The sequence below is a fragment of the Kitasatospora sp. NPDC088742 genome, assembly GCF_055584905.1.
Window position 1 is genome coordinate 1 of sequence record NZ_JBVJLD010000005.1, and the last position, 54,489, is coordinate 54,489.

The 54,489-nt window shown below is 73.8% G+C and carries 53 protein-coding genes and 1 pseudogene (1 of these 54 only partly in view); 30 read left to right on the forward strand and 24 right to left on the reverse strand.

Translation table 11 applies throughout. From position 1 onward, the window contains the following. Positions 1–113: 113 nt before the first annotated feature. Positions 114–1,082, reverse strand: a complete 969-nt coding sequence (ku, locus tag ACZ6ZR_RS06730) for a non-homologous end joining protein Ku (protein ID WP_465640080.1) — start codon at positions 1,080–1,082, stop codon at positions 114–116. A 10-nt stretch (positions 1,083–1,092) separates the two neighbouring features. Continuing rightward, the gene (locus tag ACZ6ZR_RS06735; protein WP_465640082.1) at positions 1,093–2,004 is read right to left on the reverse strand and encodes a LysR family transcriptional regulator; all 912 of its coding nucleotides are present in this window, start codon (positions 2,002–2,004) and stop codon (positions 1,093–1,095) included. A gap of 104 nt (positions 2,005–2,108) precedes the next feature. On the opposite strand from ACZ6ZR_RS06735, the gene ACZ6ZR_RS06740 reads away from it, so the two are divergent. The 10 genes from ACZ6ZR_RS06740 (at position 2,109) to ACZ6ZR_RS06785 (ending at position 11,452) form a co-directional block, all read left to right on the forward strand. Then, positions 2,109–2,831, forward strand: a complete 723-nt coding sequence (locus ACZ6ZR_RS06740; RefSeq protein ID WP_465640084.1) for an SDR family oxidoreductase — start codon at positions 2,109–2,111, stop codon at positions 2,829–2,831. 60 nt (positions 2,832–2,891) lie between these two features. After that, positions 2,892–3,845, forward strand: coding sequence for a non-homologous end-joining DNA ligase (gene ligD, locus ACZ6ZR_RS06745; protein WP_465640086.1), 954 nt, complete (start codon positions 2,892–2,894; stop codon positions 3,843–3,845). A 137-nt stretch (positions 3,846–3,982) separates the two neighbouring features. Continuing rightward, positions 3,983–4,510, forward strand: a complete 528-nt coding sequence (locus tag ACZ6ZR_RS06750; protein ID WP_465640088.1) for a DoxX family protein — start codon at positions 3,983–3,985, stop codon at positions 4,508–4,510. An 18-nt stretch (positions 4,511–4,528) separates the two neighbouring features. Beyond that, positions 4,529–4,756, forward strand: coding sequence for a hypothetical protein (locus tag ACZ6ZR_RS06755; RefSeq protein WP_465640090.1), 228 nt, complete (start codon positions 4,529–4,531; stop codon positions 4,754–4,756). Positions 4,757–4,861: 105 nt separating this feature from the next. Further along, positions 4,862–6,319 carry a catalase gene (locus ACZ6ZR_RS06760; protein ID WP_465640092.1) on the forward strand — a complete coding sequence of 486 codons (1,458 nt, stop codon included), beginning with the start codon at positions 4,862–4,864 and terminating at the stop codon, positions 6,317–6,319. A 158-nt stretch (positions 6,320–6,477) separates the two neighbouring features. Beyond that, entirely contained in the window at positions 6,478–6,864 is a 387-nt protein-coding gene (locus ACZ6ZR_RS06765) for a DoxX family protein (protein WP_465640094.1), read from the forward strand. An 88-nt stretch (positions 6,865–6,952) separates the two neighbouring features. Continuing rightward, on the forward strand, positions 6,953–7,981 hold the full coding sequence (locus tag ACZ6ZR_RS06770) for a phosphotransferase family protein (protein WP_465640096.1): 1,029 nt from the start codon (positions 6,953–6,955) through the stop codon (positions 7,979–7,981). A 2-nt stretch (positions 7,982–7,983) separates the two neighbouring features. Next, on the forward strand, positions 7,984–9,201 hold the full coding sequence (locus ACZ6ZR_RS06775; protein ID WP_465640098.1) for an acyl-CoA dehydrogenase family protein: 1,218 nt from the start codon (positions 7,984–7,986) through the stop codon (positions 9,199–9,201). A 2-nt stretch (positions 9,202–9,203) separates the two neighbouring features. Continuing rightward, entirely contained in the window at positions 9,204–10,385 is a 1,182-nt protein-coding gene (locus ACZ6ZR_RS06780) for an acyl-CoA dehydrogenase family protein (RefSeq protein WP_465640100.1), read from the forward strand. Continuing rightward, positions 10,382–11,452, forward strand: a complete 1,071-nt coding sequence (locus ACZ6ZR_RS06785; RefSeq protein WP_465640102.1) for an acyl-CoA dehydrogenase family protein — start codon at positions 10,382–10,384, stop codon at positions 11,450–11,452. The genes ACZ6ZR_RS06780 and ACZ6ZR_RS06785 overlap by 4 nt, the downstream gene beginning before the upstream one ends. Before the next feature lie 27 nt (positions 11,453–11,479). On the opposite strand, the pseudogene ACZ6ZR_RS06790 reads toward ACZ6ZR_RS06785, so the two are convergent. From ACZ6ZR_RS06790 to ACZ6ZR_RS06805, 4 genes and pseudogenes are all read right to left on the reverse strand, one after another. Continuing rightward, positions 11,480–12,768, reverse strand: a pseudogene (locus tag ACZ6ZR_RS06790) (phytase). Between the two features lie 77 nt (positions 12,769–12,845). Continuing rightward, positions 12,846–13,811 (reverse strand): NADPH:quinone oxidoreductase family protein, encoded by a 966-nt coding sequence (locus tag ACZ6ZR_RS06795; protein ID WP_465640104.1) that lies wholly within the window; start codon positions 13,809–13,811, stop codon positions 12,846–12,848. A 5-nt stretch (positions 13,812–13,816) separates the two neighbouring features. Further along, a complete protein-coding gene (locus ACZ6ZR_RS06800) occupies positions 13,817–14,581 on the reverse strand; it encodes an SDR family oxidoreductase (protein ID WP_465640106.1) in 765 nt (254 codons plus the stop codon). Beyond that, positions 14,578–15,333, reverse strand: a complete 756-nt coding sequence (locus ACZ6ZR_RS06805; RefSeq protein WP_465640108.1) for an SDR family oxidoreductase — start codon at positions 15,331–15,333, stop codon at positions 14,578–14,580. The genes ACZ6ZR_RS06800 and ACZ6ZR_RS06805 overlap by 4 nt, the downstream gene beginning before the upstream one ends. Before the next feature lie 132 nt (positions 15,334–15,465). On the opposite strand from ACZ6ZR_RS06805, the gene ACZ6ZR_RS06810 reads away from it, so the two are divergent. After that, a complete protein-coding gene (locus tag ACZ6ZR_RS06810) occupies positions 15,466–16,089 on the forward strand; it encodes a TetR/AcrR family transcriptional regulator (protein ID WP_465640110.1) in 624 nt (207 codons plus the stop codon). Between the two features lie 73 nt (positions 16,090–16,162). Then, on the forward strand, positions 16,163–16,978 hold the full coding sequence (locus ACZ6ZR_RS06815) for a DUF2470 domain-containing protein (protein WP_465640112.1): 816 nt from the start codon (positions 16,163–16,165) through the stop codon (positions 16,976–16,978). 13 nt (positions 16,979–16,991) lie between these two features. On the opposite strand, the gene ACZ6ZR_RS06820 is transcribed toward ACZ6ZR_RS06815, so the two are convergent. Then, complete coding sequence (locus tag ACZ6ZR_RS06820; protein ID WP_465640114.1) at positions 16,992–17,528, reverse strand: PadR family transcriptional regulator; 537 nt, start codon at positions 17,526–17,528, stop codon at positions 16,992–16,994. A gap of 108 nt (positions 17,529–17,636) precedes the next feature. Between ACZ6ZR_RS06820 and ACZ6ZR_RS06825 the strand changes: the two genes are divergently transcribed. Further along, positions 17,637–18,404 carry an alpha/beta fold hydrolase gene (locus ACZ6ZR_RS06825; RefSeq protein WP_465640116.1) on the forward strand — a complete coding sequence of 256 codons (768 nt, stop codon included), beginning with the start codon at positions 17,637–17,639 and terminating at the stop codon, positions 18,402–18,404. Between the two features lie 7 nt (positions 18,405–18,411). On the opposite strand, the gene ACZ6ZR_RS06830 is transcribed toward ACZ6ZR_RS06825, so the two are convergent. Then, positions 18,412–19,185: a VOC family protein gene (locus ACZ6ZR_RS06830; RefSeq protein ID WP_465640118.1), complete on the reverse strand. Its 774-nt coding sequence runs from the start codon at positions 19,183–19,185 to the stop codon at positions 18,412–18,414. A gap of 143 nt (positions 19,186–19,328) precedes the next feature. Between ACZ6ZR_RS06830 and ACZ6ZR_RS06835 the strand changes: the two genes are divergently transcribed. The 3 genes from ACZ6ZR_RS06835 (at position 19,329) to ACZ6ZR_RS06845 (ending at position 22,527) form a co-directional block, all read left to right on the forward strand. Further along, positions 19,329–20,540, forward strand: coding sequence for an NAD(P)/FAD-dependent oxidoreductase (locus ACZ6ZR_RS06835; RefSeq protein ID WP_465640120.1), 1,212 nt, complete (start codon positions 19,329–19,331; stop codon positions 20,538–20,540). A 125-nt stretch (positions 20,541–20,665) separates the two neighbouring features. Further along, positions 20,666–21,490: a YndJ family protein gene (locus ACZ6ZR_RS06840; protein WP_465640122.1), complete on the forward strand. Its 825-nt coding sequence runs from the start codon at positions 20,666–20,668 to the stop codon at positions 21,488–21,490. Next, a complete protein-coding gene (locus tag ACZ6ZR_RS06845) occupies positions 21,487–22,527 on the forward strand; it encodes a DUF1990 family protein (RefSeq protein ID WP_465640124.1) in 1,041 nt (346 codons plus the stop codon). The genes ACZ6ZR_RS06840 and ACZ6ZR_RS06845 overlap by 4 nt, the downstream gene beginning before the upstream one ends. Positions 22,528–22,550: 23 nt before the next feature. On the opposite strand, the gene ACZ6ZR_RS06850 is transcribed toward ACZ6ZR_RS06845, so the two are convergent. From ACZ6ZR_RS06850 to ACZ6ZR_RS06860, 3 genes are read right to left on the reverse strand one after another with little or no spacing between them, the layout of a single operon-like run. Further along, a complete protein-coding gene (locus tag ACZ6ZR_RS06850) occupies positions 22,551–24,284 on the reverse strand; it encodes a nickel transporter (RefSeq protein WP_465640126.1) in 1,734 nt (577 codons plus the stop codon). Continuing rightward, positions 24,281–25,564 carry a tetratricopeptide repeat protein gene (locus ACZ6ZR_RS06855; RefSeq protein WP_465640128.1) on the reverse strand — a complete coding sequence of 428 codons (1,284 nt, stop codon included), beginning with the start codon at positions 25,562–25,564 and terminating at the stop codon, positions 24,281–24,283. The genes ACZ6ZR_RS06850 and ACZ6ZR_RS06855 overlap by 4 nt, the downstream gene beginning before the upstream one ends. Beyond that, on the reverse strand, positions 25,561–27,018 hold the full coding sequence (locus tag ACZ6ZR_RS06860) for a DUF4331 domain-containing protein (RefSeq protein WP_465640130.1): 1,458 nt from the start codon (positions 27,016–27,018) through the stop codon (positions 25,561–25,563). Before ACZ6ZR_RS06860 ends, ACZ6ZR_RS06855 begins: the two co-directional genes overlap by 4 nt. A 420-nt stretch (positions 27,019–27,438) precedes the next feature. On the opposite strand from ACZ6ZR_RS06860, the gene ACZ6ZR_RS06865 reads away from it, so the two are divergent. Together ACZ6ZR_RS06865 and ACZ6ZR_RS06870 are read left to right on the forward strand one after the other, a co-directional pair. After that, positions 27,439–28,101, forward strand: coding sequence for a hypothetical protein (locus ACZ6ZR_RS06865; RefSeq protein ID WP_465640132.1), 663 nt, complete (start codon positions 27,439–27,441; stop codon positions 28,099–28,101). 34 nt (positions 28,102–28,135) lie between these two features. Beyond that, positions 28,136–28,555: a thioredoxin family protein gene (locus tag ACZ6ZR_RS06870; RefSeq protein ID WP_465640443.1), complete on the forward strand. Its 420-nt coding sequence runs from the start codon at positions 28,136–28,138 to the stop codon at positions 28,553–28,555. A 148-nt stretch (positions 28,556–28,703) separates the two neighbouring features. Here ACZ6ZR_RS06870 and ACZ6ZR_RS06875 read toward each other — a convergent pair whose 3' ends face one another. The 3 genes from ACZ6ZR_RS06875 to ACZ6ZR_RS06885 all read right to left on the reverse strand — a co-directional run bounded on the left by ACZ6ZR_RS06875 (position 28,704) and on the right by ACZ6ZR_RS06885 (position 31,448). Then, positions 28,704–29,321 (reverse strand): TetR/AcrR family transcriptional regulator C-terminal domain-containing protein, encoded by a 618-nt coding sequence (locus ACZ6ZR_RS06875; RefSeq protein ID WP_465640134.1) that lies wholly within the window; start codon positions 29,319–29,321, stop codon positions 28,704–28,706. A 351-nt stretch (positions 29,322–29,672) separates the two neighbouring features. Continuing rightward, complete coding sequence (locus ACZ6ZR_RS06880; RefSeq protein ID WP_465640135.1) at positions 29,673–30,374, reverse strand: helix-turn-helix domain-containing protein; 702 nt, start codon at positions 30,372–30,374, stop codon at positions 29,673–29,675. 30 nt (positions 30,375–30,404) lie between these two features. Beyond that, a complete protein-coding gene (locus ACZ6ZR_RS06885) occupies positions 30,405–31,448 on the reverse strand; it encodes a zinc-dependent alcohol dehydrogenase family protein (RefSeq protein WP_465640137.1) in 1,044 nt (347 codons plus the stop codon). A 213-nt stretch (positions 31,449–31,661) separates the two neighbouring features. Here ACZ6ZR_RS06885 and ACZ6ZR_RS06890 point away from each other — a divergent pair, with 213 nt between their 5' ends. Next, positions 31,662–33,386: a GAF domain-containing sensor histidine kinase gene (locus tag ACZ6ZR_RS06890; RefSeq protein ID WP_465640138.1), complete on the forward strand. Its 1,725-nt coding sequence runs from the start codon at positions 31,662–31,664 to the stop codon at positions 33,384–33,386. A gap of 7 nt (positions 33,387–33,393) precedes the next feature. Here the strand turns inward: ACZ6ZR_RS06890 and ACZ6ZR_RS06895 are convergent, their stop codons facing one another. From ACZ6ZR_RS06895 to ACZ6ZR_RS06905, 3 genes are all read right to left on the reverse strand, one after another. Then, a complete protein-coding gene (locus ACZ6ZR_RS06895) occupies positions 33,394–34,377 on the reverse strand; it encodes an Acg family FMN-binding oxidoreductase (protein WP_465640140.1) in 984 nt (327 codons plus the stop codon). Between the two features lie 23 nt (positions 34,378–34,400). Further along, a complete protein-coding gene (locus ACZ6ZR_RS06900; RefSeq protein WP_465640142.1) occupies positions 34,401–34,682 on the reverse strand; it encodes an SHOCT domain-containing protein in 282 nt (93 codons plus the stop codon). A gap of 112 nt (positions 34,683–34,794) precedes the next feature. After that, positions 34,795–35,487, reverse strand: a complete 693-nt coding sequence (locus ACZ6ZR_RS06905; RefSeq protein WP_465640144.1) for a response regulator — start codon at positions 35,485–35,487, stop codon at positions 34,795–34,797. 130 nt (positions 35,488–35,617) lie between these two features. Here ACZ6ZR_RS06905 and ACZ6ZR_RS06910 point away from each other — a divergent pair, with 130 nt between their 5' ends. Continuing rightward, on the forward strand, positions 35,618–36,391 hold the full coding sequence (locus ACZ6ZR_RS06910) for an MIP/aquaporin family protein (protein ID WP_465640146.1): 774 nt from the start codon (positions 35,618–35,620) through the stop codon (positions 36,389–36,391). Between the two features lie 42 nt (positions 36,392–36,433). Here ACZ6ZR_RS06910 and ACZ6ZR_RS06915 read toward each other — a convergent pair whose 3' ends face one another. Continuing rightward, the gene (locus ACZ6ZR_RS06915) at positions 36,434–37,036 is read right to left on the reverse strand and encodes a CBS domain-containing protein (RefSeq protein ID WP_465640148.1); all 603 of its coding nucleotides are present in this window, start codon (positions 37,034–37,036) and stop codon (positions 36,434–36,436) included. Positions 37,037–37,087: 51 nt separating this feature from the next. Then, a complete protein-coding gene (locus ACZ6ZR_RS06920; protein ID WP_465640150.1) occupies positions 37,088–37,729 on the reverse strand; it encodes an OsmC family protein in 642 nt (213 codons plus the stop codon). A 235-nt stretch (positions 37,730–37,964) separates the two neighbouring features. Between ACZ6ZR_RS06920 and ACZ6ZR_RS06925 the strand changes: the two genes are divergently transcribed. Together ACZ6ZR_RS06925 and ACZ6ZR_RS06930 are read left to right on the forward strand one after the other, a co-directional pair. Next, positions 37,965–38,498 carry a PEP/pyruvate-binding domain-containing protein gene (locus ACZ6ZR_RS06925; protein WP_465640152.1) on the forward strand — a complete coding sequence of 178 codons (534 nt, stop codon included), beginning with the start codon at positions 37,965–37,967 and terminating at the stop codon, positions 38,496–38,498. Beyond that, positions 38,447–39,535 carry a putative PEP-binding protein gene (locus tag ACZ6ZR_RS06930; RefSeq protein WP_465640154.1) on the forward strand — a complete coding sequence of 363 codons (1,089 nt, stop codon included), beginning with the start codon at positions 38,447–38,449 and terminating at the stop codon, positions 39,533–39,535. Before ACZ6ZR_RS06925 ends, ACZ6ZR_RS06930 begins: the two co-directional genes overlap by 52 nt. Before the next feature lie 445 nt (positions 39,536–39,980). Here ACZ6ZR_RS06930 and ACZ6ZR_RS06935 read toward each other — a convergent pair whose 3' ends face one another. Beyond that, the gene (locus ACZ6ZR_RS06935) at positions 39,981–40,637 is read right to left on the reverse strand and encodes a CBS domain-containing protein (RefSeq protein WP_465640156.1); all 657 of its coding nucleotides are present in this window, start codon (positions 40,635–40,637) and stop codon (positions 39,981–39,983) included. Beyond that, complete coding sequence (locus ACZ6ZR_RS06940) at positions 40,634–41,620, reverse strand: Acg family FMN-binding oxidoreductase (protein WP_465640157.1); 987 nt, start codon at positions 41,618–41,620, stop codon at positions 40,634–40,636. The genes ACZ6ZR_RS06935 and ACZ6ZR_RS06940 overlap by 4 nt, the downstream gene beginning before the upstream one ends. Positions 41,621–41,870: 250 nt before the next feature. Here ACZ6ZR_RS06940 and ACZ6ZR_RS06945 point away from each other — a divergent pair, with 250 nt between their 5' ends. From ACZ6ZR_RS06945 to ACZ6ZR_RS06965, 5 genes are all read left to right on the forward strand, one after another. Next, complete coding sequence (locus tag ACZ6ZR_RS06945; protein WP_465640159.1) at positions 41,871–42,476, forward strand: universal stress protein; 606 nt, start codon at positions 41,871–41,873, stop codon at positions 42,474–42,476. Then, entirely contained in the window at positions 42,473–43,837 is a 1,365-nt protein-coding gene (locus ACZ6ZR_RS06950; RefSeq protein WP_465640161.1) for an HAD-IC family P-type ATPase, read from the forward strand. Before ACZ6ZR_RS06945 ends, ACZ6ZR_RS06950 begins: the two co-directional genes overlap by 4 nt. Then, positions 43,789–44,286, forward strand: coding sequence for a cation transporting ATPase C-terminal domain-containing protein (locus ACZ6ZR_RS06955; RefSeq protein WP_465640162.1), 498 nt, complete (start codon positions 43,789–43,791; stop codon positions 44,284–44,286). Before ACZ6ZR_RS06950 ends, ACZ6ZR_RS06955 begins: the two co-directional genes overlap by 49 nt. Continuing rightward, the gene (locus ACZ6ZR_RS06960) at positions 44,283–45,149 is read left to right on the forward strand and encodes a universal stress protein (protein WP_465640164.1); all 867 of its coding nucleotides are present in this window, start codon (positions 44,283–44,285) and stop codon (positions 45,147–45,149) included. The genes ACZ6ZR_RS06955 and ACZ6ZR_RS06960 overlap by 4 nt, the downstream gene beginning before the upstream one ends. 698 nt (positions 45,150–45,847) lie before the next feature. Further along, entirely contained in the window at positions 45,848–47,344 is a 1,497-nt protein-coding gene (locus ACZ6ZR_RS06965; protein WP_465640166.1) for an APC family permease, read from the forward strand. Here the strand turns inward: ACZ6ZR_RS06965 and ACZ6ZR_RS06970 are convergent. Next, positions 47,322–48,764 (reverse strand): DUF2079 domain-containing protein, encoded by a 1,443-nt coding sequence (locus ACZ6ZR_RS06970; protein WP_465640168.1) that lies wholly within the window; start codon positions 48,762–48,764, stop codon positions 47,322–47,324. The two genes, ACZ6ZR_RS06965 and ACZ6ZR_RS06970, sit on opposite strands and share 23 nt — an antisense overlap. A 121-nt stretch (positions 48,765–48,885) precedes the next feature. Between ACZ6ZR_RS06970 and ACZ6ZR_RS06975 the strand changes: the two genes are divergently transcribed. Genes ACZ6ZR_RS06975 through ACZ6ZR_RS06985 form a run of 3 tightly spaced genes read left to right on the forward strand, consistent with a single transcriptional unit; the run spans position 48,886 to position 51,346 of the window. Beyond that, a complete protein-coding gene (locus ACZ6ZR_RS06975; protein ID WP_465640170.1) occupies positions 48,886–49,350 on the forward strand; it encodes a GntR family transcriptional regulator in 465 nt (154 codons plus the stop codon). Next, a complete protein-coding gene (locus ACZ6ZR_RS06980; RefSeq protein WP_465640172.1) occupies positions 49,347–50,273 on the forward strand; it encodes an ATP-binding cassette domain-containing protein in 927 nt (308 codons plus the stop codon). The genes ACZ6ZR_RS06975 and ACZ6ZR_RS06980 overlap by 4 nt, the downstream gene beginning before the upstream one ends. Beyond that, complete coding sequence (locus tag ACZ6ZR_RS06985) at positions 50,270–51,346, forward strand: ABC transporter permease subunit (RefSeq protein ID WP_465640174.1); 1,077 nt, start codon at positions 50,270–50,272, stop codon at positions 51,344–51,346. The genes ACZ6ZR_RS06980 and ACZ6ZR_RS06985 overlap by 4 nt, the downstream gene beginning before the upstream one ends. 75 nt (positions 51,347–51,421) lie before the next feature. Here ACZ6ZR_RS06985 and ACZ6ZR_RS06990 read toward each other — a convergent pair whose 3' ends face one another. Continuing rightward, on the reverse strand, positions 51,422–53,170 hold the full coding sequence (locus ACZ6ZR_RS06990) for an ABC transporter ATP-binding protein (protein WP_465640176.1): 1,749 nt from the start codon (positions 53,168–53,170) through the stop codon (positions 51,422–51,424). After that, positions 53,167–54,489, reverse strand: partial view of an ABC transporter transmembrane domain-containing protein gene (locus tag ACZ6ZR_RS06995; RefSeq protein ID WP_465640178.1) — the 3' portion only. Its footprint extends 489 nt past the window's final position; the window shows 1,323 of its 1,812 coding nt (coding positions 490–1,812); the start codon falls outside the window, past its right edge; its stop codon occupies positions 53,167–53,169. Before ACZ6ZR_RS06995 ends, ACZ6ZR_RS06990 begins: the two co-directional genes overlap by 4 nt.

The following is a 54,489-nucleotide window of genomic DNA, read 5'->3' on the forward strand; positions in this document are numbered from 1 at the left end:
CAGCGACGAGCATCGACGTCAGATATGTCCCCACCCATGAACAGTCCAACGAGCAAACCCAACAGCAGTCACGGTAAGCACCGTTGCAGTACTAGTGCCGGGGGAGGCACTGGTCAGGAGACCGCCTTCAGACGGCGCTTCGGCCTCACAGCCTTCCCGACCGCCTTCAGCAGCTCGTCCCGGGTCATCGAGGACCGCCCCTTGATGTCCAACTCCACGGCACGTTCGTAGAGTTGGGCCTTGGTCAGCCCGGAGAGGTCCTCCTCCGCGGGCTTCTCCGGCTCGGCCGGGGCGGGTGCCTTGCCGACCGCCGCCATCGAGCGGTTGAGGACCTCCATCAGGTCCACCACGTTGGTGGCCACCGCCGGCTCCTCGGACCGGACCACCTCGCGGCCCTCGACCTTGGCCTCCACCAGCTCGCGCACCCGGTCCTCGTAGTCGTCCCGGTACTCCTCGGGCTTCCAGTCCATCGCGAGCATCCCGATCAGCTGCTCGGCCGCCTTCAACTCCCGCTCCTGGAGCGTCACATCGGCCTCCGGGAGGTTGTCGACCTCGCTGTGCGGGTCCCGGACCTCGTCGGCGAAGTGCATGGTGTGCAGGGTGAGGGTGTCGCCCTCGACGTGCACCGCCGTCAGGTACTCCCGGCCGCGCATGGCGAACTTGGCGATCCCGGCCTTGCCGGTGCGGCTCAGCGCCTCCCGCAGCAGGGCGTAGACCTTGGTGTACTCCTTGCCCTTGGGGCCCAGGTAGTAGGTCTTGTCGAAGAGGATCGGCTCGACCTGCTCCAGCTCCACGAAGCCGAGGATCTCGATGGTCTTCGACCGTCCGGGGGAGATCTCCTCCAGCTCCTGCGGCTCGACCACCACGTACTCGCCCTCGGCCAGCTCGAAGCCCTTCACCACGTCGGCGTAGGGCACCTCCTCGCCAGTGCGCTCGTTGACCCGCTGGTTGCGCACCCGGTCGGAGGTGCCGCGCTGGAGCTGGCGGAACCGGACGCTGTGGTCCTCGGTGGCCGAGTACAGCGCCACCGGTACGGTGACCAGCCCGAAGCTCAACGTCCCCGACCACATCGCCCTGGCCATCCGGGCCTCCTCAGCCGACGCCTCCGTCCCCCTGCCCTCCAGGTTCGCCCACCCTGGCGTGACCGGCCAGCACGTCCAGGAAGGCGGTGGTGATCCGGTCCGGCCCCGGGCGGGTGTACCCGGCCAGGATCCGGCGGACCGGCGGGTCGGGGCGCAGGACCCGGGCGGCGAAGCCGGGCGGCAGCAGGTTCCCCGGCACCAGGGCCGGGCCGAGCCCGGCGGCGGCGAGCAGCGGGGCGGCGGCGGTCTGCTCGGTGCGCACGCCCGCCTCCGGCCGGAAGCCGGCCGCCGCGCAGGCCGCGTCGAGCACCTCGGCCAGCCCGTTGCCGGGCGCGTAGTGCACCCACTCCCGGCCGGCCAGCGTGGCCAGCGCGATCCGGCCGTCCACGGCCTCGGCCGGGTCGTCCTCAGCCAGCACCACCACGAACTCCTCCTCCCCCAACTCCTGTACCGGGCCCGCCCATTCGAGGGGACGAGGCCCGACCGCCAGGTCCGCCCGGCCGTCCGCCATCGCGGCGGTGAGCGCCTCGGTGTGCGGGTACTCGCGCAGCCGCACCCGGACCCGCGGGTGGCGGGCCCGCCAGGCCCGCAGCACCGGCGGCAGCACGCCGAGCGCCACCGAGTACACCACCGCGAGCTGGAGCTCCCCGCCGTCCACCCCGGCCGCCCGGCGGGCGGCGGCCCGGGCCCGCTCCGCCCCGGCCAGCGCCGCACGGGCGTGCGGCTCCACCTCGCGGCCCATCGGGGTGAGCCGCACCGAGCGCGGAAGCCGCTCCAGCAACGGCCCGCCGCACTCCCGCTCCAGCGCGCGCACCTGGTGCGAGAGGGCCGGCTGGGAGACGTGCAGCAGCTCGGCCGCCCGGGTGAAGGAGCCGGTCTCCACGACGGTGACCAGGTACTCGTACTGACGGAGCGTAGCCATGCACGGAGTTTATGGCTAAGCAAGGAAGCATGTCTTGGACAGGGGGTGCCCGGGCGGCGGAGGCTCATGGGGAGAGATCCACTTCCCCTCCGAGGAGCAGAGCGATGAGCAAGGAAACCCTGGACGGACGCCGCCTGGTCGTGGTCGGCGCGGGCTCGGGCATCGGCCGCGAGCTGGCCCGGACGGCCTCGGCGGCCGGGGCCGAGCTGGTGCTGGCCGGGCCGGACGAGGCCCGCCTCGCGGCCACCGCCGCCGAGCTGCCCGGCCCGGCCGTGGTGCAACCGGTCGACCTGGCCGACGAGGCCTCGATCGGCGCCCTGGCCGAGCGGACCGGCCGCTTCGACCACCTGGTCTCGACCGCCGCCATGCCGGCCAACGGGCCGGTGAAGGACCTTCAACTGGTTGATGTGCAGCGGGCGTTCGCCGCCAAGGTGTTCGGCCCGCTGCTGCTCGCCAAGCACCTCTCCGGGCAGGCCGAGCCCGGTGGCTCGTTCACCTTCTTCTCCGGCGTGGCCGCCTGGCGTCCGGCCCCGGAGCGGGTGGTGATGGCCACCAGCAACGGCGCGCTGGCCTTCCTGGTCGAGGCTCTCGCGGTCGAGCTGGCACCCGTCCGGGTCAACGCCGTCTCCCCGGGCATCGTCGACTCCGGCGCCTGGGACGGCCTGGCCGAGCGCAAGGACGCCTTCCTGGCCGGCGTCGCCGCCAGGAACCCGGCCCGCCGCGTCGGCTCCCCCGCCGACCTGGTCCAGGCGGTGCTGTACGCGATCGCGAACCCGTACGTCACCGGCACCGTCCTGCACGTCGACGGCGGCGGCCGCCTGGCCTGAGCCCCGGCCCGGGCCGCCCCGCACCCGGCCCGGGCCGTCCCCCGGTGCCACCCTGGAGGGGTGACGCTGCTCCGCTTCTCGCCGATGCTGGCCACCTCCGGCGGGCGCCGGGAGTTCGGCCCGGGCTGGCTGCTGGAGCGCAAGCTCGACGGCATCCGCGCACTGGCCTACCGGGACGGCCCTCAGATCCGCATCGAGTCCCGCACCGGCAAGCAACTGGCCCCGGGATTCCCCGAGTTGACCGAGGCGCTGGCCGCCCAGCCGGTGCAGCGCTTCGTGCTGGACGGCGAGATCGTCGCCCTCGACGAGCACGGCGCGACCAGCTTCGAACGGCTCCAGCGGCGGATGCAGCTGCGCGACCCGCGCCGGGCCCTGGCCACCGGCGTGGCGGTCACGTACTTCCTCTTCGACCTGCTCCAGCTGGAGCAGTACGACACCACCCGCCTCCCGCTCACCGAGCGCAAGCAGGTCCTCGCCCGGGCCCTCCGGTACGGCGGCCCGCTGCGCTACACCGAGCACCAGGAGGCGGACGGCCCCGCGCCCCTGGCCGAGGCCTGCGCCCGGGGCTGGGAGGGCCTGATCGCCAAGCGCGCCGACGGCGCCTACCAGCAGCGCCGCTCGCCGGACTGGCTGAAGCTCAAGTGCACCGCCGCCCAGGAGCTGGTGATCGGCGGTTTCACCGACCCGGCGGGCTCCCGGGCGGGCTTCGGCGCCCTGCTGCTCGGCACCTACCTGGCCGGCGGGGGCCTCCGGTACGCGGGCAAGGTCGGCACCGGCTTCTCCACCGCCGTCCTGCACGGGCTGCGGGCCCGGCTGGACGCGCTGGCCCGGCCGGACTCGCCGTTCGACGGCCCGGTGCCGGAGCGGGCGCCGCACTGGGTGGAGCCGGTACTGGTCGCGCAGTGCGCCTTCACGGGCTGGACCGAGGAGGGAAGGCTGCGCCATCCGCGCTTCCTCGGGCTGCGGGAGGACAAGGACGCACGCGAGGTCTTCCGCGACACCCAAGGGACTTGACAGTCCATCAGGCAAGTCCGGGCTCGTTGTTCAAATTGGAAATGTCAGGTACGGTCACCAAAGTGGTTCAAATTCGAACCGCGATTCCCCGTGCCCTGGCCTGTCCTGGCCGCCCGAGACCGGAGACCAGCCTGCTCATGACGACCACCTCCCCCACGCCCCCCACCGCCACCACCTCCCTGCCCGCCTACGACCTCGGCCTCCTGGTGCTCCGCCTGGGCCTCGGCCTCACCATGGCCGGCCACGGTCTGCAGAAGCTGTTCGGCTGGTTCGGCGGTGCCGGCCTCGACTCCACCGCCCAGTTCTTCGCCTCCGTCGGCTACCCCGCACCCGACGCGATGGCCGTGGTGGCCGCGCTCACCGAGACGCTCGGCGGCCTCGGCGTCGCCCTCGGCCTGGTCACCCCGCTGGCCGGCGCCGCCGTGGTCGGCACCATGCTGAACGCGCTGGCCGTCACCTGGACGGGCTCCTTCTTCTCCCCCGAGGGCCCGGAGTACGTGATCATTCTGATCGCCGCCTTCGCCGCCCTCACCCTGACCGGCCCCGGCCGCTACTCGGCGGACTCCTTCGTGCCCGTCCTCAACCGCCACCGGCTGGTCTACGGCCTCGCCGCGCTGGCCCTGGCCGTGATCATGGCCGGCGTCGTCCTGCTGGTCCGGGACTGACCGCGCGACACTGGAACCATGAGCCGTGACATCTTCCACCCGCCGGTGGTGGTGCGGGCCCCCACCAAGGGAGCCCGCCCCTACCGGCGGGTGGAGATCTACGGGCGCCTGGTCGGCAAGGCCTCCGACGAGGCCGACGTGGCGGAGTTCATCCGCCGGGCCGGGGTGGACGATCCCGACCTCGACGACCCCGAGCTGGTCGAGTGGCTCGGCGGCGGCCGCGAGGTCTGGGTCCCCGAGGGGTAGCGCTGCGGTTGTGGGACGGCGCGGTCGGTGTTCGAGTGGGTATCGGCCGTCGCGGGCCGACCGCCGGCCGAGAGGTACGCGCGTACCGCTAGGAGGCCCTACCCCATGTCCGAAGCACACGTCCCGTACACCACCAACAACGCCGGTGTCCCGGTCGAGAGCGACTCGGATTCGCTGACCGCCGGACCGGTGGGCCCGATCCTGCTGCACGACCACTACCTGATCGAGAAGATGGCCCAGTTCAACCGGGAACGGGTGCCCGAGCGGGTGGTGCACGCCAAGGGCGGCGGGGCCTACGGGTTCTTCCAAGTCACCAACGACGTCAGCCAGTTCACCAAGGCCGACCTCTTCCAGCCCGGCAAGAAGACCGAGCTGCTGATCCGCTTCTCCACGGTGGCCGGCGAGCTCGGCACCCCCGACAGCTGGCGCGACCCGCGCGGCTTCGCGGTGAAGTTCTACACCGAGCAGGGCAACTACGACCTGGTCGGCAACAACACCCCGGTCTTCTTCGTCCGGGACCCGATCAAGTTCCAGGACTTCATCCGCTCGCAGAAGCGCCGCCCCGACACCCACCTGCGCGACAACGACATGCAGTGGGACTTCTGGACCCTCAGCCCGGAGTCCGCCCACCAGGTCACCTGGCTGATGGGCGACCGCGGCATCCCGAAGACCTGGCGCCAGATGAACGGCTACGGCTCGCACACCTACCAGTGGGTCAACGCCGGCGGCGAGCGCTTCTGGGTCAAGTACCACTTCAAGACCGACCAGGGCATCGACTTCCTCTCCCAGGCGGACGCGGACCTGCTGGCCGGCCAGGACCCGGACGCGCACATCCGCGACCTCTACGACGCGGTCAAGAACGGCAACCACCCGAGCTGGACGCTGCACGTCCAGGTGATGCCCTTCGACGACGCCTGGGACTACCGGTTCAACCCCTTCGACCTCACCAAGGTCTGGCCGCACGCCGACTACCCGCTGATCGAGGTCGGGCGGATGACGCTCAACCGCAACCCCGACAACTACCACGTGCACATCGAGCAGGCCGCCTTCGAGCCCTCCAACCTGGTGCCCGGCATCGGCGTCTCGCCCGACAAGATGCTGCTCGGCCGGATCTTCTCCTACCCGGACACCCACCGGTACCGGATCGGCCCCAACTACGCCCAGCTGCCGCCCAACCGGCCGCACGTCCCGGTGCACTCCTACGCCAAGGACGGGCCGATGCGCTTCGAGGCCTCCCGCGCCGAGGTCCCCTACGCGCCCAACTCCTACGGCGGCCCGGCCGCGCAGCCCGAACTCTGGGGCTCCCCGCTCGGCTGGGACGTGGCCGGCCGGATGGTCCGCGAGGCCTACCCGCTGCACCGCGAGGACGACGACTGGGGCCAGGCCGGCACCATGGTCCGTCAGGTCCTGGACGACGCCGCCCGCGACCGCCTGGTCTCCAACGTCAGCGGCCACCTCCTCAACGGCGTCTCCGCCCCGGTCCTGGCCCGCGCCCTCGACTACTGGCGCAACGTCGACAAGGACCTCGGCGACCGCATCGCCACCAAGGTCAACGGCGGATAGCGACTCCGCACCACACCGCACCACGGCCGCCCCGGGACACCCTCCCGGGGCGGCCGTCGCCGTGACCGGGGTCACACCGCGCCGTGTCACAGGCGGCGGGCCCCTCTCGTCCCGTGAACGACCGACGACGTACGTCGGCCGGACCAGAGGAGCACCTGATGAACATCGCGCTGTGGATCGTCGCCGGACTGCTCGCCGCCGCCTACCTCGCGGGCGGCGGCCTCAAGCTGATCCTGCCGAAGCAGCGGATCGCGGCCTTCGGCGCCAGCTCGCAGTGGGTCGAGGACTTCGGCGCGGGCGGCGTGAAGGCGATCGGAGCGCTGGAGGCCGCCGCCGGCCTGGGGCTGGTGCTGCCGCCCGCCTCGGGCATCGCGCCGGTGCTCGCGCCACTGGCCGCCGCCGGCCTGGCGCTGCTCATGGCCGGGGCGGCCGTGGTCCGGATCCGGCGCGGCGAGACCAAGCTGGTGGCCGTGGACCTGGTCTACCTGCTGCTCGCCGCCTTCGTCGCCTGGGGCCGCTTCGGCCCCGAGGCGTTCCTGGGCTGACCCGCCACCCCGTGCGGGGCGTTGACAGGGGCAGGACTCGCGGCAATGCTAAGCAAGCGCTTAGTCACCCACCCGTGAGGACTGCCCCATGAGCGATGACTTCCCCGATCCGCCCGGCCTCGACCTCGGCCGGCTGCGGGACCACCTCGACGCCGAGCGCCCCGGGCTGGTGCGGGGGCCGCTGCGGGCGGAGCTGATCGAGGGCGGGCGGTCGAACCTCACCTACCGGGTGGGAGACGGCAGTTCGACGTGGGTGCTGCGGCGGCCGCCGCTCGGGCACGTGCTGGCGACGGCCCACGACATGGGCCGGGAGTACCGGGTGATGACGGCCCTGGCGCCGACCGCCGTGCCGGTGCCCGGGACGCTGCTGCTGGTGGAGGACCCGGAGGTGCTCGGGGCGCCCTGGTACCTGATGGAGCACGTGGCCGGGACTCCGCACCGGGACGCCGCCGCGCTGGCCGCCTTCGGGGAGCCGCGGGTGCACGCGCTCGGGCTGCACCTGGCCGACACCCTGGTCGCGCTGCACGCCGTGGACCCGGCCTCCGTCGGGCTGGCGGACTTCGGGCGGCCGGAGGGCTTCCTGGAGCGTCAGCTGCGGCGCTGGGAGCGGCAGTTGGAGGCGTCCAGGAGCCGCGAGGTGCCGGGCATCACCGAGCTGCGGGCCGAGTTGACGGAGGCCCTGCCCGACTCCCCCGCCCCGGCCCTGGTGCACGGCGACTACCGCCTGGACAACGTGCTGGTCGGCCCGGACGACCGGATCACCGCCGTGCTGGACTGGGAGATGTCCACCCTCGGCGACCCCCTCACCGACCTCGGCCTGCTGGTGATGTACACCGAACTGGCCCGCCGGTACGACGGAATCCTGCCGGGCGCCGCGCTGGCCCCCGGCTTCCCCTCCGCGGCCGAGCTGGTCGGCCGCTACACCGAGGGCTCGGGCCGGGACGTCTCGACGCTCGGCTGGTACGTGGGCTTCGCCTCGTTCAAGCTCGCCGTGGTCCTGGAGGGCATCCACTTCCGCCACGGCCAGGGCCGCACCGTGGGCCCCGGCTTCGACCGGGTGGGCGAACTCGTCCCGCTGTTCGTGCAGTTCGGCCTGACCGCACTCAAGGAGCGCTGACCGTGGACTTCGCCTACGACGCCCGGACCGAGCAGCTGCGCGAGCAGCTGACCGCCTTCCTGGAGGAGGTGGTGTACCCGGCCGAGCCGGTGCTCGCCGCCCAGCTCGCCGACCCCGCGCGGCCGGAGTGGACCGTACCGGCAGTGATCCGCGAGCTGCAGACCGAAGCCCGGGCCCGCGGGCTGTGGAACCTCTTCTTGCCGGGCGAGCACGGAGCCGGGCTGACCAACCTCCAGTACGCCCCGCTGGCCGAGCTGACGGGCCGTTCGATCCTGCTGGCCCCCGCCGCGCTCAACTGCGCCGCGCCGGACACCGGGAACATGGAGCTGCTCGCCCAGTTCGGCGACGAGGCGCAGCGCAAGCAGTGGCTGGAGCCGCTGCTGAACGCGGAGATCCGCTCCGCCTTCGCGATGACCGAGCCGGAGGTGGCCTCCTCCGACGCCACCAACATCACCACCCGGATCGAGCGCGACGGCGACGAGTACGTGGTCAACGGCCGCAAGTGGTACATCAGCGGGGCGATGAACCCGGACTGCAAGATCTTCATCGTGATGGGCAAGACCGACCCGACGGCCGACCCGCACCGCCAGCAGAGCATGATCCTGGTGCCGAGGGACGCCCCCGGGGTGACGGTCCGCCGGGGCATGACGGTCTTCGGCTACAAGGACGAGGACCACGGCGGGCACGCCGAGATCACCTTCGAGGACGTCCGCGTCCCGGCCGCCAACCTGATCGGCGAGGAGGGCGCAGGCTTCGCCATCGCCCAGGCCCGGCTCGGCCCGGGCCGCATCCACCACTGCATGCGGGCGGTCGGGATCGCCGAGCGGGCGCTGGAGTTGATGTGCCGTCGGGTGACCGAGCGGGTCGCCTTCGGCAAGCCGCTGGCCGCCCAGGGGGTGGTCCAGGAGTGGATCGCCGAGTCACGGGTACGGATCGAGCAGGCCCGGCTGCTGGTGCTCAAGACGGCCTGGCTGATGGACACCGTCGGGAACCGGGGGGCGCACACCGAGATCCAGGCGATCAAGATCGCCGTCCCGGCCATGACGGAGTGGGTGCTCGACAAGGCCGTCCAGGCGCACGGCGCGGCCGGGGTGAGCCAGGACACCCCGCTCGCCCAACTCTGGGCGGGGAACCGGACCTTGCGGCTGGCCGACGGTCCGGACGAGGTGCACCGGCGGTCGCTGGCCCGCCGGGAGCTGCGGCGCCACCAGGAAGGCTGACCATGGACCCGACGACCGAACTGCGCACCCGGACCAGGGAGTTCCTGGCCGACAACGACCCGGCCACCACCGACCGGCTGGACTTCCTGCGGGCCCGCTTCGACGCCGGGCTGGCCTGGGTGCACTTCCCGCCCGGCCTCGGCGGCCTCGGCGCGGCCCGCTCCGAACAGGCCGTGGTGAACGAGGAGTTGGCCGCCGCCGAGGCCCCGGACAACGATCCGCGCCGGATCGGCATCGGCCTCGGGATGGCCGCCCCGACCATCCTGCGGCACGGCACCGAGGAGCAGAAGCAGCGCTTCCTGCGTCCGCTGTGGACCGGCGAGGAGGTCTGGTGCCAGCTGTTCAGCGAGCCCGGCGCCGGCTCGGACCTGGCCGCGCTGGCGACCCGCGCGGTGCGTGACGGCGACCACTGGGTGGTGGACGGCCAGAAGGTGTGGACCTCCATCGCGCACGCCGCGCGCTGGGCCATCCTGCTCGCCCGCACCGACCCGGACCTGCCCAAGCACCAGGGCATCAGCTACTTCGTCTGCGACATGACCGACCCCGGGGTGGAGGTCCGGCCACTGCGCCAGCTCACCGGCGAGGCCGAGTTCAACGAGGTCTTCCTGACCGGCGTGCGGATCCCCGACGCGCACCGGATCGGCGCGGTCGGGGAGGGGTGGCGGATCGCCCAGACCACCCTCAACAACGAGCGGGTGGCGATCGGCGGCCAGGCCACCCCGCGCGAGGGCGGCATGATCGGCGTGCTGGCCGGGGCCTGGCGCGAGCAGCCGGAACTGCGCACCCACGAGCTGCACCAGCGGCTGCTCAAGGGCTGGGTGGACGCGGAGGTGCTGCGGCTGACCGGCGAACGGCTGCGCCAGCAGCTGGCGGTCGGGCAGCCCGGACCGGAGGGCGCGGCGATGAAGCTGGCCTTCGCCCGGCTGGCCCAGGAACTCAGCGGCCTGGAGGTGGAGTTGAGGGGCGAGGAGGGCCTCGGGTACGAGGACTGGACGATGACCCGCCCCGAGGTGGTGGACTTCACCGGCCGCGACGCCGGGTACCGCTACCTGCGCGCCAAGGGGAACTCGATCGAGGGCGGCTCCTCCGAGATCCTGCGCAACGTGATCGCCGAGCGGGTGCTCGGCCTCCCCTCGGAGCCGCGCACCGACAAGGACCTGCCGTGGAAGGAGCTGCGCCGATGAGCGATCTGCTGTATTCGGAGCTGGAGGAGGACCTCCGTTCCACGACCCGGGACTTCCTGACCGACCACTGCCCGCCAGCGGCCGTCCTGGAGCGCTGCGAGAGCGCCGAACCGTACGACCCCCGGCTCTGGCGCGGGCTGGCCGAAGGGCTCGGGGTGGCCGGGCTCCAGGTGCCGGAGGAGTGGGGCGGGGCGGGCGCCTCGGTGCGCGAAGTCGCAGTGGTGCTGGAGGAGTTGGGCCGGTCGGTGGCGCCGGTGCCGTACTTCGGCAGCTCGGTGCTGGCGGTGACGGCGCTGCTGGCCGCCAGCGAGCGGGAGCTGCTCCCCGAACTCGCCTCGGGTACCCGGACGGCCACCCTCGCGGTGCCGTTCTCCACCGCCCCCGGTACGGCGCTGCCGCAACTGGCCGCCGGGGGACGGCTCTCCGGGCGGATCACCTCGGTCGCCGACGCCCTGGGCGCCGACGTCCTGCTGGTCCCGGCCGGGGGCGCGCTCTGGGCGGTGGACAGCGCCGAGGCCACCGTCGCCCCCCGGACCTCGCTCGACCTCACCCGGCCGCTGGCCGACGTGGAGCTGAGCGGCGCGGCGGCCCGGAAGGTGGCGGACGGTCAGGAGCCGGTGGCCGAGGCCCTGTTGACCGGAGCCGGCCTGCTGGCCTCCGAGCAGCTCGGGATCGCCGAGTGGTGCCTGGCCACCACCGTCGCCTACCTGAGGGAGCGTCACCAGTTCGGCCGCCCGGTCGGCTCCTTCCAGGCCCTCAAGCACCGCCTGGCCGACCTCTGGCTGGAGATCGTCGGGGGCCGGGCCGCCGCCCGGTACGCGGCGGACGCCCTGGCCACCGGCAGCCCGGACAGGGCGGTGGCCGTCGCCGTCGCCCAGTCCCACTGCGGGACGCTGGCCGTCCGGGCCGCCGAGGAGTGCGTGCAGCTGCACGGCGGCATCGGCATGACCTGGGAGCACCCGGCCCACCTCTACCTCAAGCGCGCCAAGGCCGACCAACTCGCCCTCGGCACCCCGGGGTTCCACCGGAACGCCCTCGCCGGGCCGGTCGGCCTCACCATGCCGTAGAAAACCGGCCAGGCTGGAGGGGTGTCGTCAGCCGATGGCGTGCAGCACGTCCCGCAGGTCCACGAACTTGAAGCCGGTGGCCTCGCGGTCGCCGTCGCCCGGGGTCTCCCGGCCGTCCTGGACGACCATCAGGCCGTGCGGGTAGCGGCGGCCGAGCGGGGCGTTCAGGACGGCCGCGCCGTCGCAGACCTCGGAGCCGTCGAGGGTGGCGGAGGCGGCGGTGATCCGGAAGGCGCCCTCGAACTCGTTGTCCTCGGAGCGGCGGCGGTCGTAGGCGACGAAGGTGTTGTCGCCCTGGCTGGAAGCGAGCAGGTAGCCCTTGCCGTGGCCCCGGTCGAGGATGGTCAGGCCCTCCACGTCGGCGGTCAGGTGCTTGCCGCCGAAGCCGGGGTCGGCACCTGGGGCGCACTCCCCGGTCTCGGCGTCGTAGGTGGCGGGCACGCCGTACTCGCGGACCTTGTCCATCAGCTTCGGGGTGCCGGAGAGGTCGGCCGGGATGCGCCAGATGCCGACGTCCTCCTGGCCGGCGTAGAGGGTGCCGCTGTCCGGGTCGACCACCATGCCCTCCACCTGCGGGAGTTCACCGGGCCCGGCGCAGGGGGTCCAGGTGGCGCCGTTCGGCAGCCGGAACGAGGCCGGGAGGTCGACGGTGCGGACCTGACGGTAGGTCACCGTGCCGGCCGGGTGGCGGTGAGCTCCAGCAGGGCGATCCGGGTGCGGTGGCGCCGGCTGGCCAGCGCGTAGCTGCGGCCGGTGCGGCGGTCGGTCCAGGTGGCCAGGCCGTAGGCGGTGGTCTGCTCGTTGATCTCCGCCTGGTCGGCCGAGAACACCGGGCTCACCCCGGGGTCGGTGACGTCGGTGAGCGGACCGCCGGGCCGGGTCGGGTCGATCCGGTAGACCCGCAGCCGGTCGTTCCCCCGGTCCGTCACGACGGCCAGGTCGGCCCGGCCGCCGCCGAACCGGACGTCGCGCAGCAGGTCGACGTTGTTGAACCGGCCCGGAGCGTCGTCCTTCCCCGGCCCGGCCGGTGCCGGCAGCGCCTGCACCTCCCGTGCCTCCAGGTCGTACACCCGCAGCCCGCCCTGCTTGGCGGTGGCGATCACCAGGCTCCGCCCCGGATCGGCGTCGTTGCGCCAGATCGCCGGGTCGTCGGCGTTGGCCTTGCCACCCGCCTTGTCGTCGAACAGCGGAGCCGTCTCCGCCCTCGGGTGCACCTCCGGCAGCCGCGAGGCGGCCCCGGCGGGGAACGGAACGGACACGGCGAGGAGGGAACCCAGCACGAGGGAGGCGGCCCGCACGGCCTGACGAGTGGTCATGGGCCGCCACCCTGGCGTCACCGGGCGTCTGCCGCGGGAGCGGCGGCCGACGTCCCGGTGAAGCTCTGGTGCACGGCCTACGGCAGGATCGCGATCCGGCCGGTGGTGGTGCCGTCGGCCACGCGCTGGACGGCGTCGGCGGCTCCGGTCAGGGGGAGGCGTTCGCTGACCAGCGGGCGGATGACGGACTTGGCCGCCAGGGTGGTGAGTTCGGTGTGGGCGGCCTGGACGGCGGCGGGGTCGTGGGTGTTGTAGAGGCCCCAGTGCAGGCCGAGCACCGAGTAGTTCTTGACCAGGGCGTGGTTGAGGGCGGCGGTGGGGATGGTGCCGCTGGCGAAGCCGATGACGACGATGCGGCCCTCGAAGGCGATGCAGCGGGTGGATCCGGTGTAGGCCTCGCCGCCGACGGGGTCGAAGACCACGTCCGCGCCCCGGGCGCCGGTGGCCTGCTTGACCGCGGCGGTGAAGTCCTCCGCCCGGCGGTCGATCACCAGGTCGGCGCCCAACTCACGGGCGGCAGCGGCCTTTTCCGGACCTCCGACGACCGCGATGACCGTCGCCCCCGCCGCCTTGCCGAGCTGGACGGCGGCGCTGCCGACTCCCCCGGCCGCGGCGTGGACGAGCAGCGTCTCCCCGGCCCGCAGCGCGGCCCGCCGGTGCAGTGCGAACCAGGCCGTCTGGTAGGCGATGTGGAGCGCGGCGGCCTCCGCGTCGTCCAGCGCGGGCGGGGCCGCGAACGCGCCCCGGGCGTCCATCAGGGCGTACTCGGCGAAGGCGCCGGCCGGCAGCAGCGGGGTGCCGATGACCCGTTCACCGGACCGCGAGCCACCCACCACCTCGCCGCACAGCTCCACGCCCGGGGTGAACGGCAGCGGCGGCCGCACCTGGTAGTGGCCCCGGACCATCAGCGCGTCCGGGAAGTTGACCGCCGCGGCCCGTACCCGGACCAGCAACTGCCCCTCCCCCGCAACCGGTTGGTCCACCTCGGCGAGCCGCATCACCGTACCCGGCTCGCCCAGCTCCCCGACCTGCCATGCCCTCATCCCGCTCACCCTTCCGCGTCCAGCCGCTGCTGCATCCGGTTCATCGTGCCGAGCCAGCGGTCCGTGTCCCCGGCCCGCGCCAGGTAGTACCGGGCCACCTCGGGGTGCGGCAGGATCAGGAACCGCTCCTCGGCGATCCCCCGCATCACCTCCGCCGCCACCTCGTCCGGCTCCAACGCCTCGTCCGCCAGCAGCAGTTGACCGGCCCAGCCGGTGTCGGCGAGCATCCTGGTCCGCACCCCCTGCGGGCAGACCGCGTGCACCCGCACGCCCCGGTGCCGGTAGGTGGCCGAGAGCCACTCGGCGAAGGCCAGCGCCCCGTGCTTGCTGACGGAGTACGGGGCGGAGCCGAGGCTGGTGAGCAGCCCGGCCGCCGACACGGTGGCGACGAAGCGGCCCGCGCCGCGCTCCAGCCAGTCGGGGAGCAGGAGTTCGGCCGCCCGAACGTGCGCCAGCACGTTGACCTGCCAGGCACTCTCCCAGGCGGCGGGCCCGGCGTCAGCGCCGCCCTCCGGGGCGACGCCCGCGTTGGCGCAGTACACGTCGATCCCGCCAAGTTCCTTGCGGGCGGCGGCGATCAGCTCCTCCGGACGGGACGCGTCGCCCGGCACGGCGATGCCCCCGATCCGCTCGGCGACCGCCGATGCGGCCTCCGCGTCCAGGTCGTTGACCACCACGCGGGCTCCGCCCGCCGCCGCGAAGGCCTCGGCCAGGGCGGCCCCGATGCCGTGTCCGGCGCCGGTGACCACCACGCCGAGCCGCCTGGTCACAGGCCGCCGCCGAGGGTGATGCCGCCGTCGACCACCAGGGTCTGCCCGGTGATCCAGGCGGAGTCCTCGGAGAGCAGGAAGGCGACCGCGCCCGCCACGTCCTGCGGCACGCCGAGCCGCTTCATCGGGTAGGCGGCGGCCACCTGCTCCTCGCGGCCCTCGTAGAGGGCTTCGGCGAAGCGGGTCTTGACCACGGCGGGGGCGACGGCGTTGACCCGGATGGCCGGGCCGAGTTCGGCGCCCAGTTCGGTGGTGACGCGCATCAGCGCGGCCTTCGAGACCCCGTACATGCCGATGCCGAGCGAGGCGCGGATGCCGGCGATGGAGGCGACGTTGACCACCGAGCCGCCGTGCTCGCCCATCCAGGCGTCCCGGGCGAGGCGGATCCAGGCCAGCGGGGCGAGCACGTTGACGCCGAGGATCTTGGCGGCGGCGGCCTGGTCGACGTCCAGCAGGGAGCCGAACACCGGGTTGATGCCGGTGTTGTTCACCAGGTGGTCCAGGCGGCCGAACTGCTCCACCGTGCGGGCCACCGCCTCGGCCTGGTGGGCGGGGTCGTCGGACTTGCCGGCGACGGCGATGGCGTGGTCGGGGCCGCCGAGTTCGCGGACCGCCTCGGCCAGCGGTTCGGGGTTGCGGGCGGTGATGCAGACCTTCGCCCCCCGCTCCACCAGCTCGCGGGCGATGGCGAGGCCGATGCCCCGGCTGGCTCCGGTGACCACGGCCACCCGGTCCTTGAACGACGGCGCCATGGCCGATTCCTCTCGACTCGTGCAGCAGGTGCGGCGCGTGACTAAGCGCTTGCTTAGCATGTTGGCGACGGGTCACACTGTCAACCACTCCGACCCCGGGGCGGACCGCACCCGTCTGCGAGGATGACCACCATGAACGACCACGCGACCGCCGAACTCTGGCCCACCGGCAGCCCGGGCGAGCGGACCGAGGCCGCCCGCCGGCTGCTGCTCGCGGCGGTCGAGTCCTTCGCCCGGCGCGGCTACCACGCCACCACCACCCGGGACATCGCCACCGCCGCCGGGATGAGCCCGGCCGCCCTCTACATCCACTACGCGTCCAAGTCGGCCCTGCTCTCCGAGATCAGCCGTACCGGCCACCAGGCCACCCTGGACCTGGTGGAGCGCGCGGCCGCCGAGGGCTCCGGCCCGGTGGAGCAGATGCGGCGGCTGGTCGAGGACTTCACCCGCTGGCACGCCCGGGGCCACACGGTCGGACGGATCGTCAACCACGAGCTGCACGCACTGCCGGAGGCGGAGTTCGAGGTGGTCGCCGAGCTGCGACGACGGATCGAGGAGACCGTGCGGCGGATCATCGAGGCCGGGGTGGCGGAAGGTTCCTTCCAGGTGCCGGACGTGCGGACGGCCGCCCGCGCGGTGACCTCGCTGGGCATCGACGTCTCGCGCTGGTACACCGAGCGGAGCAGCGAGACCCCGGAGGAGCTGGGCCGCCGCTACGGCGTGCTGGTGCTGCGGATGCTCGGAGCCGCGATCTGACGTCCCGTCGGAGCCGCTCCTTCCACCCTCCTTCGACTTAGGTTAGGCTCGCCTTACCTACCCAGGAGGACGGATGCCCGCCAGCCCTGCCCTGCCCAGCTCCGGAAGCCCCGCGAGCGCCGCGCCGACCCCGGCCGAACGCGCCCGCACCCTCCTGGAGTTCGCCTCCTCGGTGATCGTCGACGTGCCCGGCATGGATCTGGCCCACCGCCCCGGCGTCCCGCCGACGGCCCGCTGCGCGGTGCTGGCGGACGGCTCGCTCGCCGTCCTGGCCGAACAGGACTCCCCGCTCTGCCGGATCGCCTCGGTCTCCCGGGGCGACCGGCTCCCGGCCGTGGCCGAGGCGGTGGACGTGGCGCCGGTCGCGATGCCGCACCGCATCCGGGGCCGGGCCACCGTGCACGGGCACCTGGACGTGCTGACCGCCGCCGCGCCCGAGGTGCTCGACGGCCTCTTCCCGCAGCGCCCCACCGGCGTCCGCCACGCCCTCCTCCGGCTCACCCCCGACCACCTCTCGGTCGAGGACCTCTGGGGCTCGGAGTGCTGCGTCCCACTGGACGGGCTCGGCACCGCCGCGCCGGACCCGCTCGCCGCAGACGAGGCCGCCATGCTCCAGCACCTGGCCGCCGCCCACCCCGACCACCTCTCCCGCCTGGGCGCCCTGGCCCTCGACCACCCCGCGGGCCCGGCCGGCTGGGCCGACCACCCCGGCCTCGACGTCCGCCCGGTCGCGCTGGACCGCTTCGGCCTGCGGGTGCGGATGATCGACGGCGACCGCATCCTCGACGCCCGCTTCGAGTTCCACCGCCCGGTCACCAGCGCCGACCAGCTCCCCGAGGCCATGCACCGCCTCTTCCGCCCGGCCGGCTCCCACCGCGCGGACGCCTGACCGGCACGGAACGTCAGGCCCCGTCCGCTGCCTCCAGCTCCTTCAACGTTGCTTCCAGCCAAGCGAGTTCAGCCTCGGTGGTGGCGCGGGCGATCCGCAGCAGGCCGACCCGGAACGGGTCGGTGAGCTCCTCCGCGCGGACGGGGCGGGTGCCGTCGTAGAAGAAGCTGGCCGGTTCGGAGAGGAAGGCGAGCCGGCGGCGGAGCACCGCCGCCTGTTCGGCCGGACTCTCCAGGTGGCGCAGGAAGGCCAGCACGGTGAACCAGCGGTTCTCGTCGCTGATGTCCAACTCCTCCGGCGTGCGCAGCAGTTCGCGCAGCGTGCGCTGCCCGGCCGGGGTGAGGTGGAGGGTGTGCCGGGGGGCCGCCGCCGCACCAGGCTCGGTCTCCCGGCGCAGCAGGCCGTCGGCCTCCAGGCGCTTGATCGCCGGGTAGAGGGTGCCGTCGCTGATCGGCCGGACGTGCCCGGTGAGGGCGGCCAGGTGGCGGCGCAGCTCGTAGCCGTGCAGCGGCCGGTCATGGAGGAACCCGAGGATGGCGAGCTTCAGCATGCGCCCATGCTGCCATGCCGCGCGCCTGCCTATATCGCTTCCGCGATACCTCGGCATCGATGTATGGTTCTGGCCGTCCGCTCACCGCACCCGTGCCAGGAGCCCGCCATGCGCCAAGCCCCCGTGACCCCGAACGGCGACCTGATCCGCTGGATCGAGCTGCCCGGCGCCGAACCGGCCCGGCTCCACCTGCACGGCCTGGGCGCCAGCTCACCCGTCTACTCCGCCGCGGCCGCCGCGCACCCGCTGCTGACGGGCCGTCGGTCGCTGCTGCTCGACCTGCTCGGCTTCGGCATCAGCGACCGGCCCACCGACTTCCCGTACACCCTGGAGTCACACGCCGACGCGGTGGCCACCGCGCTCACCACCGCCGGGGTGAGCGGTGCCGAGGTGATCGCACACAGCCTGGGCGGCGCGGTCGCCATCCTGCTGGCGGCCCGTCACCCGCACCTGGTGTCCAAGCTCGTCCTGGTGGACTCCGTCCTCGACCCCGCACCGCCCGTCCCCGCCCCGGGGTCCAGCGGCATCACCGAGTACACCGAGGAGGAGTTCCTCACCGACGGCTGGCACAAGACCGCCGAACGGGTCGGCCCGACCTGGTGGGCCACCATGCGGCTGGCCGGCCCGGTCGCCCTCCACCGCACCACCGTCCACCGCGCCCGGGGCACCACCCCACCCCTGCGCGAGCAGCTCGCCGCCCTGACCGTCCCCCGCACCTTCCTCCACCCGGAAGCCGACGGCGCTCCCGCCGACGCGGCCGGACTGACCGCCGCCGGCACCACCGTCCGCGCCGTCCCGCACTGCGGCCACAACATCATGTTCGACAACCCCGAAGGCTTCGCCCGCGCCGTCTCCGAAGCCCTGAACGGACGTTGACGCCGACTCAGGCGGTCGGGGCGATGACGGAGAAGAGGCCGCCCTCGGGGTCGCGGAGGCGGGCGGTGCGGCCGTACGGGGTGTCGGTGGGGGGATCGACGACGGTGCCGCCGAGGGTGGTGGCGCGGGCGGCGGCGGTGGCGGCGTCGGGGACGGAGAAGTAGACCTCCCAGTGGGAGCCGGTCAGTTCGCCGCGGCGCAGGGCGGCGACGCTGTGGCCGCCGGTGCGCAGCACGACGCGCTCGTGCTCGTAGCGGACCTCCAGGTGGGCGGGGTCGCGGTCGTCCCAGCGGAAGACCTCGCCGTAGAAGAGGGCGGCCTGGAACGGGTCCCCGGTGCGGAGCTCGATCCAGACGGGGGCGCCGGGCGAGCGGACCCAGGTGGTGCAGCCGAGGTCGCCCTCCCAGAGGCCGAAGGCGGCGCCGGTCAGGTCGGAGGCGAGGGCCATCCGCCCGGCGTCGAAGGGGAGCGGGCCGACCGCGACGGTGCCGCCGCGCTCGCGGATCCGGCCGGCCGTCTCGTCGGCGCTCTCGGTGCCGAAGTAGGTCGTCCAGGCGACGGGGGGCTGCCACTCCCCCTCCGTGGTCCCGAGCCCGGCCACCTCCACGCCGTCCACCACCGCCCGGACGTAAGGGCCGAAGCCGTGCCGCCCGCCGCCCTCGAAGGACCAGCCGAGCAGCGGCCCGTAGAACTCCTGGGCCACCGTCAGGTCACGCGCCATCAGGCTCACCCAGCACGGGGCGGCCGGGACGCAGCGCACGGTGGTGGTATGCCCGCTCATGCGGATCCCTTCCTTCCGGTCGTGGCGCTCCACAGCCTAGGGCGGCGAGAGCCGCGGCGCCCGGACGTGTGGTTCGGCGCGCGGCGGGCAGTCCTCCGGGGTGTGATGGCGGGGTGCGGCACAGCCGAGGAGAGGAGCGGACGATGCGGATGGGCTACGTCGTGGTGGGGGCGAGTCTGGCCGGGGCGAAGGCGGTCGAGACGCTGCGGGCGGAGGGCTACGACGGCCCGGTGACCCTGATCGGCAGCGAGACGGAACGGCCGTACGAGCGGCCGCCGCTCTCGAAGGGCTACCTGATGGGCAGGACCGCCCGGGAGAAGATCTACGTCCATCCGGCGGAGTGGTACGCCGAGCAGGGAGTGGACCTGCGGCTCGGGGTGACCGCGACCGCGATCGACCCGGGCTCACGGACCGTCAGCCTGGACGACGGCGGGCTGGTGCCGTACACCCGGCTGCTGCTCACCACCGGCTCCTCGCCGCGACGGCTGACCGTGCCGGGCGCCGAGGGCGAGCAGGTGCACTACCTGCGCTCCGTCGGGGACAGCGAGCGGATCAAGGCGGCGATCCACCCGAAGGCCCGGATCGTGGTGATCGGCGCGGGTTGGATCGGCCTGGAGACGGCGGCCGCCGCGCGGGAGGCGGGGGCGGAGGTGACGGTGCTGGAGGCGGCCGAGCTGCCGCTGCTGCGGGTGCTCGGCCGGGAGGCCGCCGAGGTCTTCGCCGACCTGCACCGGGACCACGGGGTGGACCTGCGGTTCGGCGTCCGGGTGACGGAGGTGACCGACGAGGGCGTGCGACTGGAGGGCGGCGAGCTGGTCCCCGCGGACGCGGTGGTGGTCGGCATCGGCATCACCCCGAACACCGGGCTGGCCGAGGCGGCCGGCCTGCACGTGGACAACGGCATCCGCACCGACCAGCAGCTGACCACCTCCTCGCCGGACGTGTTCGCGGCGGGGGACGTGGCCAACGCCTACCACCCGCTCTTCGACCGGCCGGTCCGGGTCGAGCACTGGGCCAACGCGCTGCACCAGCCGAGGGTGGCGGCGCGGGCGATGCTCGGGCAGGAGGCGGTGCACGACCGGGTCCCGTACTTCTTCACCGACCAGTACGACCTGGGCATGGAGTACACCGGCTACGTGGAGCCGGGCGGCTTCGACCGGGTGGTCTTCCGGGGCGAGCGGCGGTCGCGGGAGTTCATCGCCTTCTGGCTCTCCGGCGGGCGGGTGCTGGCCGGGATGAACGTCAACGTCTGGGACGTCACCGACCCGATCCGCGAGCTGGTCCGCTCCGGCCGGACGGTGGACCCGGACCAGCTGGGCGACCCGGCCATCCCCCTGGACCAGGTCGGCCGCTGACCCGCCCTCACCCCCGCACCCGTCCCCCAGGCACAGAGGGGGGCGGGTGTTGAACGTGTTCAGAGTTGCCGTAGAGTCATCCGCGCAGCAGCTTTGAACACGTTCAACGAGAGGGGGCAGCTGCCGTGACCGCCCTGGTCAACCTCATCGTCATGCTCGGCATGCTCGCCGTCGTACCCCTGGGCCTCGGCCTGCTCGGCGGCCCCGGCGCCGCCACGCTGGCCCGGCTCTGGCCGTTCGCCGCCCTGCCCGGCGCGCTCGCGCTCTGGCTCCCGCGCGGCGCCACCGCCACCGCCCTGGCCTCCGTCTACGCCGCCGCCACCGTGGCGCTGGCCCTGCTGGCACCCGCCCGGCTGGCCCGCCGCCGCTCGCTCGCCCCGGCCGAGCTGGCCGCGCTCACCGCGCTGGCCGCCCCCTCGGTGGCGGGCCTCGCGCTGGTCGCCGAGCGCTCGGGCACCGAGCTCTTCGGGTTCGACCTGGACATCCTGGCGCTGACCGTGCCGCACTTCCACTTCGCCGGCTTCACCGCCGCGCTGGTGGCCGGGCTGGTCGGACGGACCGTCAGCGACCGCCCGGGCCCGGCGGCGGCCGCCGCGCTGAGCGTGCCGCTCGGCACCCTGCTGGTGCTCGGCGGCTACTTCGTCGGCGACTGGGCCGAGCTGGTCGGCGCGGTCGTGCTGACCGTCGGCATGTGGCTGACCGGCCTGCTCACCTGGCAGGACGTCAGCCGCCGCGCCCCCGACCGGCTCACCGGCCGGCTGCTGCTCACCTCCGCCGGCGTCCTGGTGGCCACCATGCTGCTCGCCCTCTGGTGGGCCCTCGGCGAGGCCACCGGACTGATCCACCCCACCCTGACCTGGATGGCCGCCACCCACGGCCTGGGCAACGCGCTCGGCTTCGCGCTCTGCTCGCTGCTGGCCTGGCGCCGACTCGAGGAGCGGACCCGATGAACCGCCACAGCACCTTCAGCTACCCCGAGGTCGGCGCCACCCGGCGCCCCGAGAACCTCCCGGCCGGCTACCGCCACCTGCGCCACCGCGCGCTGATCGGGTACGGGCGGGAGGTCCTGGAGGCCGCCGGGGAGACGGTGACCAGCTGGCGGATGCACCGCGGCATGGGCACCAAGGTCACGGCCGAGGCGGAGCGGACCGACCCGGGCGTGCGGGCCTCGCTCGGCCTCGGGGTCGGCCCGCTCACCGTCTCGGCCCCCGCCGAGGTGGTCTGGTCGGTCCGCGAACCGGACCGGATCGGCTTCGCCTACGGCACCCTGACGGGCCATCCGGCCCGCGGCGAGGAGTCCTTCGTGGTCGAGCTGGGCCCGGACGGCGCGGTGTGGATGACCGTCACCGCGTTCAGCCGCCCGGACCGCTGGTACACCCGGCTCGGCGGGCCGCTGCTCGGGCTGCTCCAGGGGCTGTACGTGCGGGGCTGCGGCCGCGTGGTGCGGCGGGCGGCCACCGCCGCCACCCGGCGGCCGGCCTTCAACTACCCCGACGTCGGCGCCCTCGCCACCTCCGGACGGCCGCCCGCCGGGTACCGGCGGCTGCACCACCGGGCGCTGATCGGGTACGGCCGGGACGTGCTGGAGGCGGCCGGCGAGACGGTCACCAGCTGGCGGATGCACCGGGACGCGGGCATCGCGGTCACCCCCGGGACGCCCCCGGCCGAGGCCGGGGTGCGGGTGGTCTGCCGGATCGGGTGCGGGCCGCTCGCGGTGGCGGCACCGGCCGAGGTGCTCTGGTCGGTCCGCGAACCCGACCGGATCGGCTTCGCCTACGGCACCCTGACGGGCCACCCGGAGGCCGGGGAGGAGTCCTTCGTGGTGAACCTCGGCCCGGACGGCGCGGTGTGGATGACCGTCACCGCGTTCAGCCGCCCGGGCCGCTGGTACACCCGGCTCGGCGGGCCGGTGGTGCCGCCGCTCCAGCGGCTGGCCGCCCGCCGCTACGCCGGGGCCGTCCGGCGCAGCGTGGACCCGGCCGCCTGACGCCGCGTCACCGTCTCACCGCGTCATTGGAGGCCGGAGGCGCCGCGCAGCACCAGGCCGAGGCCGACGGCCAGCACCACCAGCGCGGTGAGCAGGCCCCCGAAACGGGCGTACCGGCCGAACGCCGGGACGTACCGGGCGGTGAGCGCGGCGACGCGGGCCGAGCCGCCGGAGAGCAGCAGTCCGGCGGCGGCCAGCGCGAGCGCCATGCCGATGCCGTAGCCGAGCACCAGGAGTACCCCGAAGGAGGTGCGGCCGAGCGCCACCGCGCCCAGCAGGATCACCAGGGCGGAGGGGCTGGGCACCAGCCCGCCGGCCAGCCCGATCCCGAGCAGCGAGGAGAGGCGGAACCTCCCGGACCGGTGCGGGTGGCTGTGTTCGTGGCCGTCGTGGCCGTCGTGGCTGTGGTCATCGTGGTGGTCCCCGTCGTCCACGCCGGTCTGGTGGCCGGCCGCCGCGGCCTTCTCCGCCGCGAGGACGGAGCGGCCGCGGCTGAACGCGCGGACGCCGGGCAGCGCGCGGACGGCCGAGACCAGCAGGACCACACCGATGACGGTGACCAGAGCGCCACCCGCCAGCCCGAGACCGCTCAGCAGGCGCTCGCCCACCAGGGTGGTGGAGGCGCTCAGCAGCAGGCCGACCACCAGGACACCCGCCGTGTGAGTGGCCGTCACCGTCGCGCCCACCGCCAGGGCGGACCGCAGGCCGCTGCGCCTGGTCCGGCCCGAGGTGCGGGCCAGGCAGGCGGCGACCGCGAGTTTGGCGTGCCCGGGGAGGGCGGCGTGGCCGGCGCCCAGCAGGAGGGCGAGGACGATGGCCGCCAGGCCGACGGGGACGGTCAGGTCACGGGTGGTGGTGAGGGCGGAGAGGTGCCGCTCCACCCCGTCCATCGGGGGCAGGCCGACGGCTCCGGCCGGGACGGCCCGCCGTTCGGCGGACCGGTGGCCCCCCGGGACGGACCGCCGCCCGTTCGGCGGCTCGGCCGGCGCCTCGGATGACGCCGAGGATGACGCCTCGGCCGACGGACCGGACGGCGAACCATCGGACGAGCCGTCAGGTGGTCCGTCCGGCGCGGGCGCTGACGCACCGTCGGCCGAGAGCTCGGCGTCGACCACCGACAGCGGCCGTTCGGTGGAGTCCGCCGGGTAGCTGCGCAGGGCGTCGGTGGTGCTCAGCCGGGGCACGATGCCCTCGCGCAGCCCGACGCCCTCGCCGATGGCGGTGATCTCCTTCCAGCCCGGGCGGGCGCGGTCCGCCCCGGAGTGGAAGGAGACCCGGGCGGGGCGGGTGAGATCGGCGTCGGCCGAGAGTTCGCAGCTGAGCCGCGCGGTGGGCAGGCCGGCGGCGCCCTGACGGTAGGTCAGGCTGCTCGCCTCGACCCGCCAGGACGACTCCCGGCCGCCGACGTCCGCCCGGACGGTGCCAGCGAGTTCGGCGCACCGCGCCCCTGCCCGGTCGGCGGCCTCGGCGGCGTCCACCGCTCCGTTGCCGTCCCGGTCGGCGGTGCTCCGGTCCTGGGCGGTGGGGATCTCGGCGATGTCGAGCACCAGGCTGTCCTGGATGCGGTCGGGCCGCAGCCGCAGGCCGTCGTAGCGGTTGACGCTGAAGTTCCCCAGTGGGTGCGCCGCCGCCACCCCGGGGAGCAGCACGTCCGGGAGCAGCAGCACCGGGAGCAGCAGTACCGCCGGGACCGCCCTGGCGACCCTGCCACGGCGTGCCCGGCTCCCCCGTCGTACAGGTCCGTCGACTGCTGTCATCGCTCCCCTTCGGTCAGCTGGCGACGGGCCCGGTCCGCGTGGTAGGCGGAGAACCGCGGGTTGCGGTCCAGCGCGGCGCGCAGGGTCTCCTTGCCCTCCGGCAGGCCGAGGGCGAGTTCGATCACGCCCCGGTGGTAGGCGGCCAGCACCGGCTCACCGCCCGACTCCGCCACGAACCGGGCGTGTTGGAGGGCGCTCCGGTCGTCCCCGGCCCGGTGCAGGGCCCAGGCCAGCTCGGCGGCGACGGGGGTGGCCCGGCGCCGCTCCCACTCCTCGGTGAGCTGCCGCACGGCCTCGCCGGGGTCCCCGTGGTCGGCCAGGTACCGCGCCAGGTACAGGTCCGCCGGGCCGACGGCCAGCCGGGCCTCCGCCGCGAGGGCCGCCAACGGGCTCTCAGCCTCGGCCTGGTGGCCGGTGGCGAGGGCGAGTTCGGCCTGCTCCAGCAGGAACTGCGGGAGCGGCGCCCGCGCGGTGAGGTCGGCCAGCCGCCGCGCCGCCTCCTCGGTCCGCCCCTGGGCGGCGGCGGTCCTGGCCAGGCCGAAGGCGGCCGGGGCGTCGTCGGACCGGGCGGCCAGGGCCTGCCGGTAGTAGGCCTCCGCCTCCGTCAACCGGCCTTCCTCCCAGGCCAGATCACCCAGCCGGCGGGCGCAGAAGGCCCGCTCGCCGGGCGGCCCGGCCACCTCCAGGGCGTGCTCCAGCGCGAGCACCGCCTCGGCCCGGCGGCCGTGCGTCTGGAGGTCCTGGGCGGCCCGGACCAGGGCGGCGGCATTCGGTGCCAGGTCGAGCAGGCGCTGGGTGGCGGCGGTGGCCTCCGGGTAGTCGCCGAGTTCGAGCTCCGCGTCGGCCAGCACCGCGTACCCGGCCGCCCGCTCCGGCGCCATCGCGGTGGCCCGCAGGCCGTGGTCCCGGGCGGTGCCGAACTCGTGCCGGGCGTTGGCCAGCGCGCCGGAGCCGACCACGGCGTCGTAGTTGGCCTGCGGCCGCAGCTCCAGCGAGCGGGCCAGGGCCCGTTCGGCGAGGTCGAGCCGGCCGGCGTCCAGCGAGGTCCTGGCCTGCTCCACGGCGGCCAGGCCGACCTCGGCCCAGGCCGCCGGGTCCTCGGGCCGCAGCCGGGCGGCCTCCCGGGCGGCGGCCAGCCGGTCGGGCGGTGGCGGTACGGGGACGGCGACCGGGCCGACCACCCCGATCGGGCGGACCGCCCGCTCCGGCGAGAGCGCCACCAGCCCCGCCGCGCAGGCCAGCACCAGCAGTCCGCCACCCAGCCACTGACGGCGCTTCACGGGCCCGCGTGCGGCAGGTTGACGTACGGGAAGACGTCCGAGGCGGGCGCGGGCTGGACGTCGAAGCCCGGTGGCGGCAGCAGCTGGGCGGCGGAGCGTTCCGAGGGTTCGCCCTCCAGCATCCGCAGCAGCGGGATGTCGATGACGTCGTTGAACCGGCGGCCGTTGGGGTAGCCCTGGAGGTCTCCGCCGAGCACGCCGTACGGGTGCGGTACGGCGCTGACCGGCGTGTTGAGGTTGAGCCGGAGCTCCTCGGCGTGGGTGATCGCGGCCGGGTCGGCGTCGGCGTTCAGGGCGTGGGTGTTGAGGTCGAGGCCGAAGCGGGAGCCGTTGGCCGCGCCGATGCCGCTGAGGAAGAGCGCCCGGATGTCCTCGCGCGGGGTCGGCGGGGCGGCGAAGCCCTGGGCCGCCTCGATCAGGCGGGGCGGGGCCGGGTCGAGCGTGGCGGCGACGAACTCGGCGTCCTGGTGGTCGAGTTCGGCGGGCCGGGCGTTGAACCGGTCCTCCGCCCCGCCGGGCACCGCGTTGGCGGCGGAGCTGCCCCAGAGGGCGAAGCAGACGTGCGGCATGCCGAGCCGGCCGATCTGCCGGTAGCCCGCGGCCTGGGTGCGCAGGTCCCGGGAGAGGTCGGCACCCTCGCGGGAGACGGTGGCCCAGACGCCGACCACCGGGTTGCGCGCGGGGTCGCCGTTCAAGGCGAGCTCGCGCTTGGGCAGTTGGAGGATCAGGGAGCCGACGTTGAGCGCGGAGAGCGGCCCGGCGGCGGGCAGCGCGCCGGGGACCGGGCCCACGGTGCCGAGCACGAACAGGCCGAAGACCCGGCTGTCCGCGATGAACGGCTCGGCGATCTGGCCGGCCAGGGTGCGGCCGCCGCCCGGCAGCGCGCGGGTGGCCTCGGTGCGCAGCGCCCGGTAGTCGGGCATCAGCACCAGGCCGGTGTGGGTGGGCGCGGCGAGGGCGTCGGAGAGCAGCACCTCGGCGGGCTGGCCGGGGCGGACCCGTTCCAGCGTGTAGCGCTGGCGGAAGAGCAGCGAGGAGTCGGTGAGCGAGCGCACCGGGGAGACCGCGATCGGCCCGCTCCCGAAGAGCCGCCGGTCCTCGTTCCGGAAGGTCCACCGGTACGTCAGGTCCGGGCGGCCGTCGCCGGTCCGGTCGACGTGCACCTCGTACCTGGCCCGCGTGGCGAACGGGTAGTTGAGCACCGAGGCCCCGGGCAGCTGGGCGGGCTGGACGTCGACGGCGATGGTGACCATCGCGTGGTCGTCCGGGCTGGTGAAGGCGAACACGTCGGTGACGTTGGCCTGCGGGTCGGCCAGCACGGCCGGGGCGTCGACGTGCCCGCCGGCCCGGCTGCGGCCGAGCAGCGGCCCGCCGAGCGCGGCCGCGGTCAGCGTGGCGGCGGCGGCGCCGAGGAAGGTCCGACGGCCGGGGCGGGGACCAGCAGGTCCGGGCACGGTGGCTCCAGGGGTCCGGGAACGGGAACGGGCGGGCTCAACCGGCCTGTCCAAGACCGCTGTTGGGCACACGGAGGCCCGCCGGGGACGGGTGCCACCCGGCGGCCACCGACAACCTAGGCGCCCCGTGGATCTTCACGCAGCCGTCACCCCCCGAAAGAGTCACCGGATTCCCCCGGCCGGATCAATTTCCGGCCCGGACCGCACCCGGGAGAGTCATCCGCATGCGGACGGACCGGCCGGGCCGGGGTACCGTCCGGAGCCGACCCGTCGCACGGGGCCGCCGTGCCCCGTCGCGCCATCCACCCTTCTCCACAGGCGAGTTGGGCCGTCCCATGACCGGGGAGCCGATATGAAAGTACGTCAACTCCTCTCCGGTGCCTTCCGCCACCTGCCCTGACCCCCGATCGGAGCCCGCACGTGAACCTCCTCCGCAAGCTCGCCACCACCGCAGCCGCCCTCGCCCTGGCCCTCCCGCTCGGCCCGGCCGCCACCGCGCGGGCCTCGGTGCCGGTGCACCAGGACGCCGGGAGCGAACCCCCGGAGCTGCGGGCCTTCGGCCCGTACATCTCGCCCTGGGGCAGCGCCCACGTCCGGGTCAGCGACACCGCCCGGGACTGGCTGGCCGCCGCGGGCGTCACGCTCGGCGCCGTCGCGCCGTTCGTGCTCGACCCGGACGGCCTCGGCTTCGAGATGCCCATCGGCTCCACGGCCGGCGACCACCTGGACGCCAAGGGCCGGATCTTCTACCCGGGCGGCATGACGCTCACCCAGCGGAGCAGCCACCACGTGGTCGAGCTCAACCCGACCTGGATCCGGGTGATGCCGCAGCCGGGCTACGCCGCCGGGGTCCGGGTGGACGGCAAGCCGGTGCTGGAGGAGGTCCTTGTCGCCTACACCACCCCGGCCGAGGTGATCGCCAACGGCCGCCCGACCCTGACCGGCTTCACCCTGGACCGGGTGCCGTTCCACTTCACCCAGGACGCCGCCGGACTGGCCGAGACCTGGTTCGGCAGCGCACCGGCCGCCGACTCGCTGTTCGGCACCCTGACCCCGCGCTTCGACTACGTACCGACCAAGTAGCGGAATAGCCCGGCGCGGAGGCTCGTTGAGGGCGGTGCGGGACCGACCACGAGAGAGGCAGGAGCCGAACATGAGCACCGTCGAACTGACCACCGAGAACTTCGACGAGGTGGTGCAGGGCCCGGACGGCAAGGCCTTCGTCTTCATCGACTTCTGGGCGGGTTGGTGCGGCCCCTGCGTGCGCTTCGCGCCGGTCTTCGAGAAGGCCGCCGAGAACCACCCGGACCTGGTCTTCGCCAAGGTGGACACCGAGGCACAGCAGGAGCTCGCGGCGGCGTTCGAGATCCGCTCGATCCCGACCCTGGCGATCATCCGCGAGGGCGTGATGGTCTTCTCGCAGGCCGGCGCACTTCCCGCACAGGCCTTCGAGGAGCTGATCGGCAAGGCCCGCGAGCTGGACATGGACGAGGTCCGCGCGAAGATCGCGGCGGAGCAGGCCGGCGCCGAGGCCTGACGAGACTTCCGGCACCCGCCCCGCGCGGGGGCCGGAGGGCGCACCGGTCGTGACCGGTGGGCGGGAGCATGGGCGGGCCCGGGGACGAGACCGGGCCCGCCCACCTTTCTGTCCCGGCCTTTCTGTCCCGGCCCGCCCGCCGCTCCGCTCAGAGCCGCGCGGCCAGGCCGTCCAGCAGCAGCCTCAGTGCGAGTTCGAAGCCCCGCTCGTCCAGCCCGCTCCCCCTCACCGCCGCGGCGGTGAGCGCCTCGGCCAGTGCCGGATAGCCGGGCCGGTACTCCTCCGCCGGGCGGGCGAACCCGGCCGTGAAGGTCTCCAGCGCGGAGCCGAGCACCAGGTAGTCCAGCGCGGCGGCCGCCTCGGCGGCGTCGGCGGGCTCGAAGCCGGCCCGGCCCAGGCAGGCCAACAGACTCTCGTAGCCGAGGAGTTGGCGCTCGGCGCCGACCCTGCGCCGGGCCAGCAGGGCGATCGTGTGCGGGTGGCGCAGGAAGGCCGCCCGGTAGCCACGGGCGTACTCCGCGACGCCGGCCCGCCAGTCCGGGGCCGCCAGCGGCCCGAGGTCGATCTCCGCGTTGACCAACTCGGCGAGCCCGTCGACCAGTTCGTCCTTCCCGGCGACGTGGTTGTAGAGCGAGGCCGCCTTGACGCCGAGCCGCTCGGCCAGCGCCCGCATGGTGAGGCCGTCCGCCCCGCCCTCGTCCACCACCGCCAGCGCGGCGGCCGCGATGGCCTCCCGGCTCAGCAGCGCCCTGTTCGGTCGGCCCACGCCCGCCCCCGCCCTTCCACCCGTCGTCCGACCGGCCACGTTACAGCCTGGTCTCGTGCGACTCCCGGCGATAGGTGTCACTTGGGATGTCCGCTGACCTGGGTTTGTGCCAACCTGGCTCAGGGCCCCAGCAGGCAAGCCGCTCGGCTCGCCACTCGACGGCCGCGCCCTGCAGGCGGGCCACCATGCTGGAGTTCGACACTGGGAAAGCAGCACCGTGGGCGTTCACCTGGTGAGATCCGTGGCGCGGTGGCACGAGAGAGCGGAAGCACCTGCTGACCGACCGACGCTAGGACCGGCGAGATCGGTGCCGGTGGTCTCGTACCAACCGTAGTCACCGACTTGCTCGGGTCAGCTCAGGTGACCGTCGGCGGTGATGGTGCCGATGCGGCGACCCGTAACGGTTTCCGAGTGGACCCGTATCCACAGCGGCCGGCTGCCACCGGCCCATGGTTCAGCTCCGGGGTCGGTCGCCAGTCGCCAAAGCTCTGCCTCGTCCTCAACGGGCTCGGCGGTGCCGGTGAGGAGCACGCTCCATCCGGTGCCGTCCTGTTCGTTGATCCGGTCGACCTGGAAGGACACCGCGCTTCCCGGTAGCGGAGCGGCGGCACTGTGCGGGGCTGTGCGGTAAATGACGGATCCGGCATGAACGGTGTAGTTGACGGGGAGCACGGTCGGGCCTGCCTCGCCGGGCAGCGCGACGCGTCCGACGCCCCCGGTGCCCAGTCGGTCCCAGCACTGGCGGGGAGTGAGGCGGATCAGGGCCGGATGTCTGGTGGCCGGGACCTGGCCCGGGGGCGGATCGTCGGGTCCTTCGAGGAGCTCTCGGAGGCTCAGGTCCAGTGCGGCGGAGATCCGTTGCAGGCTTGCCGGGTCGAAGTCGACGTCTGCGGTGAGGAGTTGTCGGAAGTAGGTCGGCGCGATGCCGGCTCGTTGGCACAGTGCCTCGTCGGTGAGGCCGAGTCGGTGCTGTTGCTCGGTGATGCGGCGTGCGATCGCGGCCGGGTCTGCCGATGGTGTGGTGGAGGCGCTGGGGCGGGGCGGGCGTTTCACGGTGTCCTCCTCGTGGTGACCGGGCCCGGGTCAGGTCCGGAAGAGGGCGACCTTGAGGGCGCCGCTGGTCCCGGCATCGGCGAAGACGTCGTAGGCGTCCTGCATCTCGTCGAGCCCGAAGCGGTGGGTGACCAGTCCGCCGATGTCCAGGCGGCCGGCTGCGAGCATGCCGAGCAGTAGCGGAGTGCTGTGGGTGTCGACCAGTCCGGTGGTGATGGTGAGGTTCCTGATCCAGAGATCTTCGAGGTGCAGGGTGGCGGGCTTGCCGTGGACGCCGACGTTGGCGACGCGGCCGCCGGGCCGGACCGCGCGGGTGCAGAGCTCGAAGGTCTCCGGGATGCCGACGGCCTCGATGGCGAGGTCCACCCCCAGTCCGTCCGGGCTGAGCGCCCGGATCGTCTCGCCGTCGGTGTCCGCGGCGTTGAGCGTCGTGTCGGCGCCGGCCACCTTCGCGGCGTCCAGGCGGTGCTGGGCGAGGTCGACGGCGATGATCCGGCCGGGGCTGTAGAGCCGTGCGGTGGTGATGGCGGCGAGGCCGATCGGCCCTGCACCGACGACCACGACGGTGTCACCGGGTTCGACCCGGCCGTTGCGGACGCCGACCTCGTAGGCGGTGGGGAAGATGTCGGCGAGCAGCAGGGCGGCCTCGTCGGTGACGTTCTCGGGCAGCTTGTGCAGGGAGTTGTCGGCGAACGGGATGCGGACCATCTCGGCCTGGGTGCCGTCGACCAGGTGGCCGAGGATCCAGCCCCCGCCGCCGGTGCACTGGCCGTACACGGCCGCCCGGCAGTACCGGCAGCGGCCGCAGGCGGAGATGCAGGAGATCAGCACCCGGTCACCGGGCGCGACGGTGCGCACGCCCGGCCCGGTCTCGACGACCGTGCCGACCGCCTCGTGACCGAGCACCCGGCCCTCGGTGACTTCGGGGACGTCGCCCTTGAGGATGTGCAGGTCGGTGCCACAGATGGTCACGGCGTCCACCCGGACGACGGCGTCCTCGGGCTCCCGGACGGCCGGGTCCGGGACCTCGCCCCAGGTCCGGCGACCCGGTCCGTGGTAGGTCAGTGCCTTCATGGTCGCGTTCACCCCTCGTGGAGTTCCGGCCGGGCCGCTGCCCCTGTCTCTTCCAGGGTTGCCGGTGGACGAGGCGAATGCCCAGGGCCGGGCGGGCCGGGCCAAGGGCCAGATGGCCCTGTCGGCCGACGCCGCTCCGGAGCGGCCCCGGACCGTGCCGCATAGGCTGGGAAGGAGGCTCGCAGAACGCCGCTAGTCCCCTGGAGGAACCCGGTGGGCGACGAAGTAGCAGGTGCACATCCGGTGCCGGTGCCGCAGCTGCGCTTGGACGATCTGCTGGACGAGCTTCAGGCCAGGCTGGACGCGGCGCGGGGGGCCAGAGACCGGGTGCACAGCCTGCTGGAGGCGGTGCTGGCGGTCGGCCGGGACCTCGAACTCGCCCAGGCGCTGCGGCACATCGTGGAGGCGGCGGTGACGCTGGTGGATGCCGAGTACGGCGCGCTGGGGGTGATCGGTGACGATCAGCGGCTCTCGCAGTTCGTCCCGGTCGGGGTGACGGAGCAGCAGATCGAGCGGATCGGCCCGCTGCCGTCCGGCCACGGTCTGCTGGGCGAGCTGATCCGGCATCCGGTACCGCTGCGGCTGGGGAACATCGCTGACCATCCGGCCTCGTACGGTTTCCCTGCCGAGCATCCGCCGATGCGCAGCTTCGTCGGGGTGCCGATCCGGATCCGGGACAAGGTGTTCGGCAACCTCTACCTGACCGAAAAGCGGGGCGGCGGTGAGTTCGACGCCGAGGACGAGTCGGTGCTGGCCACCCTCGCGGTGGCGGCCGGGGTGGCGATCGACAATGCCCGGCTCTATGCCCAGGCCCGGCTTCGGGAACGGTGGCTGACGGCCGGTGCAGAGGTGACGCGGAGCCTGCTGTCAGGTAGCTCCGAGCGGGAGGTCCTTGATCTGCTGGTGGCCCGGGCAGCTGAGGTGGCGGGCGCGGACCTGGTGGTGGTTGCGTCGCCGGTGACGGGCTCGGACGAGCTGGAGGTGCGGATCGCGGTCGGACTGGGAGAGCGGCGGCATCGGGGTCTGGTGGTGCCCGTGGAGGGTTCGTTCGTCGGGGCGGCGGCCCGTACCGGTGGGCTGGTGGTGAGCGCTGATGTCCGCAAGGATCCGCGGATCACGGCAGGGGTGCCCCGATGGGAGGGGCTGGGGCCGGCGGTGGCGGTGCCGATCGGCACGCCGGAACACCGGCTTCGAGGGGTGCTGATGCTCGCGCGGGCGGCGGGTGCGCCGTTGTTCGAGGCGGACGAGTCGGGGCCTCTGGTGGGCTTCGCGGGGCAGGCGGCGGTCGCGATGGAACTGGCGGAGCGGCGCCGGGACTCCGAGCAGGTCGCGTTGCTGGAGGAGCGGGACCGAATCGCGCGGGATCTGCACGACCTGGCCATCCAGCGGCTGTTCGCGACCGGGATGACCCTCCAGGGGGCGACTCGGTTCATCGATCACCCGGAGGCTGTCGACCGGGTGCTGCGGGCCATCGACGACCTCGACGAGACGTCGAAGACCATCCGTGCCACGATCTTCGGCCTGCGGGCCAGGGAAGTGGGACCGGCCGCCAGGGGGATGCGGGCGCGGGTGTCCGAGGCGGTCGGGCGGGAGGCGGATGTCCTCGGGTTCACCCCGGGCCTGCGGATGACCGGCCTGCTCGACGTCTCGGTCCCGGCTCCGGTCGCCGAGGAGGTGCTCGCGGTGCTGCAGGAGGCGCTGTCGAACGTTGCCCGGCACGCGGCGGCGACTGCGGTGGAGGTGACGGTGGCGGCCTCTGGGGAGGAACTGGTCCTCACGGTGAGGGACAACGGCTGTGGCCTGCACGCCGGCGGTCGGCGCAGTGGTCTGGCCAACCTGGCCGACCGGGCTGCTGCGCTCGGTGGGAGCTTCGAGGCCCGGGCGCGCGCCGACGAGGGGGGCACGGAGCTGGCCTGGCGGGTGCCGCTGGCTGGCTGAGACGGCGTCAGCTGCCGAACTCCAGGACCTCGGTGACCGCGAGCCGGGGTGTCGGGGAGCCCTCGGGTCCGTATCCGAGCCTGATCAGCATCTGCACGTGCTCCGGCCCCTGCCCGGGGTCACGGGCCTCCCAGCGCAGCTGGGGCCACTCCATGGCCTGGTGCAGCAGCGAGGCGCGTACCTGGTGGACGGTCGCCGCCAGCAGGACGTGCTCCAGTGCCAGGCCGGCCCGCAGCCAGTCGAGGGGCTGGTCGCCTCGGGTGGTCAGCACCGCCAGGCGTGGGTCGGTCTCGAAGGCGGCGGGCGGCAGGTGCCCGGCGGGGCGGAGGGCGGCGAAGTCCCGCATCGGGAGATGCCCGGTCCGGTCCTGCGGCCCGAGCGCCGTTGCGGGGATGCCGTACGCGGGGGCGCCCGGTCCCTGGATCCACGCGCGGCTCTCGATGCGGTGCGCCAGGTCGATGGTGTTGTGGCGTTCGGCCTCGCCCGTGAGGCCGAGCAGCCGGTCGGTCTCGGCCCGGTCGGGGAAGTGCAGCGCAGCCCCCTCCACCCGGGCGGCCCGGGTGAGCCGGTCCAGGACGGCGGGTGGGACGGGTTCGCCGGTGAACGGTGTGCGGATGGTGTGCCGGTGCCAGATCGCCTCGAACAATTCGGCAGTCGCCACCTCGACGGCGGGCGAACGGCGGTCCAGTTCGACGGAGGCCAGCAGGTCCCGGTCGGAGGAGTCGGGCAGCAGCCGCACCTGCGGGGCCCAGCCCAGCTGCCGGGCCGCGATGCGGAGGTTGAGGACGGCGGCGCCGACGGAGATGTGCAGGGCCCGGCCCGCCGGGTCGGTGGCCGGCAGCGAGCGCTCCCGCAGGGCGCGGACGTCGAGGGTGGCGGACTCGGGCCGCAGGCGGAACCGCCAGGGCTGGCTGTTGTGGAGGGACGGTGCGGCCACTGCGGCGGAGATCAGCTTCTCCAGCGCGGCGGCGTCGAGGCTGGTGGTGGACATGACGGCCTCTCAGGTGGGCGCGGTCAGCCGGCATCCGGCCGGCGCCCCTGGCGCAGGGTCTCCAGGCGGTGGCGGTACTCGTCGGTGTCGATCTCGCCCCTGGCGTAGCGCTCGGCGAGCAACTGCTCAGGGCTCGGCGGAGCCGTCGGTGGGAGCGAGGCGCCGGGGTGCTGCTGCGGGATGCGGTCGAGTCGGCGTACCACGGCGAGGCCGACGACGACGATCAGCCCCCAGAAGAGCAACATGCCGATGGCCATCAGGCCGAAACCCCAGCCGTTCATGCCGTGGTCGTTCCAGTACATCATCGCGGGCTCCCAAAGCGGGCGGAACGGGAGCTGGTGCTCTCACTGCCCACTGTCCGCCGGGTGCTCTGTCCGCAGCTTGGGCCGGTCGGCCCCGATCGCTGGGCCGAGGGGGTCAGTGCGGGCGGCCCGGGTGCTGGTCGGGGTCGGCATGGGCGGCCAGTACAGCGGCCTGGAGGCGGCGCTCGACGCCGAGTTTGGCGAGCAGGCGGGAGACGTGGTTCTTGACGGTCTTCTCGGCGAGGTAGAGCTCCCTGCCGATCTCCCGGTTCGTCTTCCCTTCGCCGACCAGGACCAGGATCTCGCGTTCACGAGGCGTCAACTGGGCCATCGCCGTGTCAGGTTCGCTCTCCTCGTGGTGGCGCAGGCTCTCCATGAGCTTGCGGGTGGTGGCCGGGTCGAGCATCGACTGCCCGGAGGCGACCGTCCGGACCGCGTGCACCAGGTCGGCGCCTTTGACCTGCTTCAGCACGTACCCGGCGGCCCCCGCCATGATCGCGTCCAGCAGCGCGTCGTCGTCGTCGAAGGAGGTGAGCATCAAGCAGGCCAGCCCGGGCATCCGGTCCCGGAGCTCACGGCAGACCGTCACCCCGTCACCGTCGGGCAGCCGTACGTCCAGGACCGCGACGTCCGGCCGCAGGGCAGGCACCCGGGCCAGCGCCTGGGCGCAGGTCCCGGCCTCGCCGACCACCTCGATGTCCGGCTCGGCCTCCAGCAGGTCCCGCACCCCGCGGCGCACCACCTCGTGGTCGTCGAGCAGGAAGACCCGCACGGGCCGGTCGGGTTCACGGGGCTCGGTGACGTCCATCGCTGCACTCCAGGGGCCGAAAGGAACCGCCGCTCCGATTCTGTGCGAGCCCGCCGACGGCCGCAGCGGGAGGCCGGGCTCGTCGGCCGGGCGGGTGGCAGGATGAGGGGGCGGTCCGTGGAGGTGAGCGATGGCGACCACCTGGCAGTGGCAGCGGTGGGCGGCCGAGGGAGTGGGGACCTTCTTCCTCGTCCTGGTGGCCGCCGGCGGGGGTGTGGTCGGTGCCGTCACCGGGGGCGGTGTCGGGCCGTCCGCCCACGCCGTGGCGGCCGGTCTGACGGTGCTCGCGCTGATCTACACGCTCGGTGAGACCTCGGGGGCTCATCTCAACCCGGCGGTGACACTCGCGTTCGCGGCCCGGGGCCACTTCCCCTGGCGTCATGTCCCGGCGTACCTCGTGGCGCAACTGGCCGGGGCGCTGGCCGCCGCCGGTGTGCTGCGGGCGCTCTTCGGCGGACAGGGACAGGTGGGGGCCAGCCGTCTCGGGCCGGGTGTCGGCTGGGGCGCCGGGCTCGCGTTGGAGGTCCTGCTGACCCTGGGGCTGATGACGGTCATCCTCGGCACCTCGTCGGGGGCGCGGAACATCGGTCACAACGCGGCGATCGCCATCGGCGGGTACATCGCGTTGGCGGGGCTGTGGGCGGGGCCCGCGTCCGGGGCGTCGATGAACCCGGCCCGAAGCCTGGCCCCGGTGGTGGTGGGCGGGCACGGCGGACCGCTGTGGATCTACCTCCTCGGTCCGCTCGTCGGAGCGGGGCTCGCGGTTCCGCTCGCCTGGGTCCTCCGGGGGCGGCCGAGCGCGGAGGCTACCCGATCCGCCCAGGGGGCGGCCGGCAGGGGCGGGGCAGAGGACGGGCCGCCCCCGGCGCCGGGCGGGTCGGAGGGCGGGCCCGAGCCATGGTGATCGGCCCGGTGGCCGTGTCCCGGACGGTGGGAGGAAGGTGTCTCAGACCGCTGGGACGAGCCTGACCTCGACATCGACGACGCCCGGCACCGCGCGGACCAGCCGCTCCAGCACCGGCGGTATCGAAGGGTCGATGGTGGTGCCGGTCAGGGTGATCCGGCCCTCCTCGGCCTGGACGTCGATGGAGGTGGCCTGCTGGGGGCCCAGTGCGGCGAGGAGGTCGAACCGCACCTGGCCGGCGAGGTCGTCGTCGCTGCGCAGGTGGACCTTGAGCAGGTCGCCGCGGCTGACGACGCCGACCAGGCAGTCCTCGGCGTCGACCACCGGCAGGCGCTTGAAGTGGCCGCGGGCCATGGTGCGGGCTGCGGCGGCGGTGGGGCTGTCCGGGTGGACGGTGACGGCGGGTACGGACATCAGGGTGGCGGCGGTCAGGCCCTCGGTCCGGCCGGCCTCGCGGTCCTGCGCCGTCAGCAGGTCCGCTTCGGAGACCACGCCGACGACGCGGCCGTCACCGGCCAGCACTGGCACGGCCCCGACCTTCCAGCGCTGCAGGGTCTCCAGCACCTCCCGGAAGGTCGCGTCACGGCCGACGGCGACGACCGCGTGGGTCATCACCTCGCCGACGGTGTTCCACTGACTGGTCATGGCAGGCTCCGGAAGGCGATTCGGTGGGCCGGTGGACGGCATCGGGGCAGCTCACCGTGGCTCCACGGCGATCGAGATCCCGGGCGGGAGCTCGAGGGTGTTGTGCACGGTGCAGCGGCGGGCCACCGCGAGCAGGGCGTCCGCGCGCTCGGGCGGCAGCCCGGGCATGGTCAGCCGCAGGGCCACCGAGGCGACGCGGGCGGGCCGGTCGGCGGCCATGGTGTGGTCAGCGGTGACCCGCAGGCCCTCGTGTGGCAGCCGGTGGCGGTCGAGGTAGTGGGCGGCGTAGTGCGCGACGCAACCGGCCAGGGCGGCGACCAGCAGTTCCACGGGGGTCGGCCCGGTGTCCGTACCGCCGTCCGGAACGGGCTGGTCGATCGTCAGCAGGTGGCCTCGGACCGTGATGGCGTGCACGTCACCGTGGACGGACACCACCTCCGTACGGTCGGTCGGCCCGGCCGGATTGTCGACGGCGGCGGCGTGCTGGAGCAGCAGCCCAGCCAGCCGCCTGGCCTCCTCGGGCGTCAGCGGAGCCCAGACGGTGGCCCGGTCGTAGGGCTCGCAGGACACGTCCAGGACGATCGGGCCGACCTCCGTGGGCAGGGCACCCGGAGTGAACCGGGAGACGGCGATCGTTCGGCCGCACCCGGTGCGCATCAGGCTCTGTCGGTGCGGGATCACCTCGCTGCTCATGGCCGTCCTCCGTTCGGCGACTGCACTGTGCGACCAGCACACCTCGCCCTCGGCGCCGGGGGCAGGGCCGAGGGGTACCGCCAAGGTGGGCCGGTCGGCCCCACCGCACTGCCCTGCTCGGACCGCGAACCGGGTCGGCAGCCCCCTGCGGCCGTTCGTGGGCGAGGGCGATCGTGAGAACAGCGGACCCCGTCGGGTCGCCCACTGTCGTACTGCACACAACCTGGGAGCAGCCATGCGCCGCGTGATCTGGTTCGCCGGCCTCGGACGGAACGACGTCGGCGTGGTCGGGGGCAAGAACGCTTCCCTCGGTGAACTGGTCGGCCACCTCGGCCCGGCCGGTGTCCGGGTGCCCGATGGCTTTGCCACCACGGCCGACGCCTACCGGGACTTCCTGTCCACCGGCCGTCTGCGCGAACGGATCGCCGAGCAGCTGGCACGTCTGCATGATGGTGCTCCGTTCCCCGAGGTGGGCGCCGCCATCCGTGCCGCGGTGCTGGCCACCCCGTTGCCACCGGGACTGGAGCACGAGCTCGCCGGCGCCTGCCAGCAGCTCGCCCGGCAGAGCGGGCGCACCGACCCGGACGTGGCGGTGCGCAGCAGCGCGACGGCCGAGGACCTGCCCGAGGTGAGCTTCGCCGGTCAGCAGGAGACGTTCCTGAACGTCCGAGGCAGCAGCGCGCTGCTGGACACCTGCCGGCGCTCGGCGTTCCGGCCATGGTGGGCACCGGCCGGGCCACCTCGGCGCTGGCCGCCGGCCAGGAGGTGACGGTCTCCTGCGCGGAAGGCGCGGAGGGCCACGTGTACGCCGGGCGCGTCGAGTTCGAGGAGTCCGAGACCGATCTCGGCCTGCTGCCGGTGACCCGCACGAAGGTGATGCTCAACCTGGCGGATCCGGCCGCCGCGTTCCGCTGGTGGCAGTTGCCGGCGGACGGGGTGGGGCTGCTCCGGACGGAGTTCATGGTGGCCCACCAGGTCCGGGGGCACCCGATGGCACTGGTGCACCCGGAGCGGCTCTCCGTCGCGGACCGCCGCAGGGTGGACGAGCTCAGCGGTGGCTACACCGACCGCACGGAGTACTTCGTGGACCGCCTGGCCCAGGGCATCGCGAGGATCGCCGCCTCCCGATGGCCCGACCCGGTGGTGGTGCGCACCAGCGACTTCAAGACCAACGAGTACGCCCGGCTCGTCGGCGGGCAGCCGTTCGAGCCGGTCGAGGCCAACCCGATGATCGGCTGGCGGGGTGCGAGCCGGTACTACGACGAGCGCTACCGGGAGGGCTTCGCGCTCGAATGCCGGGCGCTCCGCAGAGTCCGGGACGGGTCGGGGCTCACCAACGTCGTGGTGATGATCCCGTTCTGCCGCACCCCGCAGGAGGCCGACCAGGTACTCACCGCGATGGCCGAGAACGGTCTGAGTCGCGGTCAGAACGGCCTGCGGGTCTACGTGATGGCGGAGATCCCCGCGAACATCCTGCTCGCCGAGCAGTTCGCCGAGCGCTTCGACGGCTTCTCCATCGGCAGCAACGACCTCACCCAGCTCACCCTCGGCGTCGACCGTGACTCCGATCGGCTCGCCCACCTCTTCGACGAGCGCAACCCGGCCGTCACCCGCAGCATCGAGACCCTGATCGCCGCCGCCCACGCGGCCGGCCGAACCGTCGGCCTCTGCGGCCAACGCCCCAGCAACGACCCCGAGTTCACCCGCTTCCTGGTCGAGTCCGGAATCGACTCGGTCTCCGTCACCCCAGACAGCTTCGCTGAGGTCAAACAACACGTCGCCGCTGCGGAAACCGCCGCAGGATGAGACGCGACGCAGGCCGCCGGAAGCCGTCGACCACCGGGCTGATGAGTCCTGGACGAGGCCTGGCCTTGGGAGAGCAGGTGCACGCCTTCGAAGAAGGTGGCCTGCCCCGCCGCCTGTGGCGCGTCACCCAGACCCTGCCCCGATGACCATCACACGGACGACCGAGCGGTCTACGCCCTGCGCCTGACCGCCGACGCACGACCAACCCGCCGCAGCGCCCCTTGGCATCCATCCCTGGCCTGAACCACCGGGAGCGGCCTACCGCCGATCGGATCGACTCCTCGCATTGCCGGGAAGCTCAGCAACCGGCCTCGCAGTGCCGCCAACGCTGACCCGCACTGGCTCTCGATCTCATTGCCCCAGTGGCGACCGTCGCCGCCGGAGACCCGCCGGGAGCAGCTGGGCCGACGCCTGCTGGGGTGGGCCCCGACCTCTCCCTCTCGCCTCACCGCTCGACGCCGGCCGAGGCCGCTTCCTTCCGCTCTCCCGTCCGGTCGGTCACGGAGACCACGCCGTCCACCGCCCGGCTCAGGCGCAGCACGATGGCCAGCAGGTACGGCGGGGCGATGGTGCCGCTGAGCACGACGCGGCCCTGTTCGACCTCGACTCCGACGGCTGCGGGGCTGACGCCCTCGGTCCCGGCGAGGACCTCTTCCACGATCTCCCGGCGGATCGCCTGGTCGTCCCGCAGGAACACGCGCAGTACGTCGCTGCAGCTGACCAGGCCCATCAGGCGGCCGTTGTCGTCCACCACCGGAAGGCGCTTCACCTGGTGACGCCCCATCAGGCGGGCGGCCGCCACCACGCTGGGGTCGGGGGTCGTACACACGGCGGGACTGGTCATCAGCTCCTGGGCGGTGGCCGCGCCGCCGTTGGGGAGTTCGGGCGCGGGAGACAGGGTGCTCGGGTCCTCCTGGGCGGCTTGGGTCCGCAGGAGGTCGGCCTCCGAGACGCCCCCGGCCGGGTGCCCGCCGGCGTCCACGACCGGGACGGCGGTGATGTCGAACTCGCGCAACAGGGCCACGATCTCGCGGAAGCCGGTCTGCGGTGCGACCCGGACGACCTCACGGGTCATCACCTCTCCGACGGTGCGGTGCCTCATCGCGGATCCTCCTGCCAGGCCGTCAGATCGAGGGTCTCCGCGATCGGCCGGCGGGGAGAGGGCGTCCCGGGATGGCCGTAGCCGACCCGGAGCACCAGCTGCACGTGCCCCGGTGCCTCGGACGGGTCGCGCAGCAGTCCGCGGGTTTCGGGCCACTCGACCGCCTGGTGCAGGACGTTGACCCGCACGCCGCGGACCGTCGCGAGCAGCCAGACCCGCTCCAGTGCCTGCCCTGCGCGAAGCCAGTCCACCGGCAGGTCCCCGTGGGTCGAGAGGGTGCACATCTGTGGCAGCGCCTCGAAGCGCTCGGACGGCATCGCCTGCGGGTATCCGGTGAAGCTTCGTACGGGCACCCGGGCCTCGTGGTCCAGCGGGCCCAGGGCCGCGGCCGGGATGCCGTCGGTGGCGGGCTCCTCCAGGCGCAGCCAGCTCCGGGTCTCGGCGAGGCGGGCCACGTCGGCGGCGATCCGCTGCTCGGCCTCGGCGGTGAGCGCCAGTACCCGGCGCACCCCCGCCTCTTCCAGCGGGGAGAGCGTGACACCTTCGGCGTCGGCGGCGGCGATCAGCTCGCCGATCACGGCTTCCGGGACGTCGCGGTTGGCGAACGGCCGGCGGCTGGAGTGGCGCTGACCGATGGCCGCGTACGACTCGGCCTCGGAGGACTCCGCCGGTCGGGAGAGGTCGAGGACTGCCGCCAGCTCCGGCACGGCCGGATCCGGCAGCAGCCGCACCGACGCGGCCCTGCCCAGGTGTTCCGCGGCGAGGCGCAGGTTGAGCAGCGCGGCGCCCACCGAGATGTGCCGGGCCCGGCCGTCCGGATCTGTCACGGGCACGGCGCGGGAGGGGTCGATGTACACCTCCAGGCCGCGTGCGTCGGGAGCCGGGCGGAAGTGCCAGGGCTGGCTGTTGTGGAGCGAAGGCGCTGCTCCCCCTGCGGCGGCCAGCAGCCGGAACTCGGTGAGGGTCAGTGACGGCTCGGTCATGGCGGACATCTCCTTGCCCTCTGGGCGGCGTCACACTCGTACGATCTGCTTTCACGGTGCGCCCCGCGCCGACGATGGCCGAGAGGCCCAGGGCCCGTTTCGCAGGGCCGTCCGGCCCTGGCGTGACATGCCGCCCCGGGCTCGCCCCGGTGGGGCCGCTCCGCCCTTCCACCCGCTGTGGCCTGCTTCATACGCTACGAGCAGGACGGCAGAGCCGCCGCTTCACCCGACGCACCCCGGTGGAGGAGCCATGACATCCGCCAGCACACGCCGACCGATCGTGGTCGGTATCGACGCCGTCGAGCCCGGGGCCCTCGTGACGGACTGGGCGGCCGACGAGGCCGAACGCCGGGAGCTGCCGCTCCGGCTGGTCCACGCCGTCCCGCCGGTGCTCCGCGATGTCGCCGGGTTCGACGAACCCCGCTACCGCGAGGCCCTCCGGCAGGAAGGCGCTCTGCTGCTCGACAAGTCCGCAGGCCTCGCCCGCCAACGGCACCCGGGCCTGGCGGTGTCCACCGGCGTCCTGGACGGATATCCGGGCCAGGTGCTGTGCCGGGAGTCCGAGCGCGCCGAGCTGGTCGTGCTCGGCTCGCGGCGGCTGTCCCGGGCGGAGGAGATTCTCAGTGCCTCATCCGTGACGGTCCCGGTGAGTGCTCAGGCCCACTGCCCGGTGGTCGTGGTGCGCGATCCTGAGCACATCACCCAGGACCCGCCGTACCTGGCCGTCGTGGTCGGCCGTCGTGGCCGCGACGGATTCACCGGTATGCGGCTCGGCTCAGTCCCGCACGGCCTCCTCCACCGCGCCCACTGCCCGGTCGTCACCGTGGCCCCGACCGGCCGATCGTTGAGCGCATGAAACCCGACGGGCCCGTCAGCCTCGGGCAGGGCGCAGTCCGGGAAGGCAATGGTCCGGACACCCTGGATCCACGTGAGCCGGTCGCGCTGCTGTTCCGGGACCTGCGCACGTCGAGCCAGGGCCTGCCGGAACGCGAGGCGGTCCGCCGCCGGGCCGTGTACGGCCCGAACACCCTTTCCCGGAGAGGCGGGCGGCGTTGGCCCCGTGAGCTCGTCCAGCAGTTCACGCACCCGCTCGCCCTGCTCCTCGCTCTCGCGGCCGTCCTCGCAGCCGTCAGCGGGGCCCCGGCGCTGGCGGTGGCGATCGTGGCCGTGATCGTGCTGAACGCCATGCGGGCCTTCGCCCAGGAGCAGCAGGCCGAGAAGGCGGTGGAGGCGCTGGCGGCCTTCCTGCCGGAGCAGGCGACCGTGGTCAGGGACGGGATCCGAGCGGAGGTGGCGGCGATCTCCCTGGTGCCCGGTGATGTGCTGGTGGTCGAGGAGGGCGAGCGGATCTCCGCGGACGCCCGGCTGCTGTCCGGCGGCGTCGAGGGCGATCTGTCGGCGTTGACGGGCGAATCAGTGCCCGTGTTTCGCTCCGCGGAGTCGGTGGACGTCGAAGGGGCACTGCTGGACGCCCGCGACCTGCTGTTCTCCGGTACCACCTGCACCGGCGGACAGGCGCAGGCAGTGGTCACCGCCACCGGGATGCACACCGAGCTGGGCCGGATCGCGGCGCTCAGCCAGCGCACCCGACGCGAGGAGAGCCCGCTGGAACACCAGGTCAAGCGGGCTGCCCGGCTGATCGCGCTGGTCGCGATCGGTGTGGGACTGGCCTTCCTGCCGATCGGCCTGGCAGCCGGCCTGTCACTCGCCGCCGCGGTGAGCTTCGCGCTCGGCCTGCTCGTCGCCAACGTGCCCGAGGGCCTGCTCCCGACCATCATCCTGGCGCTGGCCTCCGGTGTCCGCGATCTGGCTTGGCGCGGCGCCGTGGTCAAGCGCCTGTCCGCCGTCGAGACCCTCGGCTCGACCACGGTCGTGTGCACCGACAAGACCGGGACACTGACCGAGAACCGGATGCTGGCGACAGCCGTGTGGACGCCGGGCGGCGAGCGCGCCGTCGATGCTTCGACAGACGCCCCGCCGGAGGTCCGACTGCTGGTGGAGGCGGCGGCGGCCTGCACGACCGCCGGTGGCGCGGCGCGCACTGCCTGTCGGCCAGGCGCCGCCCGACCGACGCGAGGAGGCCGAGCGGAACCTTTGCTTTATCGGCTTGATCGCCCTGGCGGACCCGGCCCGGCCCGAGGTCGCCGACGCGATCGCGCTGGCCCACCGTGCCTGGAGGCCTGTGGCAGGGCGTGCTCCTGCTCGGCACGTTGGTGACGACGGCGAGCCTGGCCGCCGGCCTGTGGGCCCGAGAGGCCGGGCTGCCCTGGCAGAGCGTGTTGTTCCTGGCCCTGCTGGCGGCGCAGCTGGGCATCGTGCTGGGGCTGCGCGAGCGGCTGTTCACCCGGGCGAACCCGTTCCTCCCGGGGGCGGTGGCCGGCTCGGCGGCGCTCGCCGCAGCCGCCCTCTGTCTGCCGTTCCTCAACGAGCTGCTGGGCACCGTCCCGCTCGGCCCGGCGCAACTCGCGGCGTCGGCAGTGGTGGGCCTTATCGGGTTCGCGGCGGCCCGCCTCCGGGTCGCCGTCATCGAGAGGGCGCAGCGAGCGGGCATCCCGAGCGGCCCGGTCGGCCAGGGCCACTCGGCCCTGCTGAACCGGTCCGGGCCTGCCTACCGTGGGGACAGGGCCGCCACGGACGCGCCCACCGAACCGGTGGAGGAGCCATGACATCCGCCAACGAACGCCGCCCGATCGTCCTGGGAGTGGAAGCCCCGGACCCGTCGGCGATGGCCGTCGCCTGGGCTGCCGACGAGGCAGCACGGCGACACCTGCCCCTGCGACTGGTGCACGCGGTACCGTCCGTCCGCTACGAGCACCGCCCGTTCGAGCAGGGCAGGTACCAGCAGGCGTTGCGCGAACGGGGTGCCGAGGCACTGGAGAAGGCGGAGGTCACCGTCCGCGCCAGGCACCCAGGGCTGGAGACATCGACCGCCCTTGGGGAGGGGGCTGCGTCCCACGTACTGTGCCGTGAGTCCGCCCGAGCCGAGCTGGTCGTGCTCGGCTCCCGCCACCTGTCCCGGGTCGAGGAGATCCTCAGCGCCGGATCGGTCACCGTACCGGTGAGCGCCCAAGCGGACTGCCCGGTCGTGGTCGTTGGCGCGCCCGAACACACCACCCAGGACCCCACGTACCTGGTGGTCGGGGTGGACGCCAGCCCCTCGTCGGCGGCGGCCGTGGAGCACGCCTACCAGGCAGCGGCGCTGCGGGGCGCGGAGCTGCAAGCGATCTGGGTCTGGCAGCCACCATTCCTCGCCCTGGCCGCCGAGGAATTCTCGCTCCGGGAGGGGCGACGGCTGCTGCACGAGAGCACGGGGGGCTTCTCCGCCACCTACCCCGATGTCCGGGCCACCCACGAGGTGCTGGTCGGCCACCCGGTCGAGGAACTGGCCAAGGCATCCGAGCACGCCCTCGCCGTCGTGGTCGGACGCCGAGGCCAGGGCGGGTTCACCGGCATGCGGCTGGGCTCCGTCCCGCACGGCCTGCTCCACCGGGCGAAGTGCCCCGTCGTGACCGCCCCATCTCAGCGGTGAGCGCGTCCCATAGCCACCCGACCGCGCGAGCAGAACGCATCGACTGAAGCGGCACTCAGACGATCAACATAGGTGCAGGTGTTGCCGAGGTGGCCGTGCCCGACATCGCCAGAGCAGTGCGTCAGCTCACCAGGCCCAGATTGATCAGTCGGAACCCCATCGCAGCCGTGCTGACTCTGAACACGCGAGCCAGCTCGACGGTGCACTGATCCGGATCCTGCCTAACAGCTGGGTCGAGCTTCATCATCTCCGAGCGCCGCCTGCATCGGGGTCATGCGTCGACACCTGTGAAGGCCACGATCACAGCTCCGGATCCATGGCAGTGGGTCCTACCGTCAACGACGGCGCGTTCTTGCCGACTCGCGGGCCCGGAGACAGCCACCGCCACCCCGGGCGATCGCTGGCGCCGACCGCACTCAAGACCGTGGGCCAGGACACTGATTCGAGCATGGGACCAGAGCGGCCGGGACAGGTCAGCTCAGATTTCCCGCACACGACTACCAAGTCCACACTTCTGGGCATTTTCGACTGATTCAGGGGCCAAGCAGAACTCGACGGCAAGATGATCTTGGTGACAACCATCGCTGTCATGTGTCAACTACCAATAACAGTCGCATCTCGCCCCTTCCCTCCCTCGCGGCGGGCGGCTACGGTCACCGACTAACAAAGTTAGTTTTATGAGGGCGAGGCGGTTCCCGATGACCGATGACATCCCCGGCACGGACAGCGAAGCACTGGCCGCGCTCGGCTACCGCCAGGAGCTGCGCCGCAGCCTGGGCGTGCTGGGCAACGTGGCGATGGGCTTCGCCGTGGTCTCCCCGGTGGTGGGGCTCTACGCCGTCGCCCAGGTGGGCATGAGCCTGCGCGGCGGCGCCTGGGTCTGGGCCCTGCCGGTGTGTCTGCTCGGGCAGCTGCTGGTGGTGGGCGTCTACTCCGAGCTGGCCTCGCAGTGGCCGCTGGCCGGCGGGGCCTACCAGTGGGCCCGGCGGCTGGCCTCACCCGGCTTCGCCTGGCTGAGCGGCTGGCTCTGGCAGTTCGCGGTGATGTTCGCCAACACCACCGTCGCCTACCTGGCCGCGCCCTGGTTCTTCGCGCTCTTCGACGCGGTGCCCACCCCGCCCCAACTGGTGCTCACCGCGGCCGTGTTCACCGTGGCCTGCCTGCTGGTCAACGCCTACGGGATCAACCTGCTGCGCTGGTTCGTCAGCGCCGGGATCGTGGCCGAGACGGTGGCCTCGGTCCTGGTCGGCCTGGCGCTGCTGCTGTTCTTCCGTCAGCACGGCTTCGCCCTGCTCACCGACGACCTCGGCGCCTCGGTGACCACCGGCACCGGCGGCCTGGCCGGGCTGCTGGCCGTGGTGGCGGTCGGCGGCTGGGCCTTCATCGGCTTCGACGCCTGCGTCTCCACCGCCGAGGAGACCAAGGACGCCGCCCGCCAGGTGCCGCGCGCGATGCGCTGGGCGCTGCTGAGCGTGGGCGCCGTGGTGATCCTGAACGCCGTCTCGGTGGCGCTCGCCCACCCCGACCCGGCCCGGGTGGTGGCGGGCGAGGACCTCGACCCGGTGACCACCGCCGTGGTGACCGGCTTCGGCGGCTGGGCCGCCAAGCCGTTCGTCGTGGTGGTCCTGGTCAGCTTCGCCGCCTGCCTGATGGCCTCCCAGGGCGGCGCCGCCCGCGGCCTGTACTCGCTGGCCCGGGACGGGGTGTTCCCGTTCTCCCGGCAGATCCGGAAGGTGAACCGCCATCAGGCCCCGATCGGCGGCCTGGTCGCGGCCACCCTGGTGAGCGCCGCCGCGCTGCCGCTCGGCCTGGAGTCCACCGCGATCGGCAGCCTGATCACCTTCGGCAGCGCGGCCACCTTCCTGCCGTTCTTCCTGCTCTGCCTGACCGCGCTGACCGCCCGGCTGCGCGGCACCTGGCGCCCGGCCGGGGCCTTCTCGCTCGGCCGCTGGGGCACCGCGGTCAACCTGCTGGCGGTGCTCTGGACCGGCTTCGAGGTGGTCAACATCTGCTGGCCGCGCGCGGTGCTGGCCCCGCCCGGCGCCCCCTGGTACCAGGTCTGGGCCGCGCTGCTCGGCGTCGGCCTGGTCACCCTGGCCGGGCTCGGCTACCTGCTGGTGCGCCGGCCCCAGCGCCTGATGACCGCTCAACCCACCGTCCAGGAGTCCGAGTTCACGGACGTCGCAGCACGATGACGCCGTCCTCCTCGGCCACCGTCAGGTAGCCGGCGGCCCGGTACGCCGCCAGCCGCTCCAGGGTGCGGGCCTCCGGGCAGGGGCTCTTCACCGTCGGGTCGGTGCGGTCGATCACCACCCACTGCGGCGGATCGGCCACCTCCGGGCCGCCCTGGCAGGCCAGACTGACGGTGGTCCGGGAGACCAGCAGCGGGCTCAGCCGGTTGCTGGACGCCACGGTGACGCCGTCCGGCACCTGGTCCAGCAGCCGGTGGGCCGTCCGGACGTGCGCGTTCGGCGTCCAGCCACCGGGGAGCACCAGGTCGCGCAGCGGGTAGGCCACCGCGCAGACGGCGGCGAACACCGCCACCCAGGCCAGCACCCGCCGCCGCACCCGGCCCTGTCGTCCCGGCCGGCCGAGTCGGTCGACCAGACCGCCGAACAGCACCGGCATCAGCACCGCGCTGTAGTGGTACGACGGTTCCCAGTAGTGCTCGTTGGCCCCCATCAGGCGCCAGGCCAGGGTGGGCAGGGCCAGCAGCACCAGCGGCGAACGGACCCCGACGAACGCCACCGGGGCGGCCAGCATGAAGAGCAGCAGCCACTTCACCGGCGGCCAGACCGGGACGAGCGCCGAGAGGCCGGTCGAGGCCGTCGCGCCCGGCACCTGGTTCCAGTAGTCGAAGACCCCGTGCGGATTGGCCAGCGGCAGCAGTACCAGCGTCTCCAGCGCGGTGGCCGCCGGGCCCAGCACCAGCAGCGCCAGCCCGCACCAGCGCACCGCACGGCGGTCGCCGCGCCAGAGCAGGTAGCCGCCGACCGCGCCGACGGTCAGCCCGAGGTCCTCCTTGACCAGCACCAGCGGCAGCGCCCAGAGCACCGCGGCCCGCCACCTCCGGGCCGCCAGCGCCTCCACGGTGAACGCCAACAGCGGTACGGCGAAGGCGATTTCGTGGAAGTCGAAGGCCACCGCCGAGACCATGCCCCAGGAGCTGCCGAAGGCCAGGCCGATCAGCAGGCCGGCCCGGCGCCCGGCCGTCCGGCAGGCCCAGCGGGTGAGCGGCAGACAGGCCAGCGCCATCAGCACCGCCTGGGCCAGCAGCAGGGTGACCGGGCCCGGGGCCAGCCGGTAGAGCGGGGCGAGCAGGGCCAGCACGGGGTGGAAGTGGTCGCCGAGCAGGTTGTAGCCGGGGCCCTTGAGCTCGACCACCGGCAGCCGGCCCTGGGCGTAGGCGCTCACGGCCTGCTCGAAGATCCCCAGGTCGAAGGCGGCGCTGAGCATCCGGCGGTGCCGGGTGACCGAGACGAGTGCGTACACCACGGCGAACAGCACGGTCACGGCCAGCGCCGTCCCGTTCGGGCCGGGCACCGGCCACCGCCGCGCCTCGGACTCGGGGGCGGCGGACCGGCCGGGCCGCCGCTCCAGCAGGGCGAGGTTCATCTGATCACCATTCCACTAGTTAACTAGTGGAATGGTGATCATAGGGCGTTCCGGCCTGTCAAGGGCGGTACTTGACGTCTGCCCTTCCGACTGGGCAGGATTTCCCTAGATAACTAGTGGAATGAAGGTCAGGCACTTGGTCGAGTACCTCATCGACCGGCACAGCGGGCTCTCCCCGTATCTCCAGATCGTGGAGCAGACCAAGCGCGCCCTCCGGCTGGGCGTGCTCCGCCCCGGCGACCAACTCCCCACCGCCCGCGAGGTGGTGGAGGCCACGGCGATCAACCCCAATACCGTGCTCAAGGCCTACCGCGAGCTGGAACGGGACGGGCTGGTCGACAGCCGGCGGGGGGTCGGCACCTTCGTCCGACGCTCGCTGGCCAAGCCCGAGACGGTCGCCGACTCCGCGCTGCACGAGGAACTGGCCGGCTGGGTCCGGCGAGCGCGCGAGGCCGGGCTGGACCGGGAGGACGTCGAGGCCGTCGTCACCACCGCACTGGACTCCGGCTTCGGCAGCCCGGGCGGCACCGCCCCACCGATCACCAGCACACGCACCAGGACCAGCACCGCCGAGGAGCCCGGGTGAACCACCCCACCGAAGTGCAACTCCCGCAGGACATACCGGCCTTGAAGGCCACCGGCCTCGGGCTGAAGTACCGGCGCGGCTGGGCCCTGCGGGACTGCGAGCTGAGCCTCCCGGCCGGGCGCATCACCGCCCTGGTCGGCCCGAACGGGGCCGGCAAGTCGACCCTGATGGCGCTGGCCGCCGGGCTGCTCGCCCCCACCACCGGCACCGTCGAGGTCTTCGGCCACGCGCCCGGCACCGACCAGGGCCGCCGCCGGATCGCCCTGCTGGCCCAGGACAAGCCGCTCTACCCCCGGCTGTCCGTCGCCGACACCCTCCGGATGGGCCGCGAGCTGAACCCCGCCTGGGACCAGAAGACCGCCGAACTCATCCTGGAGCAGGGCAAGTTGGCTCCCACCGCCCGGGTCGGCTCGCTCTCCGGCGGCCAGCGCACCCGGGTCGCCCTGGCGCTGGCCCTCGGCAAGCGGCCCGACCTGCTGCTGCTGGACGAGCCGCTGGCCGACGTCGACCCGGTGGCCCGGCACGAGCTGACCGGCCTGCTGCTGGCCCAGGCCGTGGAGCACGGCACCACCGTGCTGATCTCCTCGCACGTGCTGGCCGAGCTGGACGGCGTCTGCGACCACGTGCTGCTGCTGCGCGACGGCAGCGTCCGGCTGGCCGGGGAGGTGGACGAGCTGCTCGCCGCCCACCGCAAGGTGGTCGGCGCCCACGAGGGCGAGGGCACCCCGCCCGCGCTCGCCGCCCACCAGCTGGTCGAGCTCCGCCGGACGGGCCGTCAGGCCACCGCGATGATCCGCCCCACCGGCCCGGTCGACCCGGACTGGGACCTGGGCGAACCCACCCTGGAGGAACTCCTGCTCGCCCACCTGCGCGCCCCCGGCACCGCCGCGGCCACCCCCCGCGAGGAGGTGACGGTCCGTTGAGCACCGCCGTCCTCCCCCGTCCCTCGCTGCGCGGCACGGCCTGGCTGAGCCTGCGTCAGGAGCGGACCACCCTGCTGACCGGCGGCGCCGTGCTGCTGCTGGTCTGTGCCTGGGTCCTCTACTTCGGGTGGCGGATCGACTCCTGGGTCACCGCCAACGGCCTCCAGGGCTGCAACGAGGTCTACTTCCCGCCCGAGTGCGCGGCCGTGCGCGCCCGCTCGACCGAGCTGTCGATGTGGTGGTCCCGGGGCGTGGTCGCCACCGGCTGGACGCTGTTCGCCCTCCCGGCCGTGCTCGGGCTGTTCGTCGGGGCACCGCTGCTGGCCCGCGAGTTCGAGTCCGGCACCTACCGGCTGGCCTGGACCCAGTCGGTCTCGCGCTCGCGCTGGCTGGCCGGGCGGCTCGCCGCCCCGTTCGCCCTGACCCTGCTCGGCTCCCTGCTGCTGGCGGGCGTCTCCACCTGGTTCGAGCGGGTGGTCGAGGGACGGCTCGGCGTGCCCGGCTACTACCACTGGTTCACCTGGATGAGCCGGACCACCACCGGGCCCGCCACGGTCGGCTTCTGCCTGCTCGGCCTGGCGATCGGCGCCGCCGTCGGCCTGGTGGTGCGCCGGGTGGTGGCCTCGATGGCCGTCACCGCCGTGCTCACCGTGGGCCTGCGGCTGGCGGTGGACCAGCTGCGCTACCTGTTCGCCCCGGCGCGGGAGGCGGTCGCCCCGGTCAACCTGACCGTCCTGCCACCCAAGTCCGGCCTGGTCACCCGGCTGCTCCAGGTCGACTTCCCGGCGCACTCCCCGCTGGAGTCGGACATCGTGGACCGGGGCTACCGCACCGTCGACGGGATCTCGGTCACCGAGCTCTACAACTGGCAGCCCAGCATGATGGAGGACGGCCGGCTGCTCTGCATGGACCCGGGCTGCCAGGCCCACCCGGACACCATCGACCGGGCCTACGTGCTCTTCCACCCGCCGGCCCAGCAGTGGCCGATGCTCTGGACCCAGACCGGGCTCTGCCTGGTGGCCGCCGCGCTGCTGGTCGGCTTCTGCTTCCTCTGGGTGCGCCGGGTGCGCTGAACGTCCGACGGACCGTCAGGAGGCCGGGGCCCCGGATCGGGGCCCCGGCCTCCTCGCGTCAGGTCCGCCGCCGCGTCACTTCTGCTGCCAGGAGCGCCAGAGCGCCGCGTACGCGCCGTCCCGGGCGACCAGCTCCTCGTGGCTGCCCAGCTCGGTCAGCCGGCCGTCGGCCATCACCGCCACCCGGTCCGCGTCGTGCGCGGTGTGCAGCCGGTGAGCCACCGCGATCACCGTGCGGCCCTTGAGCACCGCCGCCAGGGCCCGCTCGGTGGCCCGGGCCGCCGTCGGGTCGAGCAGCGCGGTGGCCTCGTCCAGGATCACGGTGTGCGGATCGGCCAGCACCACCCGGGCCAGCGCGAGCTGCTGGGCCTGGGCGCCGTTCAGCCGGTGGCCGGACGGGCCGAGCTCGGTGTCCAGACCGTCCGGCAGCCCGTGCGTCCAGCCGACCGCCGCCAGCGCCTCGGCCAGCTCCCGGTCGTCGGCGGCGGGCGCGGCGATCCGCAGGTTGTCCCGCAGGGTGCCGAGGAAGACGTGGTGCTCCTGGGTGACCAGCACCACCTCGCGGCGCAGCAGCTCCGGGTCCAGGTCGGCCACCGGCACGCCGCCGACCAGCACCGAGCCGCCGCTCGGCCGGTCCATCCCGGCCAGCAGCCGGCTCAGCGTGGTCTTGCCGGAGCCGGACGGGCCGACCACCGCGAGCCGCTCCCCCGGACGGACCGTCAGGTCGACCCCGTGCAGCACGTCCTGGCCGCCCTCGTAGGCGTAGCGGACGCCGCTGACCTCGATCCCCTGGTGGGCCGGGCGGGCGTCCGTCCCGGTGCCGGCGGCGGCGTCCTCGGCCAGGGCGGTGGCGACGCCCTCGACCCGGGCGAAGGAGGCGGCGCTGCTCTGCAGCTGCTCCAGCCGCAGCATGATCGTGTCGAGCGGGTCGACCAGCCGCCGCAGGTAGAGCGCGCAGGTGACCACCGCGCCGATGCCCACCGAGCCGTTGGCGTGCAGGGCTCCACCGACCAGCAGCACGGCGGTCACCGGGGCCACGTAGGAGGTGTCCACCATCGGGAAGAAGAAGCTGCGCAGCAGCAGGGTGCGCAGCCGGGCCACCCGGGAGGTCTCGATCGCGCTCTCCATCGCGGCCGTGCGGCGATCCTCCAGGCCGAGGGCCTCGACCGTCCGGGCGCCGGCGGCGGTGGTGCCGAGCACCTCGGCGACGGCGGAGTTGGCGGCGCCCTCGTCCAGGTAGGCGTCCCGGGCCCGGGCCAGGTACCAGCGGGCGGCGAACCAGAGGCCGGAGAGGGTGAGCACGCTGCAGGCCCCGAGCAGCGGGTCTACCAGGAAGATCGCGACCAGGATGAACAGCCCCTGGAAGATCCCCACCGCCATCTCCGGGACGACGTCCCGCAGGGTGGAGCCGACGGCCGCGACGTCGGTGGTGCCACGGGTCGTCAGATCGCCCGTCCCGGCCCGCTCCACCACGGTCGGCGGCAGGGCCAGCACCCGGTCCACCAGCTGCTCGCGCAGCCGGGCGGCGGTCCGTTCGGCCACCTTGTAGCCCTGGTGGACGGCCTGACGGGTCAGCAGGAGCTGCACCACGCCGCAGACCACCACGGCCAGCGCCAGCCGGTCCACCTCGGCGACCCCGCCGCCGGCCACCACCCGGTCGACGATCCGGCCGAGCAGCCAGGGGCCGGCCAGGCCGACCGCGGCGGCCAGTCCGTTGAAGGCGATCACCGTGCCGAGCGCCCGGCCGTCCTGGCGCAGCAGCGCTCCGGCCGCCTGCCGGGTCCGACGGGGCGAGGCGATGGGCAGGGCATGGTCGGCGCTCATCGGGCGGCCTCCTCGGTGACGGCGGCGGCGGTGACGGCGGCGGTGGTGGTGGCGGTACGGGGTGCGGGCAGGTCCGCCACTCCGTAGGACGCGTCCGCCGCGGGCTCCTCCTCGTCGCGGGCCACCAGGGCCCGGTACGCCGGTGCCGTGCGCAGCAGTTCGCGGTGGGTGCCGGTGGCCGCGACCCGGCCGTCCACCAGGTGGAGCACGGTGTCGGCCAGGTCGAGCAGCAGCGGAGAGCTGCTGATCACCAGGGTGGTGCGCCCTGCCCGGAAGGCGCGCAGGCCGGCCGCCATCGCCGCCTCGGTGTGGGTGTCCACCGCGGAGCTGGGCTCGACGGCTATCAGCACCTCGGGCTCGGCGATCAACGCCCTTGCCAGGCGCAGCCGTTGGCGCTGGCCGCCGGAGAGGTTGCGGCCCTCGGAGCGGATCGGCGAGTCCAGTCCGCCGGGCAGTCCGCGCAGCACGTCCAGTGCCGAGGCGGCCTCCAGGGCGGCCAGCAGCTCCTGGTCCTGCGGTTCCCGGCGGCCCGCCAGCACCTCGCGCAGCGGCCCGGCGAAGAGCGCCGCCTCGTTGTCGGCCAGCACGATCCGCCCGCGCACGGCGCACAGCGCGTACTCCTCCAGCGGGCGGCCGTCCCAACTGCCGCCCGGCTCCCCGGGATCGGCGAACCGGGCCAGCCGGTCGGCCACCGCGAGCGCCTCGGCGGTGCCGTCGGCGGCGAGCACCGTCAGGCGGCCGGGGGCGAGTTCGACGCCGGAGAGCTCGTCCCGCAGCGGGGCGGGCCCGGCCGGGGCCGGGGTGGCCGCGCCGTCGGGGCGGGGCTCCAGCCGCAGGAAGTCGACCGTCCGGCGGGCGGCGACCAGGGCCCGGGTGAGGTCCCGGCCGCCCTCGATCAGGAAGTAGACCGGCACGGTGAGCGCCGCCGTGTAGCCGTAGACGGCCACCAGCTCGCCGACCGTGATGGAGCCCTCGGCCGCCATCCGGGCGGAGACCCAGGTCACCGCGCCGAGGAAGAGCAGCGGCAGGCCGCTGCCGAGCGCCTCGATCCAGCTGGCCACCCGGCCGACCCGGAAGCCGTCCGCCATCAGCCGCCCGGACTCCCGGGCGTACCTGGCCGCGAACTCCTCCTTGCCGCCGAGGCCGTTGAGCACCCGCAGGCCGCCGCTCAGGTCCTCGAACCGGGCGGTCACCTCGCCCTGCCGCTCCCGGTACCCGGCCTCGGCCTTCTGGACCCGGGCCAGCAGCGGGCCGATCAGCACGGCCAGTGCCGGGACGCCGAGCAGCACCAGCAGGGCCAGCAGCGAGGAGATCCGCAG

Bases quoted from the DNA above. Each gene is read 5' to 3' on its own strand.
- ACZ6ZR_RS06810 (WP_465640110.1), top strand. From the start codon at position 15,466: ATGAACGACCACGCGACCGCCGAACTCTGGCCCACCGGCAGCCCGGGC.
- ACZ6ZR_RS06900 (WP_465640142.1), bottom strand. From the start codon at position 34,682: ATGATGTACTGGAACGACCACGGCATGAACGGCTGGGGTTTCGGCCTG.
- ACZ6ZR_RS06960 (WP_465640164.1), top strand. From the start codon at position 44,283: ATGACATCCGCCAACGAACGCCGCCCGATCGTCCTGGGAGTGGAAGCC.
- ACZ6ZR_RS06820 (WP_465640114.1), bottom strand. From the start codon at position 17,528: ATGCTGAAGCTCGCCATCCTCGGGTTCCTCCATGACCGGCCGCTGCAC.
- ACZ6ZR_RS06920 (WP_465640150.1), bottom strand. From the start codon at position 37,729: ATGAGCAGCGAGGTGATCCCGCACCGACAGAGCCTGATGCGCACCGGG.
- ACZ6ZR_RS06825 (WP_465640116.1), top strand. From the start codon at position 17,637: ATGCGCCAAGCCCCCGTGACCCCGAACGGCGACCTGATCCGCTGGATC.
- ACZ6ZR_RS06755 (WP_465640090.1), top strand. From the start codon at position 4,529: ATGAGCCGTGACATCTTCCACCCGCCGGTGGTGGTGCGGGCCCCCACC.
- ACZ6ZR_RS06785 (WP_465640102.1), top strand. From the start codon at position 10,382: ATGAGCGATCTGCTGTATTCGGAGCTGGAGGAGGACCTCCGTTCCACG.
- ACZ6ZR_RS06945 (WP_465640159.1), top strand. From the start codon at position 41,871: ATGACATCCGCCAGCACACGCCGACCGATCGTGGTCGGTATCGACGCC.
- ACZ6ZR_RS06765 (WP_465640094.1), top strand. From the start codon at position 6,478: ATGAACATCGCGCTGTGGATCGTCGCCGGACTGCTCGCCGCCGCCTAC.
- ACZ6ZR_RS06950 (WP_465640161.1), top strand. From the start codon at position 42,473: ATGAAACCCGACGGGCCCGTCAGCCTCGGGCAGGGCGCAGTCCGGGAA.
- ACZ6ZR_RS06805 (WP_465640108.1), bottom strand. From the start codon at position 15,333: ATGGCGCCGTCGTTCAAGGACCGGGTGGCCGTGGTCACCGGAGCCAGC.
- ACZ6ZR_RS06885 (WP_465640137.1), bottom strand. From the start codon at position 31,448: ATGAAGGCACTGACCTACCACGGACCGGGTCGCCGGACCTGGGGCGAG.
- ACZ6ZR_RS06830 (WP_465640118.1), bottom strand. From the start codon at position 19,185: ATGAGCGGGCATACCACCACCGTGCGCTGCGTCCCGGCCGCCCCGTGC.
- ACZ6ZR_RS06770 (WP_465640096.1), top strand. From the start codon at position 6,953: ATGAGCGATGACTTCCCCGATCCGCCCGGCCTCGACCTCGGCCGGCTG.
- ACZ6ZR_RS06970 (WP_465640168.1), bottom strand. From the start codon at position 48,764: ATGAACCTCGCCCTGCTGGAGCGGCGGCCCGGCCGGTCCGCCGCCCCC.
- ACZ6ZR_RS06915 (WP_465640148.1), bottom strand. From the start codon at position 37,036: ATGACCAGTCAGTGGAACACCGTCGGCGAGGTGATGACCCACGCGGTC.
- ACZ6ZR_RS06925 (WP_465640152.1), top strand. From the start codon at position 37,965: ATGCGCCGCGTGATCTGGTTCGCCGGCCTCGGACGGAACGACGTCGGC.
- ACZ6ZR_RS06940 (WP_465640157.1), bottom strand. From the start codon at position 41,620: ATGACCGAGCCGTCACTGACCCTCACCGAGTTCCGGCTGCTGGCCGCC.
- ACZ6ZR_RS06735 (WP_465640082.1), bottom strand. From the start codon at position 2,004: ATGGCTACGCTCCGTCAGTACGAGTACCTGGTCACCGTCGTGGAGACC.
- ACZ6ZR_RS06965 (WP_465640166.1), top strand. From the start codon at position 45,848: ATGACCGATGACATCCCCGGCACGGACAGCGAAGCACTGGCCGCGCTC.
- ACZ6ZR_RS06895 (WP_465640140.1), bottom strand. From the start codon at position 34,377: ATGTCCACCACCAGCCTCGACGCCGCCGCGCTGGAGAAGCTGATCTCC.
- ACZ6ZR_RS06750 (WP_465640088.1), top strand. From the start codon at position 3,983: ATGACGACCACCTCCCCCACGCCCCCCACCGCCACCACCTCCCTGCCC.
- ACZ6ZR_RS06935 (WP_465640156.1), bottom strand. From the start codon at position 40,637: ATGAGGCACCGCACCGTCGGAGAGGTGATGACCCGTGAGGTCGTCCGG.
- ACZ6ZR_RS06910 (WP_465640146.1), top strand. From the start codon at position 35,618: ATGGCGACCACCTGGCAGTGGCAGCGGTGGGCGGCCGAGGGAGTGGGG.
- ku (WP_465640080.1), bottom strand. From the start codon at position 1,082: ATGGCCAGGGCGATGTGGTCGGGGACGTTGAGCTTCGGGCTGGTCACC.
- ACZ6ZR_RS06740 (WP_465640084.1), top strand. From the start codon at position 2,109: ATGAGCAAGGAAACCCTGGACGGACGCCGCCTGGTCGTGGTCGGCGCG.
- ACZ6ZR_RS06975 (WP_465640170.1), top strand. From the start codon at position 48,886: ATGAAGGTCAGGCACTTGGTCGAGTACCTCATCGACCGGCACAGCGGG.
- ACZ6ZR_RS06905 (WP_465640144.1), bottom strand. From the start codon at position 35,487: ATGGACGTCACCGAGCCCCGTGAACCCGACCGGCCCGTGCGGGTCTTC.
- ACZ6ZR_RS06780 (WP_465640100.1), top strand. From the start codon at position 9,204: ATGGACCCGACGACCGAACTGCGCACCCGGACCAGGGAGTTCCTGGCC.
- ACZ6ZR_RS06845 (WP_465640124.1), top strand. From the start codon at position 21,487: ATGAACCGCCACAGCACCTTCAGCTACCCCGAGGTCGGCGCCACCCGG.
- ACZ6ZR_RS06930 (WP_465640154.1), top strand. From the start codon at position 38,447: ATGGTGGGCACCGGCCGGGCCACCTCGGCGCTGGCCGCCGGCCAGGAG.
- ACZ6ZR_RS06795 (WP_465640104.1), bottom strand. From the start codon at position 13,811: ATGAGGGCATGGCAGGTCGGGGAGCTGGGCGAGCCGGGTACGGTGATG.
- ACZ6ZR_RS06760 (WP_465640092.1), top strand. From the start codon at position 4,862: ATGTCCGAAGCACACGTCCCGTACACCACCAACAACGCCGGTGTCCCG.
- ACZ6ZR_RS06815 (WP_465640112.1), top strand. From the start codon at position 16,163: ATGCCCGCCAGCCCTGCCCTGCCCAGCTCCGGAAGCCCCGCGAGCGCC.
- ACZ6ZR_RS06850 (WP_465640126.1), bottom strand. From the start codon at position 24,284: ATGACAGCAGTCGACGGACCTGTACGACGGGGGAGCCGGGCACGCCGT.
- ACZ6ZR_RS06835 (WP_465640120.1), top strand. From the start codon at position 19,329: ATGCGGATGGGCTACGTCGTGGTGGGGGCGAGTCTGGCCGGGGCGAAG.
- ACZ6ZR_RS06990 (WP_465640176.1), bottom strand. From the start codon at position 53,170: ATGAGCGCCGACCATGCCCTGCCCATCGCCTCGCCCCGTCGGACCCGG.